This is a genomic window from Pseudomonas sp. PS1(2021), from assembly GCF_020405165.1.
In the GTDB taxonomy this organism is placed as follows: Bacteria; Pseudomonadota; Gammaproteobacteria; order Pseudomonadales; family Pseudomonadaceae; genus Pseudomonas; species Pseudomonas aeruginosa.
Genome location: NZ_CP084484.1, coordinates 5034074 through 5088674, shown reverse-complemented (window position 1 = coordinate 5088674; position 54601 = coordinate 5034074). Strand labels below are relative to the sequence as shown.

The window sequence follows — 54601 nt, the reverse complement described above, 5'->3', positions numbered from 1 at the left end:
GGCGTCCAGGCGGCGAGGGCATCGAGCAGCGCCTCCGGGCTGGCGCCGCGCTGCAGCATGCCGCGGTGTTCGGCGCGGACGAAACGTTCGTCGACCAGGTGGTCGAGGAAAGTCAGCAGCGGGTCGTAGAAACCGTTCACTTCGAGCAGGCCCAGCGGCTTGGCGTGGTAGCCCAGTTGGCCCCAGGTCCAGACCTCGAACAGCTCTTCCAGGGTGCCGAGCCCGCCAGGCAGGGCGATGAAGGCGTCGGCCAGTTCGGCCATGCGTGCCTTGCGCGCGTGCATGCCGTCTACCACTTCCAGGCGGGTCAGGCCCTTGTGGCCGATCTCGGCCTCCTGCAGGCTCTGCGGGATGATCCCGATCACTTCGCCGCCGGCGGCCAATGCGGCGTCCGCCACGGTGCCCATCAGACCGACCGCGCCGCCACCGTAGACCAGGGTCAGGCCGCGCTCGGCCAGGTGCCGGCCGAGGGCCACGGCGGCTTCCTGGTAGACCGGGGAAGCGCCGGGGCTGGCGCCACAGAATACGCAGACGGAACGCAAGGTCATGATCGACTCCTGTCGGGGGTGGAAAAAGGCGCACAGGGTAGCGGCTGGGAGCGCTTCGACCAAGCCGTGCGAAGCATTGCCGGACGTTGCGTCGCAGGCGCGAAGCGGCACATCTGTGCTAAAACAGGAGTTCCCCGTAGTAAACGCCGGGCAGATCCCGCTCGATGCCCCGCCACGTCCGGTTCGGGTTTGACCTGAATCAGTGGAACTCGGTGCCCGATCGGGCAGTCTGCTCTTTCAGGATTCATCGCCCAACCTGCCTAGGAGGCTGCTCCATGCTACGTAAACTCGCTGCGGTATCCCTGCTGTCCCTGCTCAGTGCGCCGCTGCTGGCTGCCGAGTGCTCGGTGGACATCCAGGGTAACGACCAGATGCAGTTCAACACCAATGCCATCACCGTCGACAAGAGCTGCAAGCAGTTCACCGTCAACCTGTCCCACCCCGGCAACCTGCCGAAGAACGTCATGGGCCACAACTGGGTACTGAGCACCGCCGCCGACATGCAGGGCGTGGTCACCGACGGCATGGCTTCCGGCCTGGACAAGGATTACCTGAAGCCCGACGACAGCCGCGTCATCGCCCACACCAAGCTGATCGGCTCGGGCGAGAAGGACTCGGTGACCTTCGACGTCTCCAAGCTGAAGGAAGGCGAGCAGTACATGTTCTTCTGCACCTTCCCGGGCCACTCCGCGCTGATGAAGGGCACCCTGACCCTGAAGTGATGCGCGAGCGATCCGCTGCATGAAAAAGCCCGGCCGCTGCCGGGCTTTTTCATGGGCGCGCGCCGGGCTCAGCGCGCGTAGCGTGCCGCCATCGCCTCGCCGGCCAGTTGGTGCACGCGCCGGGTCGGATGCCACTCGTCCCAGAAGTAGTACTGGTCCGGGTTGGCGCAGGCCGGGCGGACGCTGGGCTGGGTCGGCTGGCAGGGCGCGTCCAGCTCCACCAGGCCATAGCGCGCCGGGTTGCGCCGCAAGTGGCGGCTGAAGGTGAGATGGTCGAACCAGCTCAGCTCCAGGCCGCGGGTCTTGCGCAGGGCGGCGAGCTGGATCGGCAGGCTGGCGTTGACTGCCTGCAGGTAGCGCTGCGCCCGCTCGACCCGGTTACCGGCGACCACCGCCGGGACCACGCTCAGGTCGGTCGAACTGACCACCAGGAAGCGTCGTGCGCCGGCCTCTCCGAGACGCTGCACCGCGGCGCGGATGTTCGCCACGCTGCTGCCGGCCAGTTGTTCCAGGGGCTGCTCGCCGGCGAAATCCTCGTGCTCGAAGAAATCGTTGGCGGAGACGAAGATGAAGTGCAGCGCCTGGCCGTCGGCCGGCTTGCCGTCCAGCGTGGCGAGGTAGGCGTCGACCTGGCCGGCGAGGCCGGTATGGCGGTAGGCGCTCATCCAGCCGTAGTAGTTGTCCGCTCCGCTCTTGGCGCCGCCCACCGCATGGTCGGCCAGTTGTGCGCCGAGCTGGCGGGCGAGCACCTCGACGGCGGTCGGGCCGTTGCTCCAGCGGCCCTGCCAGTAGACTTCGCCGGGCAATGCCTGGGCGCCGGCGATGCCCTTGGCGAGCATCTCGCGGGTCAGTCGCTGGCTTTCGCCGTTGTCCGAATAGCTGTCGCCGAAGGCGTGGATCTGCCGTACCGGCGCGAGCAGCGGGGACGTGTGTCCGCAGGCCTGGCCGGCCAGCAGGACACCGAGGAGCAGGGCGGGGAGACGGGTGCGCATGGCTGGCCTTCGCAGGGATTCAGCTTCCTTCTAGCGCGCCGCCGCGCGGACTTGAAGACCTGGTTGCGACAGGCACATTCCCGCCCGCGACAAAGGCCCGTCGACGACGGGCCTGCCGCACGGACCGGGAGGCTCAGGGCGCCTTCGGCAGTTCGCGCTTGTGCTGGGTCTTGTGGTAGGTGTCGACGATCACCCGCGCAGCTTCCTCGCGCAGCGGCTGGCCGTGCAGGAAGGCGTCGATCTCGGCATAGGTGACGCCGTGGGAAGCCTCGTCCGGATGGCCGGGGCGCAGGTCCTCGAGGTCGGCGGTGGGGATCTTCTCCACCAGGTTCTCCGGAGCGCCGAGGGCGCGGGCGAGGGCGCGCACCTGATGCTTGGCCAGGCCGCTGAGCGGAGCCAGGTCGCAGGCGCCGTCGCCGAACTTGGTGAAGAACCCCATGACCGCCTCGGCGGCATGGTCGGTGCCGATCACCAGGCCGCCGCGGGCGCCGGCGATGGCGTACTGGGCGACCATGCGGATGCGCGCCTTGATATTGCCGATGACGAAGTCGCTCTTCGCCGGCTCGAGTCCTTCCAGGGCCTCCAGCTGTTCCGCCAGGGCTTTCACCGACGGACCGATGTTGACGGTCTGCTCTTCGTCGGCGCGGATGGTCGCCAGCGAGGCCTGGGCATCGGCCTCGTCCTGCTGCACCTGGTAGGGCAGGCGCACGGCGATGAAGCGGTAGGCCTGGTCGCCGGTCTGCTCGCGCAGTTGCTCGACGGCGCGCTGGGCCAGCAGGCCGGCGGTGAGCGAGTCGACGCCGCCGCTGATCCCCAGCACCAGGGTCTTCAGCCCGGAATCCTTCAGGCACTGCTGGATGAAGGCGATGCGCCGGGCGATCTGCGCCTGCACGTCGGCCTCCGACTGGAACGGCGGCTGGACCTGCAGGGCTTGGGCGATGTCGCGTTGGATCTGTTGCATGTTCGGGCTCCCGTTAGGTGCGAAAGGATTAGGCCGGCACGTTGAAGACGTGGCGGAGGTAGGCGACGAAGTTCTCGTCGCGGCATTGGGTCTTGCCCGGGGCGTCGGATATCTTCGCCACCGGATGGCCGTTGCAGGCCGTCATCTTCAGGACGATGTTCATCGGCTCGACCCCCGGGATGTCGCAGGTCAGGTTGGTGCCGATGCCGAAGCTGACGTTGATCTTGCCACGTAGCGCGCGGAACAGCTGCAACGCCTTGGGCATGTCCAGCCCGTCGGAGAACACCAGGGTCTTGCTCAGCGGGTCGATACCCAGGCGGCGGTAGTGGGCGATGGCTTTCTCCGCCCAGGCCAGCGGGTCGCCCGAATCGTGGCGCAGGCCGTCGAAGAGCTTGGCGAAGTACAGGTCGAAGTCGTCGAGGAAGGCATCCATGGTAATGCAGTCGGTCAGGGCTATGCCGAGCTGTCCGCGGTACTCGCGGACCCAGCAGTCCAGCGCCGCTTGCTGGCTGTCGACCAGCCGCGGGCCGAGTTGCTGGTGGGCCATCAGCCATTCGTGGGCCATGGTGCCGATCGGCTTGAGGTCGTACTCGCGGGCCAGGTGCACGTTGCTGGTGCCGACGAAGCGCCCGGGGAAGTCGCGCTTGAGGATATGCACCACTTCCTCCTGGGTGCGGTAGGAGAAGCGCCGGCGGGTGCCGAAGTCGGCGACCTGGAATTCCGCGAGTTCCTCGCTGCTGGCCTGGGCGGAGAGCCAGTCGAGCTTGCGATAGAGCTGCTCGCCGACCTGTTCCAAGACCACCTCGCGGTAGCGATAACGGTTGCGCACCTCGCTGACGATGGCCAGCAGCGGCACCTCGAAGAGGATCACGTGCAGCCATGGGCCGCGCAGGCGGATTGCCAGTTGGCCATCCTCGATGCCGGTGTGCACGTAGCGCAGGTTGAAGCGGAACAGGCTGAGGAAGCGGATGAAGTCCGGCTTCATGAACGGGATGCGTTCGAGGAAGGCGAGCTGGTCGGCGGTTACCTCGACTTCGGCGAGGCGCTCGATCTGGTAGCGGATCTCCGCCAGGTACGGACGCAGGTCCTCGCCGTTGCGGCAGCGGAATTCCCACTCCACTTCGGCGTTGGGGTAGTTGTGCAGCACCGCCTGCATCATGGTCAGCTTGTAGAAATCGGTATCGAGCAGGTTCTGCACGATGCGCTCGGCAAAGACGCTTTCGGCCATGTTCACTTCTCCTTGTCGGCGCCGGCGAGGGCGCTATCCAGTCGTTCCAGGTCGGCGCAGAGGATCACCCCGGCGTCGCGCATCTCGTCGCAGGCCCGCTGCGCGGTGTCCTCGGCGATGGCCCGGCAGGCGGGCAGGTAGAGCAGCACCTCGAAACCGGCGCGGCGCAGTTGCAGGGCGGTGTTCTTCACGCAGTAGTCCAGCGCCAGGCCACCCACCAGCACATGGCTCACGCCATTCTGCCTCAGGTATTCGATGACCCCGGTGCTGCGGCGTTCCGCCAGATCGTGGTAGCAGGCGCCGTAGGGATGCAGGTCCGGCTCCACGCCCTTCCAGACGAAGAAGTCGTAGTCGATCGGCCGCGGCAGTTCGTCGAGCAGCTCGAAACCCGGCGTACCCGGTACGCAGTGGCTCACCCAGGTCAGGTCGGCATCCGGATAGGCCAGCGGCCGCAGCATCTGCTCGGCGCTTTCCACTACCCAGGCAGCCTTCGGGCTGTGCGCGTCCTTGCTGCCCAGGCGCAGCGCGGCGCGGCTGGCCAGTTGGTTGAGGGCGGCGCCGATGGCGTCGCCGCCGGGCACCGGCAGTTCGTCCGGGCACAGCGGGGTGAAGCCTTTCTGGGCGTCGACATCGAAGCTGGCGATCTTGCTGGGGCGATTCATGGAAGCCTCCGCTTGACGGGTTGGGGCTGAATGTGGGTACATAATTCATCACGTGAAATAAGTCGTCAAGCACTTGTACTACAAAATTTCGCAGTGGAAGGTATTTTCTATGCGTGATGAAATAAGTTCCCGGATTCGCCGACTGCCTGCCGGGATGAGCGGCGGACGCGCCCCCGACTTCGCCCTCGCGGTCTACGGTGGGGCGTTCGACCCGCCGCACCCCGGCCATGAGTCGGTGATCCGCCGGGCGCTGCTTTGCGCCGAACGGGTCGCCCTGGTGCCGAGCCACCGCCACGCCTTCGGCAAGCGCATGGGCGATTTCGAGCTGCGCTGCCGCTGGCTGGCGCGGCTGGCTCGGCGGATCGATCCGCGGCGGGTGTATTGCGAACCGATCGAAGCAGGATTGATGCCTGATCGTCCGGCGGTCTACAGCATCGACCTGCTGGAAGCGCTGGCCGCGCGTAGCGGCCTGGCGTCACCGCGGATCGCCCTGCTGATCGGCGCCGACAACGAGGCGGAGCTGCCGCGCTTCGAACGCGCCGCCGAATTGTGCTGGCGCTTCGGCCGGCTGGTGGCGGAGGAGCGGCTGCCGCTGCACAGCTCGATGATCCGCCAGCGCCTGCGTGAAGGGCTGGCGGTACCGGAGGCCTGGTGCCTGTCGGAAGTGAAGGACGAACTGCACTGCTATGGCGGCGAACGCCAGGCGGGCTGAAGAGAGGAGTGACGATGAGTTCAGCGGAAGTATTGGCCAGCGTGGATATCGTGGCGTTGCGCCTGAACCCCGGGCACGGACTGGAGCTGTTGCTGATCCGCCGCGCCCAGGCGCCTTTCGCCGGCCAGTGGGCCTTGCCCGGCGTGCTGGTCAACGGCCGCAGCGCCGACCACAGCCTCGACGACGCGGCGGTGCGCGCCCTGCGCGACAAGGCGCGGCTGGAGCCGGCCTACATCGAGCAGGTGGCCACGGTCGGCAACGCGGTACGCGACCCGCGCGGCTGGTCGCTGAGCGTGTTCTACCTGGTGCTGGTCGGTCCGGACACCCGGGTGGAGGACGACGACCTCGACTTCGTGCCGCTGCGCGACGTTCGCAGCGAGCGCTTCGCCCTGCCGTTCGACCACGCCCAACTGGTACAGCAGGCCTGCGAGCGCCTGGCGAGCAAGTCGGTGTACAGCGCCCTGCCGCTGTTCCTGCTGGCGCCGCGCTTCACCGTGGCCGAGGCGCTGAAGGCCTTCGAGTGCGCCATCGGCCAGGAAGTCCAGCATTCCAGCCTGCGCGGGCGCCTGGAGCGGATGAAGGAGGCTGGCTGGGTCGAGGACACCGGCGAACGCCAGCGTCCGCCCATGGGGCGCCCGCAACACGTCCTGCATTTCACCCCGAAGCCGGGCGGCGCCTTCGTTTTCGACCGCAGCCTGCTGGCGTCCTGACAAACGGGTGCGGCAGGGCCGGTGAGGCCGCTCCCTGCCGCGCTTGCTAGACGGTGAAGCGCTGGATCTGCTGCTCCAGTCCGTTTGCCAGTTTCGCCAGCTCGACACTGGAGGTGGAGGTCTTCACCGCGCCCTCGGCGACTTCGCCGATACTGGCATTGAGCGAGTCGATGTTCTGGCTGACCTCGCTCGCGGTGGCGGTCTGTTCTTCCGTCGCCGTGGATATCTGCGCGTTGCTCTGGGCGATACCTTCGACCGCCTGGGCGATGAGACCGAGCGCCTTTCCCGCCTCGTGGGCGCGCTGGACGCTGACCTGGGCCTGCTCGCGTGACTGCTGCATCACGCTGACCGCGCTGCTGGCGCCTGCCTGCAGGGCTTCGATCATCTCGCGGATGGTTTCGGTGGCCTTGTGCGTATTGGTGGCCAGGCTGCGCACTTCATCGGCGACCACCGCGAACCCGCGTCCGGCCTCGCCCGCCCGTGCGGCTTCTATCGCGGCATTGAGGGCGAGCAGGTTGGTTTGCTGGGCGATGTTCTGGATGACTTCCAGAACGGTGCTGATTTCCTCGGTCTTGTTGCGTAGCGTGTCGATGACGGCTCCCGCCTCTCCGACCATGACCGACAGGCCCTGGATGGCGTCGAGGTTCGCATGCACGAGTCCGGTTCCGGTGTGCGCCTCGCTGTTCGCCGATTCCGCGCTGGCCGCGGCGGCCTGGGCGTTCCGCGCCACGTCCTGGACCGCCATGCTCATCTGGTGTACCGCCGTGGCGACCATGCCGGTCTGGTCGCCCTGGGACGTGGCGACATGGCTGACCTGGTTGCTGATGGCACTCATCTCGTCCGAGGTGATGGTGAGCTTCCTGGCTGTCTCGGCGAGATGCCGAAGCAGCGCCTGCTGGCTTTCCAGCATCATATTGAAGGCGCGCGCCGTATCGGACACTTCGTCGCGCCCGCGCGCATCGGCGCGGAGCGTGAGATTCGAGGAGTCCTGCACGCGGCGGATCACCCCGCGCAGATCGGAAAGCGGGCGCATGATCGACAGGCTGATGAACCAGGCCGCGGCGACGATGAGGACCAGGGCTGCGGCGCCGATGAGCAGGAAGGTGGTGCGCATGGAGTCGTAGCGTTTCTCCATCTGCTCGTTGAGCTTGGCGCCTTCACTGAGCTGCAGGTCGATCAGCGTCGACAGCGCGGTTCCCAGCGGATCGAACGCACCATACATCTCGCGATTGAACGTGCCGGCCTCGACGTTTCGCAGGCTTCCGGCCCTGGCCTGCTCGCCGTATGCCAGGGTCATCCGCTTGACCCGTTCCAGGGTGGGGACCAGCGACTCGATGATTTCCTTCTCGGCGGCAGTCCGGTGGTCTGCGGAATAGTCGGCCCACGACTTCTCGATGCGCGACAGCGCCCCACTCAACTCCTGCTGCAGGCGCTCTTCATCGAAGACCCCCGCACGGTACTTGTGCAGGGCGTCGACCACGCTGACCGCAACGGCGTCGGCGACGATCTTGAGCTGGCTGATGGGCTTCATCCGGTTGTTGAAAAGGTCCTGGAAGCTGGCATCGAGCCGACTGGCGTTGGCCAGCGCCATCGCGATGACCGTGACGAGCATCGTCAGCGGTAGCAGCGCCAGGACCAGCAGGCGGATTCGAACCGTGACGCCAGTGAGCATGGGACGTTCCGAGGTGAACCGAGTGAGAGTAAAGATGGTTCCGCGCAGCGGAAACGTCAAACCGGGCCGTGGCGCGTCTGGCGGGGGCCCGCTGAGGGTTGCTCCTGCTCCAGGCGCTCTACCATCCACTCGATGAAATGGCGCACCTTGGGGACTTCCGCGGCATGCTCGGGATAGGCCAGGTAGTAGGCCTCCTGGCTGGGCAGGGCGTGCGGCCAGGCAATCGCCAGCTTGCCTTCGGCGAGTTCCTCCTCGACCAGGAAGCGCGGTAGCAAGGCTACCCCGCAACCGGCCTGGGCGGCGCGGATGCACATGTAGAAGGTGTCGAAGCGTGGACCGTGGTAGCAACCCTGGCAATTTCGCTCCAGGCTGGCGAACCAGTCGTGCCAGGCCTCCGCGCGGCTGGCGTTCTGCAGCAGCACCAGCCCCGCCAGTTGGGTCGGTTCGTCCAGTCCGCCGGCCGGCAGCAGGGATGGCGCGCAGACCGCCACCAGTTGTTCGCCGAACAGGCGGATGCACTCGGCGCCCGGCAGGGTGCCGGGGCCGAAGAAGAACGCCAGGTCGCAATGGCCCTGGCGCAGGTCGTCCGGTTCCAGTTCCTGGCGCAGGTCGAGGTGGATGTTGGGGTGGCGGTGGCGCCAGCCGTTCAGTTGCGGGATCAGCCAGCGCGCGCCGAAGGTCGGCGGGGTCGCCACTCGCAGCACTTCGGTCTCGCCGCCGTAGGAAAGCAGGAAGCGGGTGGACAGCTCTACCTGTTGCAGGATGCGTCGTACCTCGGCCAGGTACAGCTCGCCGGCCGGGGTCAGTTGCAAGCGCTTGCGCACCCGGCGGAACAGGGCGTGCTGCAGTTGCTCCTCGAGTTGCGCGACCTGCTTGCTCATGGCGCTCTGGGTCAGGCTCAACTCTTCGGCGGCGCGGGTGAAGCTCAGGTGCCGGGCTACCGCTTCGAAGCATTGCAGGGCGGTCATCGACGGCAGGCGGCGTTTGTTCAGCATGGCGGGTTTCCTGGCGCGGGTGGAGCGGGCGGAACGCGTTATATGAATAAACGGAATGACGTAGGGAGGAAAGCTCGCTTGCCGGAGTGCCGGGCGACGCTTATTACTGCCGGCAAGTCTCGCGATAGAGCATTCGCTGGCTTATGACGAATCCGTCACAGGGTTTTGCGCCGAACGTGGCGTCGCTAACGGATATGTTCATGTCGTATTCGAATCGACTTTTTCCGCCAAGTACCGAATTCCGGGAAGTTCATGTTCATATTAATTTTAAAAACCGCTCTGTCCTGCACTTTCATTGAAAAAGAGGACCTCAATTAGTGCGTGGAACGCACCAGTGACGTGCAGTTTCTAACCGCTTCAATATCGTTGTAGAGTTATTCCTAGGAACGGTTCAGGCCTTGTGAAGCCTGGGCTGTAGCTCTCCGAAGGGGATTCGGAGAAATGCCTAAATGACTGATTTCCAATAACAAAGATAAAAACGGAAAGGAGGGCTAAAGTTCTTGTGGCCGGCCACTCAGGAAAAAAACGAATGGCACGCCGCTTGCTCTGCCTGTTGAGCGAAACACAACAACAACATCGTAGTTACGAGCGCCAACATCATCCTCAGGAGCAACACCCCATGTCCAAGAAGCTGTTCAGAAAAGGCATCCTGGCTCTCGCGGTTTCATCCGTGATGGGTCTTTCCACGCATGCGCTGGCCGACGTCGTGATCGGCGTGGCCGGACCGCATACCGGCGCCAACGCCTCCTTCGGCGAGCAATACTGGCGCGGCGCGTCCCAGGCGGCGGAAGACATCAACGCGGCGGGTGGGATCAACGGCGAGAAGATCAAGCTGGTCAAGGCCGACGACGCCTGCGAACCGAAGCAGGCCGTGGCCGTGGCCAACCGCCTGGTGGACCAGGACAAGGCCATCGCCGTGGTCGGCCATTTCTGCTCTTCTTCGACCATCCCCGCATCCGAGGTCTACGACGAGGCCGGGATCATCGCCATCACCCCCGGTTCCACCAACCCGCAGGTCACCGAGCGCGGACTCTCCGGGATGTTCCGCATGTGCGGCCGCGACGACCAGCAGGGCGTGGTCGCCGGCGACTATATCGTCAACGTGCTCAAGGCCAAGAAGGTCGCGGTGATCCATGACAAGGACACCTACGGCCAGGGCCTGGCGGACGCCACCAGGGCGCAACTGAACAAGCTCGGCGTGAAAGAGGTTCTCTACGAGGGCCTGACCCGCGGCGAGAAGGACTTCAACGCGCTGGTCACCAAGATCCGCGCCTCCGGTGCCGAGGTCGTCTACTTCGGCGGCCTGCATCCGGAAGCCGGTCCGCTGGTACGGCAGATGCGCGAACAGGGACTGACCGCCAAGTTCATGTCCGACGACGGCGTGGTCACCGACGAACTGGCGACCACCGCCGGCGGTCCGCAGTACGTCAAGGGCGTGCTGATGACCTTCGGCGCCGACCCGCGGCTGATCCCCGACGGCAAGGCGGTGGTGGAGAAGTTCCGTGCCGGCGGTTTCGAGCCGGAAGGCTACACCCTCTACTCCTACGCCTCGATCCAGTCCCTGGCGGCGGCCTTCAACGGCGCCGGCGCCAACGATCCGGCCAAGGCCGCCGAGTGGCTGAAGTCGCATCCGGTGCAGACCGTGATGGGCAAGAAGGAATGGGACAAGAAGGGCGACCTGAAAGTCTCCGACTACGTGGTCTACGAGTGGGACGACAAGGGCAAGTACCACCAGTTGCCCTGATCGCGCTCGACCGCCATGCGCCGGGCACAGGCCCGGCGCATGGGTAAGTCCGGGAGCTGCTGAAGTGCTCGCCCGTGCTTGCCGCCGTAGTGCGGATTCACCGAAGACGTCTGCGTGTGGTCGGTCTGGAGTCCCGCGATCCGGGGCCGTTTCAGTAGCACCCGTCCGCTTTCACCGGCGAGCGCCGGCGCGCCTTACAAAGGCCGTCGCGATTCGCCCTGAAGAGACTGAAAAATGGACGGCATCTTCCTCCAGCAAATGATCAACGGGCTGACCCTTGGCTCGGTCTACGGCCTCATCGCCATCGGCTACACCATGGTCTACGGCATCATCGGCATGATCAACTTCGCCCACGGCGAGGTGTACATGATCTCCGCCTACCTGTCGGCCATCGCCCTTGCCCTGCTGGCCTTCTTCGGCCTGCAGAACTTCCCGCTGCTGATCCTCGGCACCTTGCTGTTCACCGTGCTGGTGACCTGCACCTACGGCTGGGTGATCGAGCGCATCGCCTACAAGCCGCTGCGCAACTCCACGCGCCTGGCGCCGCTGATCTCGGCGATCGGCATGTCGCTGATCCTGCAGAACTACGTGCAGGTGGCGCAGGGACCGCGCCAGCAGGGGATCCCGACCCTGCTCGACGGCGCCCTGAAATTCCACGTCGGCGACGGTTTCGTCCAGCTCACCTACACCAAGCTGTTCATCCTGATCGCTTCGCTGATCGGCATGGCGGTGCTGACCTACGTGATCCGCTACACCAAGCTCGGGCGCATGTGCCGGGCGACCCAGCAGGACCGCAAGATGGCTTCGATCCTGGGGATCAACACCGACCGGGTGATCTCCTACGTGTTCGTCATCGGCGCGGCGATGGCCGCCCTGGCCGGGGTGCTGATCACCATGAACTACGGCACCTTCGACTTCTACGCCGGCTTCATCATCGGCATCAAGGCGTTCACCGCGGCGGTGCTCGGCGGCATCGGCTCGCTGCCCGGGGCGATGCTCGGCGGCCTGGTGCTGGGAGTGGCCGAGGCGCAGTTCTCAGGGATGGTCAACACCGACTACAAGGACGTGTTCGCCTTCTCGTTGCTGGTACTGATCCTGATCTTCCGTCCCCAGGGCCTGCTCGGCCGCCCGCAGATCGCCAAGGTGTAAGGGGACGACGATGAGCAACGAGACTTCCATCGATCTCAAGCAGTGCGTCGTCGATGCCGTGCTCTCCGGGTTGATCGCCCTGGTGGTGTTCGGCCCCATCGTCGGCGTGGTCCTCGACGGCTACGGCTTCAACCTGCATTACGAGCGGGTCGGCTGGATCATCGCGATCGTGATGGCCGGGCGCTTCCTGCTCAGCCTCTACCTGCAGACCCGCGGCGGGCGCGCCGTGCTGGAGCGCTTCGAGGGGGCTGGCAGCGGCGTCCACGTCCTGCCGCCGGGCTACAAGACCCGCTTGCGCTGGATCGTGCCGCTGATCCTGGTGGCCGCGGTGATCTTCCCGTTCTTCGCCAGCAAGTACCTGCTGGCGGTGGTCATCCTCGGCCTGATCTACGTGCTGCTGGGCCTGGGCCTGAACATCGTGGTCGGCCTCGCCGGGCTGCTCGACCTCGGCTACGTGGCCTTCTACGCCATTGGCGCCTATGGCCTGGCGCTGGGCTACCAGTACCTCGGCCTGGGCTTCTGGACCGTCCTGCCGCTGGCCGCGCTGACCGCCGCGGTGGCCGGCGCGATCCTCGGCTTCCCGGTGTTGCGCATGCATGGCGACTACCTGGCGATCGTCACCCTGGGCTTCGGCGAGATCATCCGCCTGGTACTGAACAACTGGCTGTCCTTCACCGGCGGGCCGAACGGCATGCCGGCGCCGGCGCCGACCTTCCTCGGCCTGGAGTTCGGCCGCCGGGCCAAGGATGGCGGGGTGCCGATCCACGAGTTCCTCGGCATCGCCTACAACCCCAACATGAAGTTCCTGTTCATCTACGTGGTGCTGTTCCTGGTCGTGCTGCTGGTGCTCTACATCAAGCACCGGCTGACCCGGATGCCGGTCGGGCGCGCCTGGGAGGCGCTGCGCGAGGACGAGATCGCCTGTCGCGCGATGGGCCTCAACCATGTGCTGGTGAAACTCTCGGCGTTCATGCTCGGCGCCTCCACCGCGGGACTGGCCGGGGTGTTCTTCGCCAGCTACCAGGGCTTCGTCAACCCGTCCTCGTTCAACTTCTTCGAGTCGGCGCTGATCCTCGCCATCGTCGTGCTCGGCGGCATGGGCTCGACGGTCGGGGTGGTGATCGCCGCCTTCGTCCTCACCGTGGCGCCGGAGCTGCTGCGCAGCTTCGCCGACATCCGCGTGCTGCTGCTCGGGATACTCATGGTGGTGATGATGATCTGGCGGCCGCGCGGGCTGATCCGCATCAGCCGGGTGGGCTTCGCCCCGCGCAAGGGGGTGGCGCCATGAGCGACAAGATCCTCAGCGTCGAGCACCTGATGATGCACTTCGGCGGCATCAAGGCGCTCAACGACGTCAACCTCGACGTCGAGCGCGGTTCGATCACCGCGCTGATCGGCCCCAACGGCGCCGGCAAGACCACCGTGTTCAACTGTCTCACCGGCTTCTACAAGGCCACCGGCGGCAACATCCTGCTCAACACCCAGGGGCGCACCACGGACGTCATCCAGGTGCTCGGCGAGCCGTTCCAGCTGGACGACTTCGTCAAGCCGCCGCAACTGGGCAGTCGCCTCTACTACAAGATGTTCGGCGGCACCCACCTGGTGAACCGCGCCGGGCTGGCGCGGACCTTCCAGAACATCCGCCTGTTCAAGGACATGTCGGTGGTGGAGAACCTGCTGGTGGCGCAGCACATGTTCGTCAACCGCAACCTGCTCGCCGGCATCCTCAACACTCCCGGCTATCGCCGCGCCGAGAGCGAGGCGCTGGACCACGCGTTCTACTGGCTGGAGGTGGTCGACCTGGTGGACTGCGCCAACCGCCTGGCCGGCGAGATGTCCTACGGCCAGCAGCGGCGCCTGGAGATCGCCCGGGCCATGTGCACGCGGCCGGAACTCATCTGCCTGGACGAACCGGCCGCCGGCCTCAACCCGGCCGAGACCCACGCCCTGAGCAACATCGTCCGCTACCTGCGCGACCACCACGGGATCACCGTACTGCTGATCGAGCATGACATGGGCATGGTGATGAACATCTCCGACCACATCATCGTGCTCGACCACGGCGACGTGATCGCCCGTGGCAACCCCGAACAGATCCGCCATGACGAGAAGGTGATCGCCGCCTATCTCGGTGCCGACGAAGAGGAGCTGTCATGAGCGCGGCGTTGCTGGAATTCCGTGAGGTGGACGTGTTCTACGGGCCGATCCAGGCGCTGAAGAAGGTCTCGCTGCAGGTCAACGAGGGCGAGACGGTGAGCCTGATCGGCGCCAACGGCGCGGGCAAGTCGACGCTGTTGATGTCGATCTTCGGCCAGCCGCGTGCGGCGGCCGGGCAGATCCTCTATCGCGGCCAGGACATCCGCCAGAAGTCGGCGCACTACGTGGCGTCCAACGGCATCGCGCAGTCGCCGGAAGGACGCCGGGTGTTCCCCGACATGAGCGTCGAGGAAAACCTGCTGATGGGTACCATTCCCATCGGCATGGACCACGCCGAGGAGGACATGCAGCGCATGTTCGAGCTGTTCCCGCGCCTGAAGGAGCGGCGCAACCAGCGCGCCATGACCATGTCCGGCGGCGAGCAGCAGATGCTCGCCATCGCCCGCGCGCTGATGAGCCGGCCGAAGTTGCTGTTGCTCGACGAGCCCTCCCTGGGCCTGGCGCCGATCGTGGTCAAGCAGATCTTCCAGACCCTGCGCGAGCTGGCCAGGAGCGGCATGACCATCTTCCTCGTCGAGCAGAACGCCAACCATGCGCTGAAGCTCTCCGACCGCGCCTACGTGATGGTCACCGGGGAAATCCGCATGAGCGGCAGCGGCGAAGAACTGCTCGGCAACCAGGAGGTGCGCAACGCCTATCTCGGCGGACATTGAGCCCGCCCCGCCCCGGCTGCCTGGCCGCCGGGGCGGGCGCTGCCCTGGAGCCACGGAGGAAACTCGACTTATGCACAGCCTGCGCTTTTTCAGCAACGCCGAGGTCGCCGAGCGCCTGGCTTATCCACAACTGATCGAGGCGTTGCGCATCGGCCTGGCCAAGCCTTGCAGCGCGCCGCTGCGCAACTGCCATGCCTTGCCGGCGCAGGCCTCGCTGCTACAGATGCCGGTGTGGCAAGCCGGCGCGGGGATCGGCGTGAAACTGGTGACGGTGTTCCCTGGCAATGGGGCGCGTGGCCTGCCGGCGGTGGCCGCGGTGTTCGCTCTGTTCGACGGCGAAGACGGTCGCCCACTGGCGTTGCTGGAGGCTTCGGAGCTGACCGCCCGGCGTACCGCCTGCAGCTCGGCGCTGGCCGCCGACTACCTGGCGCGGGACGATGCGCGGCGCCTGCTGGTGGTCGGCTGCGGAACCCTGGCTGCGCACATGGTGCGGGCCCACGCCTGCGTGCGCGACTATCGCCACATCGACATCTGGAGCCGCGATCCGGCCAAGGCCGCCGCGCTGGCCGCCCGGCTGCGCGAGGAGGGCTACCCGGCGCGAGCGGCCGACGGGTTGCGCGCGGCGGTGGAGGCGGCCGACTGCGTCAGTTGCGTTACCACCTCCCGCGAAGCGCTGGTGCGCGGCGCATGGCTGAAGCCGGGCGTCCATCTCGACCTGGTCGGCGCCTTCCTGCCGTCCATGCGCGAGACCGACGCCCTGGCGGTGGCGCGCGCGCGGGTCGTGGTGGATACCCGCGCAGGCGCGCTGGAAGAGGCCGGCGACCTGTTGCAGGCGATCGCCGAAGGCGCCATCGGGCGCGAGGCGATATCCACCGAACTGCGCGACTTGCTGAGCGGGGCAGGGCGGCGCGGCGATCCCGGGGAAATCACCCTGTTCAAGTCGGTGGGTTATGCGCTGGAGGACCTGGTCGCCGCGCGCCGGGTTGTGGATAACGCCGCCTGAGGTTGTTCAGGATTTCTGTGCGGGGGCTTGTGGATAAGGTGGGTAAGAACCGCCAAACCCCTGAATCGGCGAGGGTTATGCGTGGCTGGTCAGAAAATGAACAGCGCTCGCGCCAGGTACTTATCCCCAACGCGTGGTCATCCCGCTGCCACAGTTGTTCAGGAAAACTGTGCGACGCCCTGTGGACAAGTTGGTGGCTGTTCGCTGCGGCCCAGGCACGGTGCGGGTTCCGCGAGGTTGGTCGTTTTTTGAGCAGACGCCTCGGCAAACTCGTGCGCAACTGTATGGCCAACCGGGCACGGCGAGGCTCTAGAATCCCCGGACATCGTTTTTCCGCCCCGTACGAGGAGATGCCCATGTCGTCCACCCTGTTCATCACCGGCGCCACCTCAGGCTTCGGCGAAGCCTGCGCCCGTCGTTTCGCCAAGGCCGGCTGGTCGCTGGTGCTCACCGGCCGTCGCGAGGAGCGTCTGCAAGCCCTGGCCGGTGAGCTTTCGGCGAAGACCCGGGTGTTGCCGCTGACCCTGGACGTGCGCGACCGCGCGGCGATGAGCGCGGCCGTGGACAACCTGCCGGAAGAGTTCGCCACCCTGCGCGGCCTGATCAACAACGCCGGCCTGGCGCTGGGCACCGACCCGGCGCAGTCCTGCGACCTGGACGACTGGGACACCATGGTCGACACCAACATCAAGGGCCTGCTCTACAGCACGCGCCTGCTGCTGCCGCGGCTGATCGCCCACGGCGCCGGGGCGAGCATCGTCAACCTGGGTTCGGTGGCCGGCAAGTGGCCCTATCCGGGTAGCCATGTCTACGGCGGCACCAAGGCTTTCGTCGAGCAATTCTCCCTGAACCTGCGTTGCGACCTGCAGGGCACCGGGGTGCGCGTGACCAACCTCGAGCCGGGGTTGTGCGAGAGCGAGTTCTCCCTGGTCCGCTTCGGCGGCGACCAGGCGCGCTACGACAAGACCTACGCCGGAGCCCATCCGATCCAGCCGGAAGACATCGCCGAGACCATCTTCTGGATCATGAACCAGCCCGCCCACCTGAACATCAACAGCCTCGAGATCATGCCGGTGAGCCAGTCCTGGGCCGGCTTCGCCATCCACCGCGAAAGCTGACCGGCGGAGGCGGCCGGGGCACGCTATGATGCCCCGGACGTCCCGATCGAATAAGCGAATTCCATGAGCAAACCGGGCCAACGCGTGCTGGCCGAGCTACGCAAGCTGATCGCTTCCGGCGAACTCGCCGCCGGCGAGCGCATCGTCGAGATTCCCACCGCCGAACGCCTGCAGGTCTCGCGCATGCCGGTGCGCATCGCCCTGCGTACCCTCGAGCAGGAAGGCCTGCTATGCAAGACCGGGCGCGGCTACAGGGTGCGCGCGGTGACCCGCGAGGATATCGCCGGCGCGGTCGAGGTGCGCGGCGTTCTGGAAGGCCTGGCGGCACGCCAGGCGGCCGAGCGCGGGCTGTCCGCCGAGGCACGGGCGACCCTGGAGGAATGCCTGGCCGAGGGCGACCGATTGTTCGCCAACGGCCAGGTCCTGCTGGAGGAGCTGGAGCGCTACCAGCGCATGAACATGCGTTTCCACCGCACCATCATCGAGGCCAGCGGCAACCCGGCGATCGCCGTGGCGCTGGCGCGCAACGACCACCTGCCGTTCGCCTCGGTGAGCGCCCTGGCGGTGGATCGCGACAATCTCGAGCAGGAATTCCGCCGTTTCAACTTCGCCCACATGCAGCACCACGCGGTGGTCGACGCGCTGGTCAACGGCCAGGGGGCGCGCGCCGAGGCGATCATGCGCGAGCACGCCAACGCGACCCTGCGCTACGCCGACTACTTCGATCCGGCGCGGCAGGGTGTCACCGTGCTTCACGGCGACGTCGCCGCCGACTAGAGATCCAGCACCAGCCGTGGGCTGCGCGAACGCGAACAGCAGGGCGTGAAGCAATCGTTGGCGGCCTGCTCCTCTTCGCTGAGGTAGAGGTCGCGATGCTCCGGCTCGCCGTCCAGCACGCGGGTCAGGCAGGTGCCGCAGATGCCCTGCTCGCAGGAGGCCGGCAGGTCCACCCCGGCTTCGCGCAGGGCCGCCAGCACGGTCTGCCCGGCGGCGACCCGGATCAGCGCCCCGTTGCTCGCCAACTGCACTTCGAAGGTGCCGTCCGCACTGGCGTCTCGTGGCGCGGCGGCGAAGTGCTCGCGATGCAAGCGGCTTGCTTCCCAGCCCAGTTCGCGGGCGCTTTCTTCGATCCACTGCATGAAGCCCGCCGGCCCGCAAAGGTATAGCTGGGCGTCGCGCGGACTGGTCGCCAGCAGGGCGCGAAGGTCCGCGCGCCGGCTGCTTTCGCCGTGGTCGAAGTGGCAGTGCACGCGGTCGGCGAAGGCGCACCGGCCAAGGTAGTCGACGAAGGCCGCGCGCTCGCCGGAATGCGCGCAGTAGTGCAACTGGAAGTCGGCGCCATCGCGGGCCAGGCGTTCGGCCATCGCCAGCAGCGGCGTGATGCCGATGCCGCCGGCGAACAGCAGGCGCGGACCGGGCTCCGGCGACAGCGGGAAGAGATTGCGCGGCTCGCCGATGTGCAGGCGCTGGCCGACCCGCAGTTCGGCGTGCAGCGTGGCCGAGCCGCCGCGCGAATCGCGGCAGCGGAGTACGGCGATACGGTAGTGGCGCGGCCGTTCGGCGGGGCCGCAGAGGGAGTACTGGCGGACCAGGCCGTTGGGCAGGTGCAGGTCGATGTGTGCGCCCGGCTCGAAGGACGGCAGGGCCGCCCCGTCGGCCCGGAACAGTTCGAAGCTGTGGATATCCTGCGCCTCCAGGCGGATGGCGCCGACGATGACCTCGATCATGGCGAAGGCTCCCGTCAGGCCTGGGCGCGGTTGGGGACGGCGGCCTGGCGCTCGTCCGCCAGCAGGCGCTCGATGATGCGCCGGGCCTGCACGCCGCCGGCGTCGATGTTCAGTTTCAGCAGGTCGCGCCGTGGATGGCGCAGCAGGTTGCGCTGCTGGCTTTCGAGCATTTCCAGGTCTTCGCCGAAGATCTTTCCCTGGCCTTCGCGAATGCTCTCGGTGAGCGCCTGGTCGTGGGCCTGGAAGTTGCGCGCCATGCCCCAGAAGTACCAGATGGAAGTGGCGCTCTCCGGGGTGATGAAGTCGACCACGATGCTCGCCGCCTTGCGCTCCGCCGGCGCCTGGTAGCCGCCGTGGCCGGCGTGGGCCACGCCGACCTCGATCAGCACGTGGCTGGGCGGCGTGAAGCGGCAGATCTGCCAGCGGTCCACCGCCACGTCGTCGGCCAGGCCGTTGCCGCGCAGGGCCATGCGCCAGAACGGCGGGGCCATGACATTCTGCATGTGGCGGCTGGTGATCACCTCGTCGCCTTCCACCCGCGTGGTCGGCGCGGCCTCGTCGATTTCCTTCTGGCCGATGCTGGACGCATGGACATAGGTCTCGTGGGTCAGGTCCATCAGGTTATCGATCATCAGGCGATAGTCGCAGTGGATGTGGTACAGCCCGCCGCCATAGGCCCAATCGGGGCTTTCCGCCCATTCCAGGCGGGGTATCAGCGCGGCGTCGGCCTGTTCTTCCGCGCCCGGCCAAACCCAGACGAAGCCGTGCCGCTCCTGCACCGGGAAGCGACGGATGCAGGGGAAGCCGCGGACCCGCTGGCCGGGCATCGCGCGGGTGCGACCGTCCTCGCCCATCGCCAGGCCGTGGTAGCCGCAGACCAGCACGCCGTCCTTGACGAAGCCCAGCGACAGCGGCGCGCCACGGTGCGGGCAGAAATCCTCGAGGGCCGCCACGCGGCCGTCCTCGCCTCGGTAGAAAACCATCGGCTCGTCGCAGATGCGTCGGCCGAGCGGCTTGCCGGCCAGTTCGTCGGGGGTGCAGGCCACGTACCAGGCGTTCTTCGGAAACATCGTCGGATCCTCTCGTTGTTTTTGTAATTGGATCCAATGATTCGCGAGACAACTTTTCCAAGTCAACCGCTTCTGTACAAAAAATAATCCGTTCGATAGTCGCACATAAAAAACTTCAGGAATAAATCGCTCAATTATCTCGTTCCAGAGCCTTTCTCAGATTTCGCTGACAGTGGGATATCCGCTGGCCTTCCGTTTTCTTGTCGCGCAAATGGATCCAATAGGATTGCGGCATCGACGCAACGGTGCCAGGGTGCCTGCGCTTGCCGTGCCTACAACAACAAGAAGAAGGGTCTTCCCGATGATGGATTCCTGCATTCCCGCGCCTCGCTCCCGCCTGCCGTCGCTTCTTTCCTGTCCGCTCGGGGAGGGCCGCCCATGAACCGGGACTTGCGCCGCGCTCTCGACGACGAACCGATGCGTCCGTTCCAGTGGCTGGCGGTGGCTGTGTGCATCGTGCTCAACCTGATCGATGGCTTCGACGTGCTGGTGATGGCCTTCACCGCAGCCTCGGTGGCCGCCGAATGGAACCTTGGCGGCGCCGAGATCGGCCTGCTGCTCAGCGCCGGCCTCTTCGGCATGGCCGCCGGCTCGCTGTTCATCGCGCCCTGGGCCGACCGCTGGGGGCGCCGCCCGCTGATCCTCGCCTGCCTGGCGCTGTCGGGCCTGGGCATGCTCGCCTCGGCGCTGAGCCAGGCGGCCTGGCAACTGGCGTTGCTGCGCGGGCTGACCGGACTGGGTATCGGCGGCATCCTCGCCAGCAGCAACGTGATCGCCAGCGAGTACGCCTCGCGCCGCTGGCGCGGCCTGGCGGTAAGCCTGCAGTCCACCGGCTACGCGCTCGGCGCGACCCTTGGCGGACTGCTCGCGGTATGGCTGATCGGCGCCTGGGGCTGGCGCTCGGTGTTCGTCTTCGGCGCTGGCCTGACCCTGGCGGTGATCCCGCTGGTCTGCCTGTGCCTGCCGGAGTCGCTGGACTTCCTCCTGGCGCGCCGGCCGCCGCGGGCGTTGCAACGGGTCAACGCGCTGGCCCGGCGCCTGGGCCGCGCGGCGCTCGCGGAACTGCCGAGCCCGCCCGGTGGCGGAGCGGAGCACGGTAGCCGCCTCGCCCGGTTGCTTTGCGTTGCCCAGCGACGTACCACGCTGCTGCTCTGGGCGCTGTTCTTCCTGGTGATGTTCGGCTTCTACTTCATCATGAGCTGGACGCCGAAGCTGCTGGTCGCCGCCGGCCTGTCCACCGCCCAGGGCATCACCGGCGGCACCCTGCTGAGCATCGGCGGGATCTTCGGTGCCGCCTTGCTCGGCGGGCTTGCCGCGCGCTTTCGCCTGGAACGGGTGCTGGCGCTGTTCATGCTGCTTACCGCCGCTCTGCTCGCGCTGTTCTCGCTGAGCGCCGGGCTGCCCGGCGCGGCCTTGCCGCTGGGACTGCTGATCGGGCTTTGCGCCAACGCCTGCGTGGCCGGCCTGTATGCCCTGGCGCCGAGCCTCTACGACGCTTCGGTGCGCGCCACCGGGGTCGGCTGGGGGATCGGCGTCGGTCGCGGCGGGGCGATCCTCTCGCCGCTGGTGGCCGGGCTCCTGCTCGACGACGGCTGGCAGCCGCTGTCCCTCTATGGGGCGTTCGCGGCGGTGTTCGTCGTCGCGGCCGCCGTGTTGCCGCTGCTCGGTGCGCGGCGTCGCGAGCGCTCGCCGACGCTGGGAGACGCTGCGTGAGGGCCGCCGGCGTTTCAGCGTTGGGCGGCGATGATCGCCTCGGCGATGGTGGTGCGGAACCAGTTCAGCGCCGCCGAGCGTTCGCTGCTCTCGTGCCAGTGCAGGGAGACGTCGAACGGTGGCAGGGTGAAGGGCAGTTCGAGCATGCGCATGCCGCCTTCGGCGACGAAGCGATAGGCGATCTGCGCCGGCAGGATGGTCAGCAGCTCGGTACCGGGAATGATCTTCGGCAGCACCGAGAAGTGCGGGACCCGCAGGCTGATGCGGCGCTGCACCTGCATGGCCTCGAGCACGTCCTCGGCGATGCCGTGGCCGGAGGTACGGGTCACCACGATGTGCCGCTCGGCCAGGTACTGCTCCAGGCTCAGGCTGTCGCCGATCCGCGGGTGGCGGTCGCTGAGCAGGCACACGTAGCGCTCGTGCAGGACCCGCTGGCTGCGCGCGCCGGGCACCGGCTGGCGGCAGATCGCCGCGTCGACCTTGGCGCTGCTCAGCCAGGCGCCGACCTCGTCCACCTGCAGCGGCAGCACTTCCACTTCGGCGAACGGCGCGTCGCGGGTCAGGCGTTCGAGGATCAGCGAGAGGAAACCCACTTCGCCGAGATCGGTGAGGGCGATGCGGAAACGTCGCTCGGTGGTTGCCGGATCGAAGTGGCGAACGCTCTGTACCGCGCCCTCGATGCGCGTCAGCGACTCGCGGAAGGTGCCGTAGAGCTGCTCGGCGACGAAGGTCGGCTGGATGCCGTCGCGGGTGCGGGTGAACAACGCGTCGTCGAACAGTTCGCGCAGGCGCGCCAGGGCGTAGCTCACCGATGGCTGGGTGACGAACAGGCGCTCCGCGGCGAGGGTCACGCTGCCGGCTTCGTAGAGGGTGACGAAGGTGCGGATCAGGTTGAGATCGATCGGACTCATATAGACCAGTTCTATTTTTTATAGAAAGAGTATCGATTTGATTGATTATCGAGGGGCTGCAACAGTAGCGCAAATCCAGGAAACGAGCTTGAAGGCCTGCATGAAAACCGTCCATTCCGCGTCTTACGAGATCCTCCGTCGCCACGGCCTGACCACCGTCTTCGGCAACCCCGGCTCCAACGAGCTGCCGTTCCTCAAGGACTTCCCCGAGGATTTCCGCTACATCCTCGGCCTGCACGAGGGCGCGGTGGTCGGCATGGCCGATGGCTTCGCCCTGGCCAGCGGCCGCCCGGCCTTCGTCAACCTGCATGCGGCGGCTGGCACCGGCAACGGTATGGGTGCCCTGACCAACGCCTGGTACTCCCATAGCCCCCTGGTCATCACCGCCGGGCAGCAGGTGCGCTCGATGATCGGGGTCGAGGCGATGCTCGCCAACGTCGATGCCGGACAACTGCCCAAGCCGCTGGTGAAATGGAGCCACGAGCCGGCCTGCGCCCAGGATGTACCGCGCGCGCTGAGCCAGGCGATCCAGACCGCCAGCCTGCCGCCGCGGGCGCCGGTGTACCTGTCGATTCCCTACGACGACTGGGCGCAACCGGCGCCGGCCGGCGTCGAACACCTGGCTGCGCGCCAGGTCAGCGGCGCCGCGCTGCCCGCGCCGGCATTGCTGGCCGAACTCGGCGAGCGCCTGTCGCGCTCGCGCAACCCGGTGCTGGTGCTCGGTCCGGACGTCGACGGGGCGAATGCCAACGGCCTGGCCGTGGAACTGGCGGAGAAGCTGCGGATGCCGGCCTGGGTCGCGCCGTCGGCCTCGCGTTGTCCGTTCCCCACCCGTCATGCCTGCTTCCGCGGCGTGCTGCCGGCGGCCATCGCCGGGATCAGCCGGCTGCTGGACGGCCACGACCTGATCCTGGTGGTCGGCGCGCCGGTGTTCCGCTATCACCAGTTCGCCCCCGGCGATTACCTGCCGGCCGGCGCCGAGCTGGTGCAGGTCACCTGCGATCCCGGCGAAGCGGCACGGGCGCCGATGGGCGACGCGTTGGTCGGCGACATCGCGCTGACCCTCGAGGCACTGCTCGAACAGGTCCGCCCCAGTGCGCGGCCGTTGCCCGAGGCGCTGCCGCGACCGCCGGCGCTGGCCGAGGAGGGCGGACCGCTGCGTCCGGAAACCGTGTTCGACGTGATCGATGCGCTGGCGCCGCGCGACGCCATCTTCGTCAAGGAGTCGACTTCCACCGTGACCGCCTTCTGGCAGCGCGTGGAGATGCGCGAGCCGGGCAGCTACTTCTTCCCGGCCGCCGGCGGCCTCGGCTTCGGCCTGCCGGCGGCGGTCGGCGCGCAACTGGCGCAGCCGCGGCGGCAGGTGATCGGGATCATCGGCGACGGCTCGGCCAACTACGGCATCACCGCGCTCTGGAGTGCCGCGCAATACCGCGTGCCGGCGGTGTTCATCATCCTCAAGAACGGTACCTACGGCGCCCTGCGCTGGTTCGCCGGGGTGCTCGAGGTGCCCGATGCGCCGGGGCTCGACGTGCCCGGCCTGGACTTCTGCGCGATCGCCCGCGGCTATGGCGTCGAGGCGCTCCACGCGGCCACCCGCGAAGAGCTGGAAGGTGCCTTGAAGCATGCCCTGGCCGCTGATCGCCCGGTTTTGATCGAGGTGCCGACGCAAACCATCGAACCCTGATGTTCCACGGCGCCGCCCCATGCCAGAGTGGGCGGTGCCGACCGACGCCCGCGTGCGCCCATAACAAGAACAAGAGAGAGGTTGGTATGAACAGGCAATCCGCTGCGGCGGTGATCGACGCTGCCCGCTTTAACCGTACTCACTGGCTGATCCTCGGCTGGGGGTGTTTCATCATGCTGTTCGACGGCTACGACATGGTCATCTACGGCTCGGTGGTGCCACGCCTGATGCAGGAGTGGCAGCTGAGCCCGGTGCAGGCCGGCACCCTCGGCAGTTGCGCGCTGTTCGGCATGCTCTTCGGCGACACCCTGCTGGCGCCGCTGGCGGACCGTTTCGGCCGGCGCCGCCTGGTGATCGCCACCACCCTGCTGGCGAGCCTCGCCGCCTTCCTCACCGGGCACGCCCGCGACCCGCTGGAACTGGGCGCCGGACGCTTCTTCACCGGCCTGGCACTGGGCGCGCTGGTGCCCAGCGCGATCAACCTGATCAGCGAATTCGCCCCGGCCGGGCGGCGCAGCACCCTGGTCACGGTGATGTCGGCCTTCTACTCGGTGGGCGCGGTGCTCTCGGCGCTACTGGCGATCGCCATGATCCCCGCCTGGGGCTGGCAATCGGTGTTCTACGTGGCGGTGCTGCCGGTACTGGCGGTGCCGCTGATGTTGCGCTGGTTGCCGGAGTCGGCGGCGTTCCTCGAACTCAAGGGCCGCCGCGCCGAACTGGACGCGCTGCTGCGCAAGGTCGATCCCGACTACCGGCCCGGCGCCGAGCGGGCGAACGCTGTCGCGGCCGAAGCGCCGAGCGGACGGGTCGCCCAGTTGTTCGAGGGGCGCCAGGCAGTGGGCACCCTGCTGCTGTGGGTGGCCTTCGCCATGTGCATGCTGATGAGCTACGGGCTCAACACCTGGTTGCCGAAACTGATGGCCGGCGGCGGCTACGCCCTCGGTTCGAGCCTGGCGTTCCTCGTCACCCTGAATGTCGGGGCGACCCTCGGTGCGTTGTTCGGCGGCTGGCTGGCCGACCGCCTCGGCGCCGGCCGCACCCTGGTGCTGTTCTTCGCCCTGGCCGCGGCCTCCCTGGCGGCCCTCGGCCTGGGGCCAGGCCCCTGGCTGCTCAACGGCCTGCTGGTGGTGGCCGGCGCCACCACCATCGGCACCCTGGCGGTGATCCATGCCTACGCCGCGCAGTTCTACCCGGCCTGGGTGCGCTCCACCGGGGTCGGCTGGGCCGCCGGTGTCGGCCGCCTCGGCGCCATCGCCGGGCCGATGCTCGGCGGCAGCCTGCTGGCCCTGGAGCTGCCGTTCCAGCAGAACTTCCTGGCCTTCGCCGCGCCTGGCGTGATCGGCGCGCTGGCGATCGCCTGCATCCACCTGCGGCCGCGCGTGCCGGCGGAAGCGTCCGTCGACGCGACGGCGAAGAAACCCCTGTGATTTTCGAAAGAGGAGAAGAGCGATGAGCGATTCCCGTTATACCGACCTCGGTCTCCAGCCTCTGGCCGGCGAGTGGCGCCACGGCCGGGCCGGCCGCCGGCTGAAGGTGAGCAATCCGTTCGACGGCAGCCTGCTGCTGGAGATCGAGCAGGCCGACCGCGACGACCTCGATGCCGCCTACGCCAAGGCCGCCGAGGTCCAGCCGGCATGGGCCGCGCTTGGCCCCTCGGCACGCGCGGCGGTGCTGTACAAGGCGGTGGAGGTGTTCGACCGCCGCCACGAGGAGATCGTCGACTGGATCATCCGCGAGTCCGGCAGCACCCGCCTGAAGGCCGAGATCGAATGGGGCGCGGCGCGCGCGATCACCCTGGAGTCGGCGTCGTTCCCGGCACGGGTGCACGGGCGCATCGTCGAGTCCGACGTGCCGGGCAAGGAAAGCCGGGTCTACCGCAGCGCCATCGGCGTGGTCGGGGTGATCAGCCCGTGGAACTTCCCGCTGCACCTGACCCAGCGTTCCATCGCCCCGGCCCTGGCGCTGGGCAACGCGGTGGTGGTCAAGCCGGCCAGCGACACGCCGGTCTGCGGCGGACTGCTGCTGGCGCGGATCTTCGAAGAGGCCGGGCTGCCGGCCGGGCTGTTCAGCGTGGTGGTCGGCCCCGGCAGCGAGATCGGCGACGCCTTCGTCGAGCACCCGGTGCCGGGCCTGGTGACCTTCACCGGATCGACCCCGGTGGGCCGCAACATCGGCCGCATCGCCAGCGGCGGCGCGCACCTCAAGCACGTGGCGCTGGAGCTGGGCGGCAACAGTCCGTTCGTGGTGCTCGGCGACGCCGACCTGGAGCAGGCGGTGAATGCCGCGGTGTTCGGCAAGTTCCTCCACCAGGGGCAGATCTGCATGGCGATCAACCGCATCATCGTCGAGGACAGCCTCTACGACGCCTTCGCCGCGCGCTTCGTCGAGCGGGTCAAGGGTCTCCGCGTCGGCGATCCGCAGCGCGCCGATACCGCGGTCGGGCCGATCGTCAACGCGCGCCAGCTCGAAGGCCTGCTGGAAAAGATCCGCCTGGCCCGCCAGGAAGGCGCCAAGCCGCTGTACGAGGGCGGCGTCGATGGGCAGTTGCTGGCTCCGCACGTATTCGGCGAGGTCAGCGCGACGATGGAGATCGCCCGCGATGAAATCTTCGGCCCGCTGGTCGGCCTGCTCCGCGCGCGCGACGAGGCGCATGCGCTGGAGTTGGCCAACGCCAGCGAATACGGGCTGTCCAGCGCGGTGTTCAGCCGCGACCTGGAACGCGCGGTGCGCTTTGCCCGCCAGCTTCGCGCGGGGATGACCCACGTCAACGACATTCCGGTGAACGACGAGGCCAACGCGCCCTTCGGCGGCGAGAAAAACTCCGGGCTTGGCCGCTTCAACGGCGACTGGGCCATCGAGGAATTCACCACCGACCACTGGATCAGCGTGCAGCACGCGCCGCGCCAGTACCCGTTCTGACCCTGGCGGCGGGGCCCGCGCCCCGCCGCTGACCCGACCGTCGTCGCCAGGTGGCCCGCAGAGGCTGCCGGGGCCCGGTCGTCCCTGAAAAACGGAGCACAATAACAATGAAAATCCGTCGTAAAACCGCAGTCCCGCGCAATGCAGGGGCGGTCCTGCCGATGCTCGCCTTTCTTGCCGCGCAAGCTGCCGAGGGCGGCTTCCTGGAGGATGCGAAGACCGACCTGGTCTTGCGCAACTATTACTTCAACCGCGATTTCCGCGACCACGATGCCGGCAAGAGCCTGGTGGACGAGTGGGCGCAGGGCTTCATCCTCAAGTTCAGTTCCGGCTATACCCCGGGCACGGTCGGCGTCGGCCTCGACGCCATCGGCCTGTTCGGCGTGAAGCTGAACAGCGGACGTGGCACCAGCAATTCCGAGCTTCTTCCGTTGCACGATGACGGTCGCGCGGCGGACAACTATGGGCGCGTCGGCGTGGCCGCCAAGCTGCGCGTTTCGGCCAGCGAACTGAAGATCGGCGAGATGCTCCCGGACATTCCGCTGTTGCGCTACGACGACGGACGCCTGCTGCCGCAGACGTTCCGCGGTTTCGCCGTGGTTTCCCGCGAGCTGCCGGGCCTGGCTCTGCAGGCCGGACGCTTCGACGCGGTGAGCCTGCGCAATTCGGCGGACATGCAGGACCTATCGGCCTGGAGCGCGCCGACGCAGAAATCGGACGGTTTCAACTATGCCGGCGCCGAGTACCGCTTCAACCGCGAGCGCACCCAACTGGGCCTGTGGCACGGGCAACTGGAGGACGTCTACCGGCAGAGCTACGCCAACCTGCTGCACAAGCAGCGTGTCGGCGACTGGACCCTGGGCGCCAACCTCGGCCTGTTCGTCGACCGCGACGACGGCGCCGCGCGCGCCGGAGAGATCGACAGCCATACCCTCTACGGCCTGTTTTCCGCCGGCATCGGCCTGCATACCTTCTACCTTGGCCTGCAGAAGGTCGGCGGCGACAGCGGCTGGCAATCGGTCTACGGCAGCAGTGGGCGGAGCATGGGCAACGACATGTTCAACGGCAACTTCACCAACGCCGACGAACGCTCCTGGCAGGTGCGCTACGACTACGATTTCGTCGGCCTCGGCTGGCCCGGCCTGATCGGCATGGTCCGCTACGGCCATGGCTCGAACGCGACCACCAAGGCCGGTAGCGGCGGCAAGGAATGGGAGCGCGATGTCGAGCTCGGCTACACCGTGCAGAGCGGTCCGCTGGCGCGGCTCAACGTGCGCCTCAACCACGCCAGCAACCGACGCAGCTTCAACAGCGACTTCGACCAGACGCGGCTGGTGGTGAGTTATCCGTTGTCGTGGTGACGGACGCTGTCTCGCCGCTCCTCCGGACAGTTCCGGAGGGACGGGGAGCGGGAGGCCCGGTGCTTCGGCGGATAGCCGCTGGGCGGTTATTCGCCCTACCGGAGCGGCGCTCCGCCGACAACGCCTGGAGGGGGAGAGGGCGGCTCAGAACTTCGCCTGCATCCCCACCCGCAGGGTACGCCCGGGCGCGGGCATGAAACTCTGTGCCAGCGGGTCGAGGTAATAGCGGTCGGTGAGGTTCTGCAGCGAGGCATTCAGTTCGGTGTGCTCGAACAGCTTGTACTTGAGGAACAGGTCGAACAGCTGCACCGAGCGGTACTCGATCTGCGGTGTGGTGGCGCCGACCTGCCAGGGCTTGTCCGCCGTGGCGGTGGGGCCGGAGGTATAGGTCATGCGTCCGCCCAGGGTCAGGGCCTGGTCGAAGAAGCGCAGGCCGGCGGTCAGGTTGGTCGCCAGCCGCGGCGGGTTCTGCGTGTTGGTATAGGAGCCCATGAAGCTGCCCGGCGTGCAGTTCGGCGTGTTCTCGGTGCGCTGGTAGCGGTTGGCGCCGGCGCGCAGCCTGGCGGCGAAGGCGGCGTCGCAGGTCTCGGTCTTCAGGTAGTAGGTCGCCGACAGGTCGGCGAACACCCGCCCTGCGTCGTAGTGCGATTGCAGTTCGAGACCGCTGGTGCGGTAGCTGTCGGTGTTGCTGAAGGTCATCAGGCCCATCTGGCCCGGATCGTAATAGCGGGTGATGTAGTTCTTGATGGTGTTGTTGAAGTAGGCCAGCTTGATCGCCGCCGAGTCGCCGTCGGCCAACAGGCTGTCGCGCAGCGCGCTGGCACCGATCTCCCAACTGCGCGAACGCTCGGGCTTGAGGTCCTTGCCCGGCTCGACCTGGAGGGTACCCTGGCTGGTCTCGAACAGCGACGGCAGACGCAGGCCTTCGGTGTAGGAGGCGTAGACGAAGGTAGCCGGGGCCAGCTCGAAATTGATCCCGAATGCCGGCGAGAAACCGCCGCCGCGGCTGCTGCCCTTCTTGCTGTAGTTGTAGCCGGTGACCACGTTGGTGACCCGCGAGGGATGGACTGTCACGTTGGCCGGGCCGAACTCGTCGAAGGGAATGCCTTCGAACGGATTGTTGGTGTTGTTGGTGACGATGCCGTTGTTGAGGCGGGGATCGGTGGCGTCGGTGTACTGGCCGTTCTGGTCGGGGAACCACATCATCGAGCCGTAGTAGCCGGGCCTGCTCACCGTGATGAAGCGCATGTCGCGATCCTCGCGCCGCGGCGAGGCGGAGATGCCGTTGTCCTTGCTGTTGAAGTGGCTGTAGCGGCCGCCGCCCCATAGCGTCAGGCGCTCGACCGGCTTGAACTCGAGCTTGCCGTTGAGGCCGTATTCCTGGCGGGTGGCGTCCCTCAGGGTGCGGTTGGCGTTGATGTCGTGGAGGGTGGTGACCACGCTTTTCTGCGGCTGGATGTCTTCGACCTGGAACGAGCCGCCGAGGTCGAGCTTGAAATCGCCGAAGTCGGTTTCGAAGCGCGCCACGTTGTTCAGGTCGCCGCCGATGCGCCGGTTGTCCTGGCGCGTCCAGTTGCGGTCGGAGCGATAGGCCTGCGAGCGCGGCGCCAGCACCGAGGTCAGCATGTCGCTCTTCGCGTCGGTCATCCACAGTCCGGTGCTGAGGTCCACCAGCGGATTGTTCTCGGGCAGGTAACGGTAGCGTGCGGTGTAGGTGTCGATCTTCACTTCGCTCAATGGGTACTGGTAGATGCCGGCGGTGCCGAAACGGAAGATGTCCGACGGCATGATCTCCCCGGTGCGCCCGTCGTAGCGACGATAGCCGAGGTCCAGGGTGTGCTCGTCGGCGATGCGCCAGGTCGCCTTGAGCAGGTAGGACTCGGTCTCCGACGACGAGTTGAGCACTTCCTCTCCCGCGTTGTAGACCTTGGCTACGCTGCTTTCCTCGCGACCGTAGCGGTTGTAGACGCGATAGCGGTCCTGGCCTTTCTTGCCGGAAAAGTAGTTGCCCTGGTTGCGCTGCGCATAGGCGGCGACCAGGTCCAGATGCTCGTTGCGGTAGGCGAAGGCGGCGCTGCCGGACTTGGCCTGGGAGCCGAACAGGCTGCCGCGGTCATCGTGCGGCACGCTGCTGAGATTCTCGGTCTTCGAACTGGCGCTGCGGTGCTGCGGGGCGACGCCGTTGTTCCAGACGTCGCCGGTGAAGCGCACGCCGAGGTCCTTGCCGTCGACCAGGATGTCCTTGACGCCGATGGTGCGCATTTCCACGCTGCCGCCGATCGCGCCCGAGCGGGTCGAGGGACCCTTGTCGACGGTCACGCTGCTGACCAGGTCGGGATCGATGTAGCTGCGCTGCTGGGTGCCGGCGTAGCCGCGGTAGACGTCCAGCGCCTGCTCCGCGCCGTCGACCCGCACCGCCACCCGGCTCTGCCCCTGGATGCCGCGGATGTTGACGTCCAGCGCGCCACCGTTGCGGCTGTCGCCGACCTGTACGCCCGGGATGCCCTGGAGCAGGTCACCCACGGAAACCCGGCCGAAGCGGTCGATGTCTTCGCTGGAGAGGTACACCGACGAGCGTGGCGCGGTATAGGTTTCCTTCTGCGGATCGGCCAGCTCGGCGGCCGAGACCACCACCGGCGACAGGTCGGCCGGGGCTTCTCCGGACATGCGCGGCTCGACCAGCAGGTAGGCGCCGGAGGTTCCCGCCGCGACCTGCAGGCCGGTGTTCGACAGGACTCGCTGCAAGCCTTCCAGTACGCTGTAGCGACCCTTGAGCGCCGGCGCCGTGCGGCCGCGGGTCAGCTCGGGGTCGAAGGACAGCAGCAGGCCCGACTGGCTGGCGAAGGCGCCCAGGGAGGCGCCCAGCGAACCCGCCGGGATGTCGTAGCTGCGCGGCGTGGCGTCGTCCAGGCGGGTAGCCGCGCTGTGCTGGCCGACGCTCTGCGCGTGGGCCAGGCCGCCGCCGAGCAGGCCGGCGCCGGCCGCCGACAGGCCGAGCAGGGCCCAGCGCAGGGCAAGGGTGAGCGGGGAGAGGCGCGACAAGGGGCGCGCCAGGCTGGGGATAGGGCGTTGTAGGGACATGACTTCTTCGCTCGCAGGGTTGGCGCCCGGCATTGCGGGCTCTCATTCCCTCTGTCGCACGAGATCGGAAAAGGGATATTTCGGGTTCGGCGGGCCGGACGGAAAGGGTCGCCGGCATTGTGGTCAACGCAAAATTAGTGATAATAGTTTTCATTTGCGATTGAATCCAGCTGACTATTCCGATGAATGCGCCTCCGATGAATGCGCCGAGTTCCTGCCTGTCCGCGGACCGCGACGGCGTCGCCACGCTCTACCGTGAAAACCATGCCTGGCTGCGCAACTGGCTGGCCTACCGACTCCGCTCCTGGGGACGCGGCGTGGCCGACGACCTAGCCCATGACACCTTCCTGCGCATTCTCGCCAGCCGCGACGGCGGCCAGCGTGAAGCGATCCGTCAGCCGCGCGCCTATCTCACCCGTATCGCCAACTGCGTGCTGGTCAGTTGGCGCCGTCGCTAATCGCTGGAACTTGCCTGGCTGGAGGCCCTGGCCACGCTGCCCGAGCCGTTGCAGCCGTCGCCGGAACAACAGAGCGTGATCGTCGAGACCCTGCACGAGATCGACGCGCTGCTCGATACCCTGCGCCCGCGGGTGAAACAGGCATTCCTGATGGCGACGCTGGACGGCATGAAGCAGAAGGACATCGCCCAGGCGCTGGGCGTCGCGCTGCCGACGGTGAAGAAGTTCATCCACCAGGCCTACGTGACCTGCCTGAGCCTGATGCCCGATGAATGACCGCGCTTCCCGCCGGGCGCCGCAGGCGGGCGATACGGAGCTTTCCGGGCCGCCGGCCGCCGAGGCGATCGCCCCGCAGGTGCTCAGGGAGACCGCCTCCTGGCTGCTGCTGATGCAGGAGGGGCCGCTGGCTCCGGCGCAGCAGGCCGAGCTGGAGTCCTGGCGCTCGCGCAGCCCCGAGCACCAGCGCGCCTGGCGTCTGCTGGCGAATATCGGTTCGCTGCCGCCGGCGCTGGCCCGGCGTGCGCTCGAGCGTCCGTCCGGCAGCGGCCGGCGCGCGGTCCTGCGCGGCCTCGCCCTGCTGCTCGGCGGCGCACCGCTGGTCTGGTGGGGATGGCGCGCGCAGGTCTGGCGCGACGGCTTCGGCGCCGACTACCTCACTGCCGTCGGCGAGCGGCGCGACCTGGTGCTGGAGGACGGCAGCCAGGTCGAGATGAACACCGACAGCGCGCTGGACGTGCGCTACGACGCCGGCCAGCGCCTGCTGCGCTTGTATCGCGGAGAGATCTACCTCCGCACCGCGGCGGATCGGCGCGAGCCGCCGCGGCCGTTCCTGGTGCGCACCGAACAGGGCCTGATGCGCGCGCTGGGTACCGCCTTCAGCGTCCGACGCGAGGGCGCAGAGACAGTGCTGGCGGTGTACGAAGGCGCGGTCCAGGTGCGTCCGGAGGGCGCCGCGAGCGCGGCGGATGGCCGGGTGATCGAGGCTGGCCAGCGGGTGCGCTTCGATCGCCAGCGGATCGGCCCCGTCGAGTCCGCCAGCGAGGCCGCGCTGGCCTGGCGCCAGGGCCTGCTGGTGGCCGACGACATGCCGCTGCGGCAGTGGGCGGGAGAACTGATGCGCTACGGCGGCGAGAGCATCGAGTGCGAGCCGTCGCTGGACCCGCTTCGTGTCTCCGGCACCTTTCCCGTCGACGACCTGCCGCTGGCCCTGGCGATGCTGGCACAGACCCATGGCCTGCGCCTCGTGCACCAAGGCCGACGGGTGCTGATCAGGCGCTGAGGGGAGGCGCGGCGGCTCAGCCGGCCAGCAACCAGACCCCGGCGCCCGCCGAGGCCAGCCCGGCGAGACGTACCAGGGGCGCGGCCGCCTGCGGCAGGAAGCGCACCAGCGCGTAGCCGGCGGCGTGCAGCGCGGCGGTGGCGGCGACGAAACCGAGCGCGTACAGCCAGGGGCTGGAGAGGGCCGGCAGCTCCAGGCCGTGGGCGACCCCGTGGGCCAGGGCGAACAGCGCGGTGGCGGCCATCGCCAGCGGCAGCGGCGGGCGCACGGCGAGGGCCACGCAGAGGCCGAGGGCGAGCACCGAGGCGGCGATGCCGGTCTCCATGAACGGCAGTTGCAGGCCCTCGAAGCCGAGCAGCCCGCCGACCAGCATGGTGCCGACGAAGGTGCAGGGCAGGGCGAGACGCGCGGCTCCCTGTTGCTGGGCGGCCCAGAGGCCGACGGCGAACATCGCCAGCAGGTGGTCGAGGCCGGTGAGCGGATGGGCGAGGCCGGCGACCAGGCCGTGTTCGCCGTGGCCGGGGTGGGCGAAGGCCAGCGCCGGAGCGGCGAGCAGGGCGAGGGCGGCGAGCAGCTTGGGCAGTTTCATTGGTGGTTCCTTGTCGTTGCGAAGTGGCGTCAGGCGGCGGTCAGCAGGCCCTGGCGCTCGATGAAGGCGATGATTTCGTCCAGCCCCTGGCCGGTCTTCTGGTTGCTGAACACGAACGGCTTGTCGCCGCGCATGCGCCGGGCGTCCCGGTCCATCACATCGAGGGAGGCGCCGACCAGCGGCGCCAGGTCGATCTTGTTGATCACCAGCAGGTCCGACTTGCAGATGCCGGGGCCGCCCTTGCGCGGGATCTTGTCGCCGGCGGAAACGTCGATCACGTAGAGGGTCAGGTCGGACAGCTCGGGGCTGAAGGTGGCCGACAGGTTGTCGCCGCCGGATTCCACCAGGATCAGTTCGAGGCCGGGGAAGCGCCGGTTGAGCTGGTCCACCGCCTCCAGGTTGATCGAGGCGTCCTCGCGGATCGCCGTGTGCGGGCAGCCGCCGGTTTCCACGCCGATGATCCGCTCGGGGGCGAGGGCCTCGTTGCGCACCAGGAACTCCGCGTCTTCCTGGGTATAGATGTCGTTGGTGACCACCGCGAGGTTGTAGCGCTCGCGCAGTTCGCGACACAGGGCCAGGGTCAGGGCGGTCTTGCCGGAGCCCACCGGACCGCCGATGCCGACACGCAGGGGTTGGGATGTCATGGGGTTTCTCCTAGGAACGGAACAGACGGCTGTACTGGGTTTCGTGGGTCATGCTGGCCAGCGCCAGACCGAACGCGGCGCTGCCCTCGACGGCGGGCCGCCGCAGCGCCTCGGCGCAGGCGCGGTCGAGTTCCGGCAGTAGGCTGGAAGCAAGTTTCTGCGCGGCCAGTTGGCCGAGCGGCAGGGTTTTCATCAGCACCGCCAACTGGTTTTCCAGCCAGCTCCAGAACCAGGCACTCAGCGCCTCCTCGGCGTCCAGGCGCCAGGCGCGCGCGGCCATCGCCCAGGCGGCGGCGAGATTGGGCGGGTCCTGGCGCGCCAGCCAGGCGCGGCCGGGAGCGTCGAGCTCGGGCAGGGCTTCCAGCAATTGGTGCAGGGAAAAGCCCATCTGCCGGCTCTCCTGGGCCAGCTCGCGGGTCTCGCGGCTGGCCCTATGGCGTTCGCTGGCCGCATCGCAGGCGGCCCAGTCGCCGATCAGCGCGGCGCGCAGCAGGCCGGCCAGCAGCGGCGCCTCGAAGCGCGCCAGGTTCAGTTGCAGCTGGTCGACCAGCCAGGTCCGCGCGCTCTCGGCGTCGCGCACCCAGCCATTGTCGAGGGCCGCCTCCAGGCCCTGGGAATAGCTGTATCCGCCGATCGGCAACTGCGAGCTGGCCAGGCGCAGGCGCGCCCAGATGCTGTTCACCGGCGCACGCCGAACTGGTGCAGGCGCGGCGCGTAGTTGAACTCCGCCTCGCCATGGTGCGAGTGGTGGTGGCCTCCGCCGTAGGCACCGTGCTCCGGCTGGAACGGCGCCTCGATGGCCTCCACCGTGGCGCCGAGCTGTTCGAGCATGGCTTTCAGCACGTAGTCGTCGAGCAGGCGCAGCCAGCCGTCGCCGACCTGCAGGGCGACGTGACGGTTGCCCAGGTGGTAGGCGGCTCGGGTCAGTTCCAGCGGGCTGGCGCAGGTGACGTGGAGCAGACGTTCGGAGCGGGCGACGACTCGCACCAGGCGACCGTCGCGGGCCTCCAGGCAGTCGCCGTCGGCCAGCGGAGGCTGGCCGCGCTCGAGGAACAGGCCGACCTCCTCGCCGCTCGCCGCGAAGCAGCGCAGGCGGCTCTTGCTGCGCGCCTCGTAGGTCAGGTGGAGTTCTTCGTCCCAGCGGGGCGAGCGGGCGGGCAGGCGTTGGTGGATGACCAGCATGGGCAGTTTCCGCAATGCGACAGGAAAGGGATCACAACAAGCACCAGCAAGGGCCTTGCCAGGTCGATGCGGGACGCCTGTACCGGGAAAACGGGGCCATAGGGATGTAACAAAATATTGCAGCGCGCCAGGTTGGTGCGCAACGACTTTTTTGCCGCACCGGAAAGGTGCGCGCGCGTCTAGTCCGCGGACGAACGCCGAGCCGGAGGTCCGCAGGGGAGGTGCGGGGTCAGCCGGGCAGGCCGTGCCAGTGCTTGCCGCCGATCATGATGAAACGCAGCTGGTGGGTGATCTTCGCGGCCGGCATCAGGTGCGGCGGCAGATCGGCGGCGGGTGGGTCGATCAGCTCCGGAAGGGTGGCGAAGACGGTCTTCACCACCAGGTCGGCGAACACGTCGAGGGCCGCGCCGTCGAGGTGCGGCATCTTGTTCAGCAGCGCCAGGTCGGCGGCCAGATCGTCGGTGATGCGCTGGCGCAGGCTGGCGATGGCCTGGCGGATCGGCAACGAGCCGCCGTATTGCTCGCGGGCGAGGAAGAGGAACTGCGAGCGGTTGGCGCCGACCGCGTCGAGGAAGATGCGCACCGAGGCGTCGATCAGCCCGCCCAGTTCGAACTCGTTGCGGCGCACCGCGCGCAGGGTGGCGCGGAAGGTCTCGTCGACTTCGGCGACCAGCGCCAGGCCGAGCTGGTCCATGTCGCTGAAGTGCCGGTAGAAGCCGGCCGGGACGATGCCGGCGGCGCGCGTCACTTCGCGCAGGCTGAGGCTGCCGAAGCCGCGCCCGCTCTCCATCAGGTGGCGCGCGGCGCTCATCAGCGCGTGGCGGGTCTGCTGTTTCTGTTCGGCGCGGGGTGAGGACATACGGCTTCCTTTGGCGGACCGGCGACTGTAGCAAAAGCCCTGCGACCCGGTCGAACCGGGGACGGCAGCGGTCGAAGGATACATCAGTGAACGCTTGTTGACTCGATTGCGCGGAACGGGCAAAGTTTTGTGAACGATCGTTCACTGAAATATTTTCCATGGCCTTGCTTCCCCTCGCGCTCCTGACCCCTTTGCTCGCACCCCTGCGCCGTCTCGCCGCCCGTGGCTGGCTGCGTGAGGCCGATGTCGACGGCCTGCTGCGCCACGCCCATCCGCTGGCGTCGTTGAACCGCCACTATGCGCGGGTCGAGGCACGCTACTGGGTGGCCGACGATATGCTCGCCCTGGCCCTGCGTACCGCCCCCGGCTGGCCGCCGGCGCGGCCGGGCCAGCACATCCAGCTGCTGGCAGAGCGCGACGGGGTGCGGGTCGGGCGCAGCTACAGCCTGACCCGGGTGGTCGGCGAGCGCCTGGAAATCGCCGTCAAGCGTCACCCGGACGGGCTGCTCTCGCCCTGGTTGTGCGAACACCTGGCGGTCGGCCAGCGTGTCGAGTTGCAACCCGCGCAAGGCGATCTGCGCTGGCCGATGCAGGCCGAGGCGGTCTGCCTGCTGGCCGCCGGCAGCGGCCTGACGCCCTTGCTCGGCCTGCTCCGCGAGGCGCTGGAGAACGGCTATCGCGGTCCCGTGCTGTGGCTGCACTACGTCCGTCATCCCGGCCAGCGCGCCTGGCTCGGCGAGCTGGAGGCGCTGGCGGCGCGCCACCCGAACCTGGAGTTGCGCTGGAGCCTGACCCGCGGGGCGCGGGCCGATGGCTGCCTGGAGGGGCATTTCCAGCCGCGCCACCTGGACGGCTGGGCAACCGACCTGGCGCGCAGCCAGGCCCTGGCCTGCGGGCCGGCGGCTTTCGTCGAGGCGGTGGGCGAGCAACTGGGGGCACGCTTCGCCGGCTTGCAGACGGAATCCTTCAGCGTCCCGCGCTGGCGCAGCGGGGAGGCGCCGCGCGAAGTGCGCCTGCGCTTCGCCCGGTCGCAGCGGGAAGTCTCCGGCGACAGCGCCGCCAGCCTGCTGGAACAGGCCGAGGCCCACGGCCTGCGCCCGGCCCACGGTTGCCGCCAGGGCATCTGTGCCAGTTGCACCTGCGTCCTGCTCAGCGGCTGCGTGCGCGACCTGCGCAGCGGCGCGCTGTGCAGCGAGCCCGGCCAGCCTATCCGCCTCTGCGTCAGCGCCGCCCACGGCGACCTGGCGCTGGACCTGTGAACCGACCTGCGAGCCCTGCGATGCGCGACGACCGCGAACTGACCCCGGAACAACTGGCGGCCTTCGGCGCCGAACTCGACGCCCTGCGCCAGCGTACCCTGGCCGATCTCGGCGCGGACGACGCGCGCTACATCCGCCGGGTCCGCGCGGCGGTGCGCGTCTGCTGCTGGAGCGGCAGGGCGCTGCTGATGTTCGGCTGGCTGCCGCCGACCTGGCTGCTCGGCAGCCTGCTTCTCGGCCTGGGCAAGATCCTCGAGAACATGGAACTGGGCCACAACGTCATGCACGGCCAGTACGACTGGATGAACGATCCGGAATTCGCCGGCCGCGCCTACGAGTGGGACATCGCCGGGCCGTCCGACTTCTGGCGGCACACCCACAACCATATCCACCACACCTACACCAACGTGCTGGGCAAGGACGACGACGTCGGCTACGGGGTCGTGCGCCTGTTCCCGGAGCAGCGCTGGAAGCCGTTCTACCGCTGGCAACCGCTGTGGGTGACGCTGCAGGCGCTGCTGTTCCAGTACGCGGTGGCGATCCAGCATCTGCGCCTGGACAAGTACGCCAAGGGGCGCCTGGACAAGGCCGAACTCATGCCGCTGCTACGCCGCCTGCGTGCCAAGCTGGGTCGCCAGTGGACCAAGGACTACCTGCTGTTCCCGCTTCTCGGCCTGTTCGCCGGCGGCTTTGGCGCGGTGTTCGTCGGCAACCTGCTGGCCAACGTGCTGCGCAACCTGTGGACCTTCACGGTGATCTTCTGCGGCCACTTCACCGAGAAGGCGGTGGTCTTCCCGCCCTCGGTGCTGGAGGGAGAGACCCGTGGCCACTGGTACCTGCGCCAGTTGCGCGGCTCCAGCAACCTGGAGGGCGGGCCGCTGTTCCACATCCTGACCGGCAACCTCAGCCACCAGATCGAGCACCACCTCTACCCGGACCTGCCGGCGCGTCGCTACGCCGCGTTGTCCCGCGAGGTCCGCGAAATCGCCCGGCGCTACGGGCAGACCTACAACAGCGGACGCCTGGGACGGCAATTCCTCACTGTCTTGCGGCGCATCTGGGTATATCGGCTGCCGCCGCGCGAGCCCCTCCCGGCGGGGCGCGGCTGAGCCGACGGAACGCTCGCGGCGCCCGTGGCGGGGCCGCTCCGGAGCGGGGATAATGCCGCCCTGTGCACCGCGACGTGGCTTCCGGCCGCCGCGCGGCGTCGGAGTCTCGCCGAACGCAGGACGGCCTGCGCCCGCGATCGGCCAGCAGCGTCGATCCTTCCCGAACCTATCAATGCTCGGCGGATGCCGGCCGTGGGGCCCGTCCGTCCAGGAACCGTCATGTTCAGCCCGCTCGTCACCTTTCCCGCGCTCTACACCGCCACCCTGCTCATGCTGGCCGGCTCCGGCCTGTTCACCACCTACATCGGCCTGCGCCTGACCCAGGAAGGCGCAGGCGACCTGTGGGTCGGCGGGCTGATGGCGTCCTACTATTTCGGCCTGGTCTGCGGTGGAAAATTCGGACACAAGCTGATCGCCAGCTTCGGCCACATCCGCTCCTACGTGGCTTGCGCCGGGATCGCCACCGTGACCGTGCTGCTGCATGCCCTGGTCGACCAGTTGGAAGTCTGGCTGCTGCTGCGCTTCATTACCGGCGCGGTGATGATGAACCAGTACATGGTGATCGAGAGCTGGCTCAACGAGCAGGCCGAGAGCCACCAGCGCGGCAAGGTGTTCGCCGGCTACATGGTCGCCGTCGATCTTGGCCTGGTGCTCGGCCAGGGCCTGCTGGCGCTGAGCCCGACCCTCGACTACAAGCCGCTGCTGCTGGTCGCCATCTGCTTCGCCTCGTGCCTGATCCCGCTGGCCATGACCCGGCGCGTGCACCCGGCCAAGCTGGTCGCCGCGCCGCTGGAAGTGCGTTTCTTCTGGCAGCGCGTGCCGCAGGCGCTGGGCACCATCTTCATCGCCGGCCTGATGGTCGGCGCCTTCTACGGCCTGGCGCCGGTCTACGCCAACCGCAACGGCCTGGATGCCTCGCAATCGAGTTTCTTCGTCGGCATGTGCATCGTCGCCGGCTTCTGTGCGCAGTGGCCGCTGGGTTGGCTGTCCGACCGCCTCGACCGCAGTTGGCTGATCCGCGGCAATGCGGTGCTGCTGTGCCTGGCCTCGATCCCGATGTGGGGGCTGGTGACGCTGCCGTACTGGTTGCTGCTGGCCAACGGGTTCGTTACCGGCATGCTGCTGTTCACCCTCTATCCGCTGGCGGTGGCGCTGGCCAACGACCACGTCGAGCAGCCGCGTCGGGTCGCGTTGTCGGCGATGCTCCTGACCACCTACGGGGTCGGCGCCTGTATCGGTCCGCTGGTGGCCGGCGCGCTGATGCGCCACTTCGGTCCGGGACTGTTCTACATGCTGGTGTCCGGCTACGCGGTGCTGCTGGTGTTCTGGGTGCAGCCCAAGCGCGTCACCGGCGAACACCGGGTCGACGAGGCGCCGCTGCAACACGTGGCGATGCCGGACACGGTCAGCCCGATGGCCGCCACCCTCGACCCGCGCGTCGAGGAAGTGCCGGAGGAGCTGGTGGTGGAGGCGCCGGCGAATATCGGCCGCTCCGACGGCGAGCCGGACGCCGGCGAGAAACCTGCTCAGTCCTGAGCCGGGAACGCCAGGTCGAAGCGGATGCGTCCCGGAGCCGGTGCACTCGCTTCGGCGCGGCCGCCGTGCAGGCGCATGATCGCCTGGACGATGGCCAGGCCGAGACCGCTGGACTGGGCGTCGCTGCGCGCGGCGTCGCCACGGTAGAAACGGTCGAACAGGCGCGACAGCGGTTCGGCCGGCAGCCTGTCGCAGGCGTTCTCCACGCTCAGCAGGAATTCCCCCGAGCGGCGCAGGCCGCGCACTTCGATCAGGCTGTCGGCGCTGGCGTAGCGGATGGCGTTGGCCAGCAGGTTGCTCAGCGCCCGGCGGAACAGTTGCGGATCGGCGCGTAGCTGGCCGCTGACCTGGACGTCGAGGCTCAGCCCTCGTTCCTCGGCCAGCCCTTCGAAATACTCCGCCTGGCGCCGCAGTTCTTCGCCCAGGTCCAGGCGGCTGCGCTCCACCGCTGCCCGCACGTCGTCGGCGCGAGCGAGGAACAGGATGCTCTCGACCATCCGCGCGATGCGCTCCAGCTCTTCCTGGTTGGAGGCGATCAGCGCCTGGTACTCCTCGTTGCTGCGCGGCTGGCGCAGGGCCACCTGGCCGTGGCCCATCAGCGAACCGATGGGCGTGCGGATCTCATGGGCGAGGTCGGCGGAGAACTGCTGCAGGCGCTGGTAGCCGTCGTCGAGGCGTTCGAGCATGGCGTTGAACGACTGTGCCACCTGCTGCAACTCGGCAGGCGCGGCGGCGACGTCGAGGCGGGTATCCAGGCTGGTCGGATGGATCTCCGCCGCCTTCGCCGCCAGCGTGCGCAGCGGGCGCAGGCCGTGGCGCAGGACCAGCCAGCCGAGCAGGGCGGTGCCGAGGAACGCCAGCAGCACGGCGGCGATGACCCGGTCGCGGTACTGGGCGAGCATCCGCGTCTCGCCCAGCAGCAGGTGCGCGGCGGTGATCTGCAACGGCTCGCGGCCGCCGACCAGGACCTCGGCGGCGAGCACGCGCATCGGGATGCCGTCGTGGGTCAGCGCGGCGTGCACGACGGACGGATTCAACGCCTGGCCGGCGGCGACCACCCGTAGCGACGGCAGGCGTTCGTGGCGCGGGTTGACCGCGACGATCGGCGCCTCGCCGGGCTGACCGAGGAGCAGGATGTCCTGCTCGTTGCCGAGCATGTTCTCGAACAGACGCGGGCGCGCCTTCAGCTCGGCCAGGGTGAGGTTGTCGCGCAGCAGGTTGCGGAAGTGCTCGACCCGGCCGGCGACCATCACGTCGCTGCGCCGCAGCATCGCCTCTTCCACCGAGCGGTACAGGTAGAAGCCGACCGCGCTGACCACCAGCGCCGCCACCGCGGCGAACAGCAGCGCCGCGTAGAGGGTCAGGGAGCGGCGGGCGGGCACGGGCGCTCCTCGCAGACGTAACCGATGCCGCGCACGGTATGGATCAGCTTGTTCGGGAAGGGATTGTCGACCTTGGCGCGCAGGCGCTTGATCGCCACGTCGACGACGTTGGTGTCGCTGTCGAAGTTCATGTCCCAGACCTCCGAGGCGATCAGGGTGCGCGACAGTACCTCGCCCTCGCGGCGCATCAGCAGGTGCAGGAGGGCGAACTCCTTGTTGGTCAGGGCGATCACCTGCCCCTGGCGGCTGACCTTGCGCCGCAGCACGTCCAGCTGCAGATCGGCCAGTTGCACCTGCTCTGCCTCGCGGACCACGCCGCGGCGCAGCAGGGTACGGATACGCAGCAGCAACTCGGTGAAGGAGAAGGGTTTCACCAGGTAGTCGTCAGCACCCAGTTCGAGGCCGCGGATACGGTCTTGCAGCTGGTCGCGGGCGGTGAGGAAGAGCACCGGCACATCGTGCTTCTTGCGCAGCACTTCCATGATCTGCCAACCGTCCAGGCCGGGCAGCATCACGTCGAGGACCACCAGGTCGTAGCGGTTCTCCAGCGCCAGGTAGAGACCGTCGGCGCCGTGCTGCGACCAGTCGACCGCATAGCCCGACTCGCCGAGGCCCTTCTTCAGGTACTCGCCGGTCTTCGTATCGTCTTCGATCACCAGGATGCGCATGTCTCGTTCCCCCTCGTTCGCCGCCATTCTAGCCAGCGCGCGGCGCGGATTCGGTGACATTTTTGTCATGCGAAAGTCATCTCCGGGTACCGCCGGCGGGGCGACCATCGAGGCTCAACCCCACCGAGGATCGACCGATGCTTCGACTCAAGGCTTCCCCCGCGCTGTTCTTCGGCCTGCTCCTGGCCAGTGCCGCCAGCTTCGCCGCGCAACCGCCTGCGGGCATGCTGCAGCCGCTGCGCGGCACCATCCAGCAGGCCGCCGACGACCACCTGCAACTGAAGGCCCGCAACGGCCAGCAATTGACGGTCAGGCTCACCGACAAGACCGCGATCCGCGCCGTGTCGCTGGCGAAGCCGGAGGACATCCAGCCCGACAGCTTCATCGGCACCGCCGCCGTGCCGCAGCCCGACGGCACCCTGAAGGCCCTCGAGGTGCATGTCTTCGCCCCCAGCCTGCGCGGCAGCGGCGAAGGCCACCGGCCCTGGGAGAACGCCGATGGCAGCGCCTCGACCATGACCAACGGTACGGTCGGCAACCTGGTGGTCAGCCAGGGCCGGCGCATGACCGTGAAATACGCCGATGGCGAGAAGACCGTGGTGGTGCCGGACGACGTGCCCATCGTCAGCCTGGAGCCGGGCGAGCGCAGCCTGCTCAAGCCTGGCGCCAAGGTCGTGCTGTTCCCGCAGAAGGGCGCCGACGGCAGCCTCACCGCCCTGGCCATCTCGGTCGGCAAGGACGGCGTGACCCCGCCGATGTGAGGTTTCGCCGGGACGGCGCGTCCGTCCCGGCCGGGTTTCCTGGGAGAAAAGCCATGAACCGTGCGTTGCACGCCTGGCCGGTGAGACTCTGCCACTGGCTCAATGCCTATGCCATGGCCTGCCTGATCGGCAGCGGCTGGGGCATCTACAACGCTTCGCCGCTGCTGGATTTCCGTTTTCCCGCCTGGGCGACCCTCGGCGGCTGGCTCGGCGGTTCCATCGCCTGGCATCTCGCCGCCATGTGGCTGCTGCTCGGCAACGGCCTGTGCTACCTCGCCCACGGACTGTCCAGCGGGCATTTTCGTCGCGACTTCCTGCCTTTGAGCGCGGCCGGCGTCTGGCGCGACCTGCGCCTCGCCCTCGGCCTGCGCCTGGTCCATGAGCCGGGCCGCTACAACGCGGTGCAGCGCCTGCTGTACTGGCTGGTCCTGGCGCTCGGCGCGCTGCTGGTGCTGTCCGGGCTGGCGATCTGGAAACCGGTGCAACTGCACGGGCTGACCGCGCTGTTCGGTGGCTTCCAGGGGGCGCGCTGGGTGCATTTCCTGGCCATGGCCGGGGTCGTCGGGTTCGTCGTCGTGCACCTGCTGCTGGTGCTGTTGGTGCCGCGCACCCTGCTGCCGATGATCATCGGACGCGAGTGGCGGCGCGGACGGAGGAGCGAAGGATGAAGGGGCCGGAGAAGAAGCGCGCGAAGATCGCGATCGACCCGTCCAGCGAGCGGCAGATGGTCGATTTGCAACGCCGCCTGCTGTTGCGCGGCGGCCTGTCCCTGGGCGCCCTGGCGATGCTCTCGGGGTGCCGGCTACAGGATGGCGATTCGGTCGACAAGGTACTCTGGGCCATGTCGCGCTGGAACGACCGGGTCCAGGCCTGGCTGTTCAGCCGTACGCGGCTGGCGCCGACCTTCGATCCGTCGCAGGTGGCCTCGCCGTTCCCCTTCAACGCGTTCTACCCGGCCTACAACGTGCCGGAGATCGACCTGCCGGAATACCGCCTGCAGGTTTCCGGGCGGGTCCGCGACAAGCGCCCCTGGAGCCTGGAGCAACTGCGCCGGCTGCCGCAGGCCAGCCAGGTCACGCAACTGATCTGCATCGAGGGCTGGAGCGCGATCGGCCAGTGGAGCGGAGTGCCGCTGCGCACCTTCCTGGAGCTGGTCGGCGCCGACACCTCGGCGAAGTACGTCGGCTTCAAGTGCGCCGACCGCTACTACTCCAGCCTCGACATGCCCAGCGCGCTGCATCCGCAGACCCTGCTGGCGCTGGAGATGTCCGGGCAGGCGCTGCCGGAGGAGAACGGCTACCCGCTGCGCCTGCGGATTCCCACCAAGCTCGGCTTCAAGAACGCCAAGCACGTGGTGGAGATCTTCGTCAGCAACAGCAATCCCGGAGGTTACTGGGAGGACCAGGGCTACAACTGGTTCAGCGGAGTCTGAGGCGGGAGAGTGCGGCTTGCCTCGGGCCATGCGCCCAGCGCGACAGGGATGGGAAAATAGGAAAGCCCGGCATCGAGCCGGGCTTTTCTCGCGCCTTGCGGCGTAACGAGCGGTCAGGCGGTGCGCAGGTCGAAACGGCTCATGCTGCGATGCAGGCGGTCCACGGTCTGTTCGCTGCCGTTGTCGGCCAGGCGGGCTTCGGCCTTGGTCATGTCCTTGTGCAGGCGGTCGACGGTCTGCTCGCTGCCGTTGTCGGCCAGGCGGGCTTCGGCCTTGGTCATGTCCTTGTGCAGGCGGTCGATGGTCTGCTCGCTGCCGTTGTCGGCGATGCGCAGTTCGACGCTGGACATGTCCTGATGCAGCCGGTCGATGGTGCGGCTGGAGCCGTCGGCGGCGAAGGCGGCGTTGGCGGTCAGGGTGGCGAGGGCGAGGCCGAGGATCAGGGAAGCTTTCATGGCGGTGACTCCGAGTGGGTTGTTGGTTGCGTTGGAGTCATTTTCAGTTCGGATAAATCGATTTAAAAACGAAGTGCGATGATAGTGTCTATCGATATTGGTGATTATATTTTTTCTTATTATTTATCAGTAAGTTAATTGATTATTTTTGTGATGTCGCAGATTTCGTAAAGGATAGTTAGCTTTTCTCTATTTAATCGATAAATTGGATAAATAAGGTGAAAAGAAAAGCCGGCGCTGCGGGCACCGGCTCTCGGACGGGTCTTGCTCTGGCGTCAGGCGAGGTCGTCGAGGATGTCGGCCATGTCGTCCGCATGTTCTTCTTCCTGGGCCAGGATTTCCTCGAAAATGCGTCGGGTGGTGGGGTCGTCGTTACCGAGGTAGGTGATGATCTCGCGATAGCTGTCGATGGCGATGCGCTCGGCGATCAGGTTCTCGGTGACCATGTCCTTCAGGGTCTTGCCTTCGACGTATTCGGCATGGGAGCGCTCCTCCAGGCCGCGCGGATTGAAGTCCGGCTCGCCGCCCAGTTGCATGATGCGCTCGGCCAACTGGTCGGCATGCTGCATTTCCTGGTTGGCGTGCTCGAGGAACTCGGCGGCGGCGATGCTCGCCTTAAGGCCGGTGGCCATGAAGTAGTGGCGCTTGTAGCGCAGGAAGCAGACCAACTCGGTGGCGAGCGCTTCGTTGAGCAGGCGCAGGACGGTCTGGCGATCGGCCGAATAGCCTTCGGTGACCGCGCCTTCCTGGATGTTCTTGCGGGCACGGTCGCGAAGGGTCTGGACGTCCGTCAGTTGAACGGTGGTCATCGGTTTTCTCCTTGAGGCTGATCCGGTGAAAAGGGCCGGCTCTGCGGCCGGCTTTTTCTGCTTACCTAAGGTGTGAGTCCCACGCGGTCGAAAAAGTTTTATCGACCCGCCGCCGAACTGGCCTTTTGCCTGAAATGCGTGGGACGGGGAGCAATGCCGGCGTTTCGCCGGTCCTAACGGAACGGGCCGGCGTATTCGCGCTGGCGAGTCCATGGGCCAGCCTGCACACTGACGGGCTGAGCGAGGCGCGCTGCCGCGCCTGCCCGACAACCGACGCGGCGAAAAGGAGTTGTGCATGACGCGCGGCCGAAAGATCCTGACCTGGAGCCTCGCCAGCCTGGTCCTGCTGCTGGCGGCGTTGGTGGTGTTTATCGCCACCTTCGACTGGAACCTGATCAAGCCCACCCTCAACGAAAAGGTCTCGGCGGCGCTGAACCGCCCGTTCGCCATCAACGGCAACCTCGCCGTGGCCTGGCGCCGCGAGGAGGGCGAGGAAGGCTGGCGCGCCTGGATCCCCTGGCCGCGCTTCAGCGCCGAGGACATCACCCTCGGCAACCCGGAGTGGACGGCGGGCAAGACCAAGGCGAGCGAGTTCGCCAGCCTGGAACGCATCGAATTCCGCCTCGCGCCGTTGCCGTTGCTCTGGCAGACCATCCGCATTCCACAGATCAAGCTGACCCAGCCGCGCGCCGAGCTCCTGCGCCTGGCCGACGGCCGCGCCAATTGGGATTTCGACCTGCCTGCCAGCGACAGCGACGAGCCGTCCGCCTGGCAACTGGACATCCGCGAGATCGGTTTCGACAAGGGTAGCGTCAGCCTCGACGACCAGCGTTTGAAGACACGTCTGGAAGTGCTGGTCGACCCGCTCGGCAAGCCGGTGCCGTTCGGTCAGTTGGCCGGCAAGGCGCTGGCCACGGGCGATGCGGCGAACGCCCAGGACTATGTGTTCGGCTGGAAGGTCAAGGGCACCTACAAGGGCCAGGCTCTGGCCGGCTCGGGCAAGGTCGGCGGGATGCTGGCGTTGCAGGATGCGAGCAAGCCCTTCCCGCTACAGGCCGAGGTCAGTGCCGGCAGCACCCGTGCCGCGGTGGTCGGCACCCTGACCGACCCGCTCAACCTCGGCGCCCTCGACCTGCGCCTGAAGCTGTCCGGGACCAGCATGGCCAATCTCTATCCGCTGACCGGCATCACCCTGCCGGACACTCCGGCCTACTCCACCGACGGACACCTGCTGGCGCGGCTCAAGGAGGAGGGCGGCGCACTGTTCCGCTACGAGAACTTCAACGGCAAGGTCGGCGCCAGCGACCTGCACGGCAGCCTGACCTTCGTCGCTCGCCAGCCTAGGCCGAAGCTGTCCGGCAAGCTGACCTCCGAGCAACTGCGCTTCGCCGACCTCGGCCCGCTGATCGGCGCCGACAGCAATGCCGAAAAACAGAAGCGCGGGCAGACCAGCCGCCAGCCGGGCGACAAGGTGCTGCCGGTGGAGGAATTCCGTACCGAGCGCTGGCGCGACATGGACGCCGACGTGGAATTCACCGGCAAGCGTATCGTCCACAGCGACCAGTTGCCGATCAGCGACCTCTATACCCATCTGGTGCTCAACGACGGCCTGCTGCGCCTGGAGCCCCTGCGCTTCGGCGTGGCCGGCGGCAAGCTGGAGTCGGACATCCGCCTGGACGGCGGCAAGCAGCCGATGCAGAGCCGAGTGAAGATGAGCGCGCGGGGCTTCAAGCTGAAGCAGTTGTTCCCCGGCTTCGCGCCGATGCAGACCAGCTTCGGCGAGCTGAACGGCGACGCCAGTCTCAGCGGCAGTGGCAATTCGGTGGCGAAGATCCTCGGCGGCGCCGATGGCGAATTGAAGATGCTGATCAACGACGGTGCGATCAGCAAGGGCCTGACCGAAATCGCCGGCCTCAATGTCGGAAACTACCTGGTGACCAAGCTGTTCGGCGACGACGAGGTGAAGATCAACTGCGCGGCCGCCGACTTCGGCCTGCAGAAGGGCCTGATGACCAGCCGGCTGTTCGTCTTCGACACCGAGAACGCGCTGGTCAACGTCGACGGCACGGTGAACTTCGCCAACGAGAAGCTCGACCTCGATGTCACCCCGCACAGCAAGGGCCTGCGGATCTTCTCGCTGCGCTCGCCGCTGTACGTGCGCGGCACCTTCGCCAAGCCCGACGCCGGGGTCCACGCCGGGCCGCTGGTGGCGCGCGGCGCGGGAATGATAGCCCTCGGCGTGACGGTGGGCCCGGCGGCCAGCCTGCTGGCGCTGGTGGCGCCGAGCAAAAGCGACGACAACCAGTGCACCGCGCTGCTGCAGCGCATGCGCTTGCCAGCCAAGGTGCCGGCCGGCAAGCGCTGATTCAGTAGATGGGGATATACAGGTCGACTTGCGAGTTCGGATCCAGCGGTCCGCGGAAACGCTGGTCGTAGTATTCGAAGTCGACCCCCGCCTTGGGCTCCAGGCCGCGTTCGGCGAGCAGGTGGCTGTAGATCGCCTGGAAGCTCTCGGCGATCTGCGGCGCCGTGCCCTTGTGGGTGAACACCGCGTACTTCTGCGCCGGCACCTGGAAGCGCACCATGCCCTCCGGCACCGGCCAGCCCTCCTGCACCTCGAAGCCGGCGACGTAGTGGAATTCGCCGTTGGGCTGCTGCGCGCAGATGCCATAGGAGACCTCGGGATCGTGCTTGCCGGCGATCTCGTGCTCGCGCGGGATGAAGCGTTCCCAGAGCTGGCCGATGGTGTCGCCGGGGGCGCTGCCGAAGTATTCCATGCCCACCACGCTGAAGGCGGGACGTTCGACGATTCGTGCATGCATGTTGCGGATCCTCCAGTGGGCGAGCGTCGCCAGGGTTCGGTCGGAGTTCCGCCAGCAGGCGCTGGCGGGCGCTGATCTCTTCGCGCAGGGTGTGCTGGTGTCGTTGCAGGAAATGCCGCAGGCGTTGCGGGTCGTCCAGCGCGCCATCGCGTTTCAGGCGGTCGATGGCTTCCAGCGGAACGTCCAGCCGGCGCAGCGCGAGTATGCGCGAGAGCTGCTCGATCTGTTCCGGCTGGTAGTAGCGGTAGCCGTTGTCGCTACCGGTGCGCGCGGGGACGAACAGGCCGATGGCATCGTAGTGGCGAAGCGTCTTGGTGGAGATCTCGAAGATTCGCGCCAGTTGGCCGATGGTGAGCATTTCCGGTTCCTGCTGCGGGATAGCGGCAGACTACGGATTGCCCCTGGGGCAAGGTCAAGGGGTTTGTGCCGGTGCGCACTTTCTCTGAACGTCCGCCGTCGCCTCCCGGTCCCAACAGTGAACCCATCGCAAAGGGAGATATCCCCATGCCCCGTGGCGACAAGAGCAAGTACAGCGACAAGCAGCAGCGCAAGGCCGAGCACATCGAGGAGAGCTACAAGGCCAAGGGTGTGAGCGAATCGGAAGCCGAGGCGCGCGCCTGGGCGACGGTGAACAAGCAGTCCGGCGGCGGCGAGCGCAAGGGCGGTTCCGGCCGCGCCAAGAGCGAGACGGCCAAGCGCGCCGACCGCAAGGACTCGGCCCATCGCGCCGCCCAGGCCCGCTCAGGGAGACCGGCCAACCGCGGCTCGGCGAGCCGTGGCAAACGTCAAGGCAGCACCTCGGTGAGCGAGATGACCCGCGAGGAATTGATGCAGCTGGCGCGCAAGCGCGACATCCGCGGTCGTTCGACGATGCGCAAGGCCGAACTGATCGAGGCCCTGTCCCGGGCCTGAACGCAGACGCCCCGCCTCCGTAAGGAAGCGGGGCGTCGAGCCGTCAGGGGCGGGCGTCGCGCTCGTGGCGGTCCAGCTCGGAGCAGCTCAGGAAGCCCGAGCCGTCGACCTTGCCGCTGCCGTCGAAACTGACGTAGAACGGCTGCTGCTGGCCGTCCTTGTTGAGGATGTAGCTGTTGCAGCTCCCCGGTTTCATCAGGCGCTTCTGGGTGCCGGAAGGCGTGCCGCCGATGCGCAGGACTTCCTGCTGGCTCATGCCTTTCTCGACATCCTTGACCAGCGGTTCGTTGCGGAAGGTGATGTAGTTGACCGGGTTCTGCACCTTGGTCGACGCGCAGCCGGCCAGGGTTGCCATCACGAACAGTGCCGCCAGTGACTGCTTGTACATGCTGTGACTCCTTGTGGTTGAGCGGTGCTTGCCAACATTGGAACGCAGGCCCTCGCGCAGAGTTCGCCCGGAATCGCGGCGGATTGCCTCAGACCTTCTCCAGGGCCCGGTGCGGCAAGGGGGGCAGCTGGATATCGATGGCGTCGCCGGGGCGAACCTCGCCGTCTTCCAGGACGATCGCCATCACCCCGGCCTTGCGAATCAGGTTGCCCTGTTCGTCGCGGCCGAGCACGGCGGCGGTCAGTCCGGGCTGGTAGTTGTCCAGCTGCGAGCAGGGATTGCGCAGGCCGGTCAGCTCGACCAGGGCGCTTTCCCCCAGGCGCAGGCGGGTGCCGGTGGGCAGGCCGAGCAGGTCGACGCCACGGGTGGTGATGTTCTCGCCCATGGTCCCCGGGCCGATGGCGAAGCCGCTGGCGCGTAGCTCGTCGTGCAATTCCTCGTGGATCAGGTGGACCTGGCGCAGGTTCGGCTGGGTCGGGTCCTGCCGCACCCGCGAGCGGTGCTTCACGGTGACGCCGTGGTGGGCGTCGCCCTCGACGCCGAGGCCTTTCAGGAGGCGGATGGCGGGACGCACCTGCTTGCTGAACGCGTGGGTGGCGCAGAGGCTCACCGCGATGACCTGTTGCATGGAACTCCTCCTCGTGCGAAGCGTCAGTCTAGCCGCGAAACATGACGCTTGTCGCAAGCGCACAGGACGCGTTCCCAGCCCCTGCAAAGCCCGCCGCAGTCGCTAGACTTCAGCGCACCTGCATGCGAACGTGCAGCCCTTCAAGGAGAGTTCGATGAATATCCTGCGTATCCCGATGTTCGTATTGGCCATGGCCGTCTCGGCCCATGGTTTCGCTGCCACCGCGCAGCAGGAGAAGATGACCGCCTGCAACGCCGAGGCCACCACCAAGGCGCTCAAGGGCGACGAACGCAAGGCGTTCATGAGCGGCTGCCTGAAGGCCGGCGCGCCTGCCGGCGGCAAGGCCACCGCCCAGCAGGAGAAGATGAAGAGCTGCAACGCCGACGCCAGTGCCAAGTCGCTCAAGGGCGACGAACGCAAGGCGTTCATGAGCAGTTGCCTGAAGGCCGGCGGCAGCGCCAAGGCGGCGACCCAGCAGGAGAAGATGAAGACCTGCAACGCCGACGCCACCGCCAAGGCGCTCAAGGGCGACGAACGCAAGGCGTTCATGAGCACCTGCCTGAAGAAGTGAGCCCCACCCTCGTCGGGCTCGGTGTGGCGGCGGATAACGCCTGTGGCGCTATCCGCCCTGCGGACGGGTGTGGCGTGGTCTTGGCGTAGGGCGAATAACCGCTCGCGGTTATCCGCCATGGCGGGCCCGGTGTGACCTTATCCCCCTATAGGGCAGGGGCGCGGCCAGGGCGGCTCAGCCGTAGCGCTTCTTCGCCTCGATGGCCAGGCCGCTGCCGATGCTGCCGAACAGGTTGCCCTCGACATGACGGGCGTTGGGCAGCATCGCCGAGACGCTCCGGCGCAGCGCCGGAATGCCGCTCGAACCGCCGGTGAAGAACACCGTGTCGACCCGGTCCGGGTCGACCCCGGCCGAGGCCAGCAGTTGCGCGACGCTGTTGCGCACGCGCTCCAGCAGTCCGTCGACGGCGTTCTCGAACAGCCCACGGGTCAGCTCCACGCCGAGCCCGGCCTCGATGCGCTCCAGCGAGAGGTGCAGGCGCTCGGTTTCGGTCAGGCGGATCTTGCTGTCTTCCACCTGCATCGCCAGCCAGTGCCCGGCGCGTTCCTCGATGAGCCTGAAGAGGCGGTCGATGCCGGTGCTGTCGACGATGTCGTAGCGCATGTTCTTCAGCGCCAATTGCGACTTCTGCGCGTACACCGCGTTGATGGTGTGCCAGGTGGCCAGGTTCAGGTGGTAGCTGGTGGGCATGAAGGCGTCGCTCTTCATCCGGCTGCCGTAGCCGAACAGCGGCATCACGCCTTCCAGGCTGAGCTGCTTGTCGAAGTCGGTACCGCCGATGTGTACGCCGCCGGTGGCCAGGATGTCGTCCTGGCGCTCGGCCAGGTTGCGCCGCTCCGGCGCCAGGCGCACCAGGGAGAAGTCCGAGGTGCCGCCGCCGATGTCGACGATCAGGACCAGTTCCTCGCGCTGGATGCAGCGCTCGTAGTCGAAGGCCGCGGCGATCGGTTCGTACTGGAAGGAAACCTCCTTGAAGCCGAGCTTGTTGGCCACCTGCACCAGGGTGTCCTGGGCCTCGCGGTCGGCCTCCGGGTCGTCGTCGACGAAGAACACCGGGCGACCCAGCACCACCGCGTCGAAGGCTTGCCCGGCGGCGGCCTCGCCGCGCGCCTTGAGCTGGCCGATGAACAGGCCGAGCAGGTCCTTGAACGGTAGGGCGCTGCCGAGCACGGTGGTCTCGCTCTTCAGCAGCTTGGAGCCCAGCAGGCTCTTCAGCGAGCGCATCAGCCGGCCCTCGTAGCCCTCCAGGTACTCGCCGAGCGCCTGGCGGCCGTAGACCGGGCGGCGCTCCTCGACGTTGAAGAACACCACCGAGGGCAGGGTGATCTTGCCGTCCTCCAGCTCGATCAGCGGTTCGACCTCCGGCCGCCACCAGCCGACGGTGGAGTTGGAGGTGCCAAAATCGATGCCCAGGGCGCGGGCGGCGGTGCTCGGGTTCATGGCGCGAAACGGTCCGGGAAAAAAACGGCCGCGCAGTGTATGCGAGAGCGTCGTAGATTTCACCGCCGGCGATCGGCAGGAAGCGTCCTGGGACGTCCGTGCGGGCCGCCCCGACCTTTGTATACGGATTTGCCAAGGGGCCTGCGCATGGTGCTATGTTGGCGCTGCTTTCCCACTCCGTCTTGCCGTGTTGTCCTGGATTTCGCCATGCATAGAGCCTCACACCATGAGTTGCGTGCGATGTTTCGCGCGCTGTTGGACTCCTCCCGTTGCTACCACACCGCTTCCGTGTTCGATCCCATGTCGGCGCGTATCGCCGCCGACCTCGGCTTCGAGTGCGGCATCCTCGGCGGTTCGGTGGCTTCCCTGCAGGTCCTGGCGGCGCCGGACTTCGCCCTGATCACCCTCAGCGAATTCGTCGAGCAGGCCGCCCGCATCGGCCGGGTGGCGCGCCTGCCGGTGATCGCCGACGCCGACCACGGCTACGGCAACGCGCTGAACGTGATGCGTACGGTGGTCGAACTGGAGCGCGCCGGAATCGCCGCGCTGACCATCGAGGACACCCTGCTGCCGGCGCAGTTCGGGCGCAAGTCCACCGACCTGATCTGCGTCGAGGAAGGCGTCGGCAAGATCCGCGCGGCCCTGGAGGCGAGGGTCGACCCGGCGTTGACCATCATTGCCCGGACCAACGCCGAACTGATCGACGTCGATGCGGTGATCCAGCGCACCCTGGCCTACCAGGAAGCCGGCGCCGATGGTATCTGCCTGGTCGGCGTGCGCGACTTCGCCCACCTCGAGGCGATCGCCGAGCACCTGCACATCCCGCTGATGCTGGTCACCTACGGTAATCCGCAACTGCGCGACGACGCCCGCCTGGCGCGGCTCGGCGTGCGTGTCGTGGTCAACGGCCACGCCGCCTATTTCGCCGCGATCAAGGCGACCTACGACTGCCTGCGCGAGGAGCGCGGTGCGGTGGCCTCGGACCTGACCGCCTCGGAGCTGTCGAAGAAGTACACCTTCCCCGAGGAATACCAGGCCTGGGCCCGCGACTACATGGAAGTCAAAGAGTAGGCGATTTCAGGCCAGGCTCATGTTGCGCTGCCGCGCCTGCAGGTCGGCGACGCCCGCCAATGCGCAGAAGGTCGCAGGGCGACAGTCTGGCTCAGGATCGCCCGGAGCGCTCGCGTCGCTTGCGTTCGCGGTAGGCGGCCTGGTTGGCCAGGCGCCGCTGCGCCGAACCGGGGCGGTTGGCCGACTGGGCGCGGTACAGGCGCTGGGCGTAGACCAGTTCCATGTAGCGTTGCATCGCCCGGCTGTTGAACAGCAGCCAGGCACAGGCGCCGCCGCCGAGCGCCACCAGGCCCGACGTCTCGCCGCTGGCCAGGCGCAGCAGGAGCCCGGTGGCGACCAGCAGCAGGCTGGCGTCGCGGGCCAGGCGCGGGCCGAGGCTGGCGCCACGGGAGAGCAGGGCGATCAGCCACAGCCAGGCCGCCAGCAGCGGCAGGGCGGAGAGCCAGCCCAGCGGCCGCAAAGGAGCCTCCGGCAATGCCAGGCGCAGCGCGGCAAGACCCAGCGGCGCGGCACCGAGCAGCAGCGCCAGGCTGCCGAGCAGCGGTGCGTAGAGACCGGGATGACGGCGCGGATACAGGCCGTGCAGTTGCCGGACGCTATAGCGGTCCTCCGGCGCCGGCAGAGCGAACGGATCGCCGGCGAGCGCGGCGTCGAGCTGGCGGCCCTGGTCGATCAGGTGGGCGAGGCGGCGGAACGGTCCCATCATGCGGTGTACCTCCAGGCTTGGCTGGCGATTGTGCCACGCCAGGCCGATGGTCGCGCCGCCCTTGCAAAGCCGCGGGCGAACGCCCA

General features: G+C 67.7%; 51 protein-coding genes and 3 pseudogenes (1 of these 54 only partly in view). 29 read left to right on the top strand and 25 right to left on the bottom strand.

The features are described from left to right. On the bottom strand, positions 1 to 548 hold the 5' portion of the coding sequence (locus LE197_RS24440) for a TIGR00730 family Rossman fold protein (protein ID WP_003109460.1). Its footprint begins 40 nt before the window's first position; only the first 548 of its 588 coding nucleotides appear in the window; the start codon lies at positions 546 to 548; its stop codon lies beyond the left edge, outside the window. A 275-nt stretch (positions 549 to 823) separates the two neighbouring features. Between LE197_RS24440 and azu the strand changes: the two genes are divergently transcribed. Continuing rightward, the gene (gene azu, locus LE197_RS24435) at positions 824 to 1270 is read left to right on the top strand and encodes an azurin (RefSeq protein ID WP_003095591.1); all 447 of its coding nucleotides are present in this window, start codon (positions 824 to 826) and stop codon (positions 1268 to 1270) included. 68 nt (positions 1271 to 1338) lie between these two features. On the opposite strand, the gene choE is transcribed toward azu, so the two are convergent. From choE to LE197_RS24415, 4 genes are all read right to left on the bottom strand, one after another. After that, complete coding sequence (gene choE, locus LE197_RS24430; RefSeq protein WP_016264107.1) at positions 1339 to 2262, bottom strand: cholinesterase ChoE; 924 nt, start codon at positions 2260 to 2262, stop codon at positions 1339 to 1341. Between the two features lie 133 nt (positions 2263 to 2395). Next, entirely contained in the window at positions 2396 to 3223 is an 828-nt protein-coding gene (gene nadE / locus LE197_RS24425; RefSeq protein WP_003099998.1) for an ammonia-dependent NAD(+) synthetase, read from the bottom strand. Positions 3224 to 3251: 28 nt separating this feature from the next. Then, on the bottom strand, positions 3252 to 4451 hold the full coding sequence (pncB, locus tag LE197_RS24420) for a nicotinate phosphoribosyltransferase (RefSeq protein WP_016264108.1): 1200 nt from the start codon (positions 4449 to 4451) through the stop codon (positions 3252 to 3254). A gap of 2 nt (positions 4452 to 4453) precedes the next feature. After that, the gene (locus tag LE197_RS24415) at positions 4454 to 5113 is read right to left on the bottom strand and encodes a nicotinamidase (RefSeq protein ID WP_003095584.1); all 660 of its coding nucleotides are present in this window, start codon (positions 5111 to 5113) and stop codon (positions 4454 to 4456) included. Between the two features lie 109 nt (positions 5114 to 5222). Here LE197_RS24415 and LE197_RS24410 point away from each other — a divergent pair, with 109 nt between their 5' ends. After that, complete coding sequence (locus LE197_RS24410) at positions 5223 to 5825, top strand: adenylyltransferase/cytidyltransferase family protein (protein ID WP_016264109.1); 603 nt, start codon at positions 5223 to 5225, stop codon at positions 5823 to 5825. A 14-nt stretch (positions 5826 to 5839) separates the two neighbouring features. Then, entirely contained in the window at positions 5840 to 6535 is a 696-nt protein-coding gene (locus LE197_RS24405) for an NUDIX domain-containing protein (protein ID WP_003095579.1), read from the top strand. 46 nt (positions 6536 to 6581) lie between these two features. On the opposite strand, the gene LE197_RS24400 is transcribed toward LE197_RS24405, so the two are convergent. Beyond that, entirely contained in the window at positions 6582 to 8207 is a 1626-nt protein-coding gene (locus LE197_RS24400) for a methyl-accepting chemotaxis protein (RefSeq protein ID WP_016264110.1), read from the bottom strand. A 56-nt stretch (positions 8208 to 8263) separates the two neighbouring features. Then, positions 8264 to 9202 carry a LysR substrate-binding domain-containing protein gene (locus LE197_RS24395; RefSeq protein WP_003095575.1) on the bottom strand — a complete coding sequence of 313 codons (939 nt, stop codon included), beginning with the start codon at positions 9200 to 9202 and terminating at the stop codon, positions 8264 to 8266. Between the two features lie 619 nt (positions 9203 to 9821). Here LE197_RS24395 and LE197_RS24390 point away from each other — a divergent pair. The 8 genes from LE197_RS24390 (at position 9822) to LE197_RS24355 (ending at position 17863) form a co-directional block, all read left to right on the top strand. Beyond that, positions 9822 to 10946, top strand: coding sequence for a branched-chain amino acid ABC transporter substrate-binding protein (locus LE197_RS24390; protein WP_003116179.1), 1125 nt, complete (start codon positions 9822 to 9824; stop codon positions 10944 to 10946). 234 nt (positions 10947 to 11180) lie between these two features. Next, positions 11181 to 12095: an ABC transporter permease subunit gene (locus tag LE197_RS24385; RefSeq protein WP_003095571.1), complete on the top strand. Its 915-nt coding sequence runs from the start codon at positions 11181 to 11183 to the stop codon at positions 12093 to 12095. 10 nt (positions 12096 to 12105) lie between these two features. Continuing rightward, entirely contained in the window at positions 12106 to 13383 is a 1278-nt protein-coding gene (gene livM / locus LE197_RS24380) for a high-affinity branched-chain amino acid ABC transporter permease LivM (protein ID WP_003161297.1), read from the top strand. Beyond that, the gene (locus tag LE197_RS24375; protein WP_003095566.1) at positions 13380 to 14252 is read left to right on the top strand and encodes an ATP-binding cassette domain-containing protein; all 873 of its coding nucleotides are present in this window, start codon (positions 13380 to 13382) and stop codon (positions 14250 to 14252) included. Before livM ends, LE197_RS24375 begins: the two co-directional genes overlap by 4 nt. Further along, on the top strand, positions 14249 to 14965 hold the full coding sequence (locus LE197_RS24370) for an ABC transporter ATP-binding protein (protein WP_003095563.1): 717 nt from the start codon (positions 14249 to 14251) through the stop codon (positions 14963 to 14965). Before LE197_RS24375 ends, LE197_RS24370 begins: the two co-directional genes overlap by 4 nt. A gap of 70 nt (positions 14966 to 15035) precedes the next feature. Further along, positions 15036 to 15968: an ornithine cyclodeaminase family protein gene (locus LE197_RS24365; protein WP_226033714.1), complete on the top strand. Its 933-nt coding sequence runs from the start codon at positions 15036 to 15038 to the stop codon at positions 15966 to 15968. A gap of 356 nt (positions 15969 to 16324) precedes the next feature. After that, a complete protein-coding gene (locus tag LE197_RS24360; protein WP_016264111.1) occupies positions 16325 to 17086 on the top strand; it encodes an SDR family oxidoreductase in 762 nt (253 codons plus the stop codon). Positions 17087 to 17149: 63 nt separating this feature from the next. Then, positions 17150 to 17863: a GntR family transcriptional regulator gene (locus LE197_RS24355; protein WP_003099978.1), complete on the top strand. Its 714-nt coding sequence runs from the start codon at positions 17150 to 17152 to the stop codon at positions 17861 to 17863. Here the strand turns inward: LE197_RS24355 and LE197_RS24350 are convergent. Both LE197_RS24350 and LE197_RS24345 read right to left on the bottom strand, forming a co-directional pair. After that, entirely contained in the window at positions 17860 to 18813 is a 954-nt protein-coding gene (locus LE197_RS24350; protein ID WP_003162745.1) for a PDR/VanB family oxidoreductase, read from the bottom strand. The genes LE197_RS24355 and LE197_RS24350 overlap by 4 nt on opposite strands. 14 nt (positions 18814 to 18827) lie before the next feature. Beyond that, entirely contained in the window at positions 18828 to 19883 is a 1056-nt protein-coding gene (locus LE197_RS24345) for an aromatic ring-hydroxylating oxygenase subunit alpha (protein ID WP_016253958.1), read from the bottom strand. Between the two features lie 378 nt (positions 19884 to 20261). Here LE197_RS24345 and LE197_RS24340 point away from each other — a divergent pair, with 378 nt between their 5' ends. Then, a complete protein-coding gene (locus LE197_RS24340; protein ID WP_016264112.1) occupies positions 20262 to 21596 on the top strand; it encodes an MFS transporter in 1335 nt (444 codons plus the stop codon). A 14-nt stretch (positions 21597 to 21610) separates the two neighbouring features. On the opposite strand, the gene LE197_RS24335 is transcribed toward LE197_RS24340, so the two are convergent. Next, the gene (locus LE197_RS24335) at positions 21611 to 22507 is read right to left on the bottom strand and encodes a LysR family transcriptional regulator (protein ID WP_003095545.1); all 897 of its coding nucleotides are present in this window, start codon (positions 22505 to 22507) and stop codon (positions 21611 to 21613) included. 100 nt (positions 22508 to 22607) lie between these two features. On the opposite strand from LE197_RS24335, the gene mdlC reads away from it, so the two are divergent. The 4 genes from mdlC to LE197_RS24315 all read left to right on the top strand — a co-directional run bounded on the left by mdlC (position 22608) and on the right by LE197_RS24315 (position 28474). Then, on the top strand, positions 22608 to 24194 hold the full coding sequence (gene mdlC, locus LE197_RS24330; RefSeq protein WP_003099962.1) for a benzoylformate decarboxylase: 1587 nt from the start codon (positions 22608 to 22610) through the stop codon (positions 24192 to 24194). An 86-nt stretch (positions 24195 to 24280) separates the two neighbouring features. Then, complete coding sequence (locus LE197_RS24325) at positions 24281 to 25621, top strand: MFS transporter (RefSeq protein WP_196752248.1); 1341 nt, start codon at positions 24281 to 24283, stop codon at positions 25619 to 25621. 22 nt (positions 25622 to 25643) lie between these two features. Continuing rightward, positions 25644 to 27113, top strand: a complete 1470-nt coding sequence (locus LE197_RS24320) for an aldehyde dehydrogenase family protein (protein WP_009877171.1) — start codon at positions 25644 to 25646, stop codon at positions 27111 to 27113. A 107-nt stretch (positions 27114 to 27220) separates the two neighbouring features. After that, positions 27221 to 28474 carry an OprD family porin gene (locus LE197_RS24315; protein ID WP_016264114.1) on the top strand — a complete coding sequence of 418 codons (1254 nt, stop codon included), beginning with the start codon at positions 27221 to 27223 and terminating at the stop codon, positions 28472 to 28474. 144 nt (positions 28475 to 28618) lie between these two features. Here LE197_RS24315 and LE197_RS24310 read toward each other — a convergent pair whose 3' ends face one another. Continuing rightward, positions 28619 to 31555: a TonB-dependent receptor gene (locus tag LE197_RS24310; RefSeq protein ID WP_277600433.1), complete on the bottom strand. Its 2937-nt coding sequence runs from the start codon at positions 31553 to 31555 to the stop codon at positions 28619 to 28621. 197 nt (positions 31556 to 31752) lie between these two features. On the opposite strand from LE197_RS24310, the pseudogene LE197_RS24305 reads away from it, so the two are divergent. Both LE197_RS24305 and LE197_RS24300 read left to right on the top strand, forming a co-directional pair. After that, positions 31753 to 32289, top strand: a pseudogene (locus tag LE197_RS24305) (sigma-70 family RNA polymerase sigma factor). Then, entirely contained in the window at positions 32282 to 33292 is a 1011-nt protein-coding gene (locus LE197_RS24300; protein WP_219832856.1) for a FecR family protein, read from the top strand. Before LE197_RS24305 ends, LE197_RS24300 begins: the two are co-directional and overlap by 8 nt. 16 nt (positions 33293 to 33308) lie before the next feature. On the opposite strand, the gene LE197_RS24295 is transcribed toward LE197_RS24300, so the two are convergent. From LE197_RS24295 to desT, 5 genes are all read right to left on the bottom strand, one after another. Next, positions 33309 to 33881, bottom strand: a complete 573-nt coding sequence (locus LE197_RS24295; protein ID WP_003116120.1) for a HupE/UreJ family protein — start codon at positions 33879 to 33881, stop codon at positions 33309 to 33311. Positions 33882 to 33910: 29 nt separating this feature from the next. Further along, positions 33911 to 34525, bottom strand: coding sequence for an urease accessory protein UreG (ureG, locus tag LE197_RS24290; protein ID WP_003095530.1), 615 nt, complete (start codon positions 34523 to 34525; stop codon positions 33911 to 33913). A gap of 10 nt (positions 34526 to 34535) precedes the next feature. After that, positions 34536 to 35207: an urease accessory protein UreF gene (locus tag LE197_RS24285; protein WP_003095528.1), complete on the bottom strand. Its 672-nt coding sequence runs from the start codon at positions 35205 to 35207 to the stop codon at positions 34536 to 34538. Then, on the bottom strand, positions 35204 to 35707 hold the full coding sequence (gene ureE, locus LE197_RS24280) for an urease accessory protein UreE (RefSeq protein ID WP_003095526.1): 504 nt from the start codon (positions 35705 to 35707) through the stop codon (positions 35204 to 35206). The genes LE197_RS24285 and ureE overlap by 4 nt, the downstream gene beginning before the upstream one ends. A 229-nt stretch (positions 35708 to 35936) precedes the next feature. Further along, positions 35937 to 36566: a TetR family transcriptional regulator DesT gene (desT, locus tag LE197_RS24275; protein WP_003107570.1), complete on the bottom strand. Its 630-nt coding sequence runs from the start codon at positions 36564 to 36566 to the stop codon at positions 35937 to 35939. Positions 36567 to 36724: 158 nt separating this feature from the next. Between desT and LE197_RS24270 the strand changes: the two genes are divergently transcribed. The 3 genes from LE197_RS24270 (at position 36725) to LE197_RS24260 (ending at position 40470) form a co-directional block, all read left to right on the top strand. Continuing rightward, positions 36725 to 37825, top strand: a complete 1101-nt coding sequence (locus LE197_RS24270) for a ferredoxin reductase (RefSeq protein ID WP_010793714.1) — start codon at positions 36725 to 36727, stop codon at positions 37823 to 37825. Further along, entirely contained in the window at positions 37822 to 38934 is a 1113-nt protein-coding gene (gene desB, locus LE197_RS24265) for a fatty acid desaturase DesB (RefSeq protein ID WP_016852187.1), read from the top strand. Before LE197_RS24270 ends, desB begins: the two co-directional genes overlap by 4 nt. A 219-nt stretch (positions 38935 to 39153) precedes the next feature. After that, positions 39154 to 40470 (top strand): MFS transporter, encoded by a 1317-nt coding sequence (locus tag LE197_RS24260; protein WP_003095519.1) that lies wholly within the window; start codon positions 39154 to 39156, stop codon positions 40468 to 40470. Here the strand turns inward: LE197_RS24260 and LE197_RS24255 are convergent. Both LE197_RS24255 and LE197_RS24250 read right to left on the bottom strand, forming a co-directional pair. Further along, positions 40461 to 41852 carry a sensor histidine kinase gene (locus LE197_RS24255; protein WP_003099516.1) on the bottom strand — a complete coding sequence of 464 codons (1392 nt, stop codon included), beginning with the start codon at positions 41850 to 41852 and terminating at the stop codon, positions 40461 to 40463. The two genes, LE197_RS24260 and LE197_RS24255, sit on opposite strands and share 10 nt — an antisense overlap. Then, positions 41831 to 42520, bottom strand: coding sequence for a heavy metal response regulator transcription factor (locus tag LE197_RS24250; protein ID WP_003095515.1), 690 nt, complete (start codon positions 42518 to 42520; stop codon positions 41831 to 41833). Before LE197_RS24250 ends, LE197_RS24255 begins: the two co-directional genes overlap by 22 nt. 137 nt (positions 42521 to 42657) lie before the next feature. Here LE197_RS24250 and LE197_RS24245 point away from each other — a divergent pair, with 137 nt between their 5' ends. From LE197_RS24245 to LE197_RS24235, 3 genes are read left to right on the top strand one after another with little or no spacing between them, the layout of a single operon-like run. Further along, entirely contained in the window at positions 42658 to 43281 is a 624-nt protein-coding gene (locus LE197_RS24245) for a hypothetical protein (protein WP_016264118.1), read from the top strand. A 53-nt stretch (positions 43282 to 43334) separates the two neighbouring features. Then, on the top strand, positions 43335 to 43949 hold the full coding sequence (locus LE197_RS24240; protein ID WP_003161310.1) for a cytochrome b/b6 domain-containing protein: 615 nt from the start codon (positions 43335 to 43337) through the stop codon (positions 43947 to 43949). Further along, positions 43946 to 44713 carry a molybdopterin-binding protein gene (locus LE197_RS24235; protein ID WP_003112308.1) on the top strand — a complete coding sequence of 256 codons (768 nt, stop codon included), beginning with the start codon at positions 43946 to 43948 and terminating at the stop codon, positions 44711 to 44713. The genes LE197_RS24240 and LE197_RS24235 overlap by 4 nt, the downstream gene beginning before the upstream one ends. 113 nt (positions 44714 to 44826) lie before the next feature. Here LE197_RS24235 and LE197_RS24230 read toward each other — a convergent pair whose 3' ends face one another. Both LE197_RS24230 and LE197_RS24225 read right to left on the bottom strand, forming a co-directional pair. Continuing rightward, on the bottom strand, positions 44827 to 45168 hold the full coding sequence (locus tag LE197_RS24230) for a hypothetical protein (protein ID WP_003095507.1): 342 nt from the start codon (positions 45166 to 45168) through the stop codon (positions 44827 to 44829). A gap of 275 nt (positions 45169 to 45443) precedes the next feature. Further along, positions 45444 to 45977 carry a ferritin-like domain-containing protein gene (locus tag LE197_RS24225; protein WP_003095503.1) on the bottom strand — a complete coding sequence of 178 codons (534 nt, stop codon included), beginning with the start codon at positions 45975 to 45977 and terminating at the stop codon, positions 45444 to 45446. 295 nt (positions 45978 to 46272) lie between these two features. Between LE197_RS24225 and LE197_RS24220 the strand changes: the two genes are divergently transcribed. After that, a complete protein-coding gene (locus LE197_RS24220) occupies positions 46273 to 48342 on the top strand; it encodes an AsmA family protein (protein ID WP_003112310.1) in 2070 nt (689 codons plus the stop codon). A gap of 1 nt (position 48343) precedes the next feature. Here LE197_RS24220 and brlR read toward each other — a convergent pair. Continuing rightward, a pseudogene (gene brlR / locus LE197_RS24215) lies at positions 48344 to 49157 on the bottom strand (c-di-GMP-binding multidrug transporter transcriptional regulator BrlR). Between the two features lie 146 nt (positions 49158 to 49303). Here brlR and LE197_RS24210 point away from each other — a divergent pair. Continuing rightward, positions 49304 to 49711: a Rho termination factor N-terminal domain-containing protein gene (locus tag LE197_RS24210; protein WP_003095492.1), complete on the top strand. Its 408-nt coding sequence runs from the start codon at positions 49304 to 49306 to the stop codon at positions 49709 to 49711. A 43-nt stretch (positions 49712 to 49754) separates the two neighbouring features. Here the strand turns inward: LE197_RS24210 and osmE are convergent, their stop codons facing one another. Both osmE and LE197_RS24200 read right to left on the bottom strand, forming a co-directional pair. Next, positions 49755 to 50099, bottom strand: a complete 345-nt coding sequence (gene osmE, locus LE197_RS24205; protein WP_003095488.1) for an osmotically-inducible lipoprotein OsmE — start codon at positions 50097 to 50099, stop codon at positions 49755 to 49757. Positions 50100 to 50187: 88 nt separating this feature from the next. Then, a complete protein-coding gene (locus LE197_RS24200) occupies positions 50188 to 50727 on the bottom strand; it encodes an MOSC domain-containing protein (RefSeq protein WP_003095483.1) in 540 nt (179 codons plus the stop codon). Positions 50728 to 50881: 154 nt separating this feature from the next. Between LE197_RS24200 and LE197_RS37360 the strand changes: the two are divergent. Together LE197_RS37360 and LE197_RS37355 are read left to right on the top strand one after the other, a co-directional pair. Next, positions 50882 to 51001: pseudogene (locus tag LE197_RS37360) on the top strand (PsiF family protein); the annotation flags it as partial. Between the two features lie 27 nt (positions 51002 to 51028). Further along, positions 51029 to 51298, top strand: a complete 270-nt coding sequence (locus LE197_RS37355) for a PsiF family protein (RefSeq protein ID WP_058133593.1) — start codon at positions 51029 to 51031, stop codon at positions 51296 to 51298. 174 nt (positions 51299 to 51472) lie between these two features. Here LE197_RS37355 and LE197_RS24185 read toward each other — a convergent pair whose 3' ends face one another. Continuing rightward, positions 51473 to 52738, bottom strand: a complete 1266-nt coding sequence (locus LE197_RS24185) for an Hsp70 family protein (RefSeq protein ID WP_003099398.1) — start codon at positions 52736 to 52738, stop codon at positions 51473 to 51475. Positions 52739 to 52945: 207 nt separating this feature from the next. Here LE197_RS24185 and LE197_RS24180 point away from each other — a divergent pair, with 207 nt between their 5' ends. After that, complete coding sequence (locus LE197_RS24180) at positions 52946 to 53809, top strand: isocitrate lyase/PEP mutase family protein (protein WP_019681409.1); 864 nt, start codon at positions 52946 to 52948, stop codon at positions 53807 to 53809. Between the two features lie 91 nt (positions 53810 to 53900). Here LE197_RS24180 and LE197_RS24175 read toward each other — a convergent pair whose 3' ends face one another. Beyond that, positions 53901 to 54515: a hypothetical protein gene (locus LE197_RS24175; RefSeq protein WP_003121124.1), complete on the bottom strand. Its 615-nt coding sequence runs from the start codon at positions 54513 to 54515 to the stop codon at positions 53901 to 53903. Between the last annotated feature and the right edge of the window lie 86 nt (positions 54516 to 54601).

What these genes read in the sequence shown, in the direction of transcription:
- azu (WP_003095591.1), top strand. Translation starts at nt 824, where the DNA reads ATGCTACGTAAACTCGCTGCGGTATCCCTGCTGTCCCTGCTCAGTGCG.
- choE (WP_016264107.1), bottom strand. Translation starts at nt 2,262, where the DNA reads ATGCGCACCCGTCTCCCCGCCCTGCTCCTCGGTGTCCTGCTGGCCGGC.
- nadE (WP_003099998.1), bottom strand. Translation starts at nt 3,223, where the DNA reads ATGCAACAGATCCAACGCGACATCGCCCAAGCCCTGCAGGTCCAGCCG.
- pncB (WP_016264108.1), bottom strand. Translation starts at nt 4,451, where the DNA reads ATGGCCGAAAGCGTCTTTGCCGAGCGCATCGTGCAGAACCTGCTCGAT.
- LE197_RS24415 (WP_003095584.1), bottom strand. Translation starts at nt 5,113, where the DNA reads ATGAATCGCCCCAGCAAGATCGCCAGCTTCGATGTCGACGCCCAGAAA.
- LE197_RS24410 (WP_016264109.1), top strand. Translation starts at nt 5,223, where the DNA reads ATGCGTGATGAAATAAGTTCCCGGATTCGCCGACTGCCTGCCGGGATG.
- LE197_RS24405 (WP_003095579.1), top strand. Translation starts at nt 5,840, where the DNA reads ATGAGTTCAGCGGAAGTATTGGCCAGCGTGGATATCGTGGCGTTGCGC.
- LE197_RS24400 (WP_016264110.1), bottom strand. Translation starts at nt 8,207, where the DNA reads ATGCTCACTGGCGTCACGGTTCGAATCCGCCTGCTGGTCCTGGCGCTG.
- LE197_RS24395 (WP_003095575.1), bottom strand. Translation starts at nt 9,202, where the DNA reads ATGCTGAACAAACGCCGCCTGCCGTCGATGACCGCCCTGCAATGCTTC.
- LE197_RS24390 (WP_003116179.1), top strand. Translation starts at nt 9,822, where the DNA reads ATGTCCAAGAAGCTGTTCAGAAAAGGCATCCTGGCTCTCGCGGTTTCA.
- LE197_RS24385 (WP_003095571.1), top strand. Translation starts at nt 11,181, where the DNA reads ATGGACGGCATCTTCCTCCAGCAAATGATCAACGGGCTGACCCTTGGC.
- livM (WP_003161297.1), top strand. Translation starts at nt 12,106, where the DNA reads ATGAGCAACGAGACTTCCATCGATCTCAAGCAGTGCGTCGTCGATGCC.
- LE197_RS24375 (WP_003095566.1), top strand. Translation starts at nt 13,380, where the DNA reads ATGAGCGACAAGATCCTCAGCGTCGAGCACCTGATGATGCACTTCGGC.
- LE197_RS24370 (WP_003095563.1), top strand. Translation starts at nt 14,249, where the DNA reads ATGAGCGCGGCGTTGCTGGAATTCCGTGAGGTGGACGTGTTCTACGGG.
- LE197_RS24365 (WP_226033714.1), top strand. Translation starts at nt 15,036, where the DNA reads ATGCACAGCCTGCGCTTTTTCAGCAACGCCGAGGTCGCCGAGCGCCTG.
- LE197_RS24360 (WP_016264111.1), top strand. Translation starts at nt 16,325, where the DNA reads ATGTCGTCCACCCTGTTCATCACCGGCGCCACCTCAGGCTTCGGCGAA.
- LE197_RS24355 (WP_003099978.1), top strand. Translation starts at nt 17,150, where the DNA reads ATGAGCAAACCGGGCCAACGCGTGCTGGCCGAGCTACGCAAGCTGATC.
- LE197_RS24350 (WP_003162745.1), bottom strand. Translation starts at nt 18,813, where the DNA reads ATGATCGAGGTCATCGTCGGCGCCATCCGCCTGGAGGCGCAGGATATC.
- LE197_RS24345 (WP_016253958.1), bottom strand. Translation starts at nt 19,883, where the DNA reads ATGTTTCCGAAGAACGCCTGGTACGTGGCCTGCACCCCCGACGAACTG.
- LE197_RS24340 (WP_016264112.1), top strand. Translation starts at nt 20,262, where the DNA reads ATGAACCGGGACTTGCGCCGCGCTCTCGACGACGAACCGATGCGTCCG.
- LE197_RS24335 (WP_003095545.1), bottom strand. Translation starts at nt 22,507, where the DNA reads ATGAGTCCGATCGATCTCAACCTGATCCGCACCTTCGTCACCCTCTAC.
- mdlC (WP_003099962.1), top strand. Translation starts at nt 22,608, where the DNA reads ATGAAAACCGTCCATTCCGCGTCTTACGAGATCCTCCGTCGCCACGGC.
- LE197_RS24325 (WP_196752248.1), top strand. Translation starts at nt 24,281, where the DNA reads ATGAACAGGCAATCCGCTGCGGCGGTGATCGACGCTGCCCGCTTTAAC.
- LE197_RS24320 (WP_009877171.1), top strand. Translation starts at nt 25,644, where the DNA reads ATGAGCGATTCCCGTTATACCGACCTCGGTCTCCAGCCTCTGGCCGGC.
- LE197_RS24315 (WP_016264114.1), top strand. Translation starts at nt 27,221, where the DNA reads ATGAAAATCCGTCGTAAAACCGCAGTCCCGCGCAATGCAGGGGCGGTC.
- LE197_RS24310 (WP_277600433.1), bottom strand. Translation starts at nt 31,555, where the DNA reads ATGTCCCTACAACGCCCTATCCCCAGCCTGGCGCGCCCCTTGTCGCGC.
- LE197_RS24300 (WP_219832856.1), top strand. Translation starts at nt 32,282, where the DNA reads ATGAATGACCGCGCTTCCCGCCGGGCGCCGCAGGCGGGCGATACGGAG.
- LE197_RS24295 (WP_003116120.1), bottom strand. Translation starts at nt 33,881, where the DNA reads ATGAAACTGCCCAAGCTGCTCGCCGCCCTCGCCCTGCTCGCCGCTCCG.
- ureG (WP_003095530.1), bottom strand. Translation starts at nt 34,525, where the DNA reads ATGACATCCCAACCCCTGCGTGTCGGCATCGGCGGTCCGGTGGGCTCC.
- ureE (WP_003095526.1), bottom strand. Translation starts at nt 35,707, where the DNA reads ATGCTGGTCATCCACCAACGCCTGCCCGCCCGCTCGCCCCGCTGGGAC.
- desT (WP_003107570.1), bottom strand. Translation starts at nt 36,566, where the DNA reads ATGTCCTCACCCCGCGCCGAACAGAAACAGCAGACCCGCCACGCGCTG.
- LE197_RS24270 (WP_010793714.1), top strand. Translation starts at nt 36,725, where the DNA reads ATGGCCTTGCTTCCCCTCGCGCTCCTGACCCCTTTGCTCGCACCCCTG.
- LE197_RS24260 (WP_003095519.1), top strand. Translation starts at nt 39,154, where the DNA reads ATGTTCAGCCCGCTCGTCACCTTTCCCGCGCTCTACACCGCCACCCTG.
- LE197_RS24250 (WP_003095515.1), bottom strand. Translation starts at nt 42,520, where the DNA reads ATGCGCATCCTGGTGATCGAAGACGATACGAAGACCGGCGAGTACCTG.
- LE197_RS24245 (WP_016264118.1), top strand. Translation starts at nt 42,658, where the DNA reads ATGCTTCGACTCAAGGCTTCCCCCGCGCTGTTCTTCGGCCTGCTCCTG.
- LE197_RS24240 (WP_003161310.1), top strand. Translation starts at nt 43,335, where the DNA reads ATGAACCGTGCGTTGCACGCCTGGCCGGTGAGACTCTGCCACTGGCTC.
- LE197_RS24235 (WP_003112308.1), top strand. Translation starts at nt 43,946, where the DNA reads ATGAAGGGGCCGGAGAAGAAGCGCGCGAAGATCGCGATCGACCCGTCC.
- LE197_RS24230 (WP_003095507.1), bottom strand. Translation starts at nt 45,168, where the DNA reads ATGAAAGCTTCCCTGATCCTCGGCCTCGCCCTCGCCACCCTGACCGCC.
- LE197_RS24225 (WP_003095503.1), bottom strand. Translation starts at nt 45,977, where the DNA reads ATGACCACCGTTCAACTGACGGACGTCCAGACCCTTCGCGACCGTGCC.
- LE197_RS24220 (WP_003112310.1), top strand. Translation starts at nt 46,273, where the DNA reads ATGACGCGCGGCCGAAAGATCCTGACCTGGAGCCTCGCCAGCCTGGTC.
- LE197_RS24210 (WP_003095492.1), top strand. Translation starts at nt 49,304, where the DNA reads ATGCCCCGTGGCGACAAGAGCAAGTACAGCGACAAGCAGCAGCGCAAG.
- osmE (WP_003095488.1), bottom strand. Translation starts at nt 50,099, where the DNA reads ATGTACAAGCAGTCACTGGCGGCACTGTTCGTGATGGCAACCCTGGCC.
- LE197_RS24200 (WP_003095483.1), bottom strand. Translation starts at nt 50,727, where the DNA reads ATGCAACAGGTCATCGCGGTGAGCCTCTGCGCCACCCACGCGTTCAGC.
- LE197_RS37355 (WP_058133593.1), top strand. Translation starts at nt 51,029, where the DNA reads ATGAGCGGCTGCCTGAAGGCCGGCGCGCCTGCCGGCGGCAAGGCCACC.
- LE197_RS24185 (WP_003099398.1), bottom strand. Translation starts at nt 52,738, where the DNA reads ATGAACCCGAGCACCGCCGCCCGCGCCCTGGGCATCGATTTTGGCACC.
- LE197_RS24180 (WP_019681409.1), top strand. Translation starts at nt 52,946, where the DNA reads ATGCATAGAGCCTCACACCATGAGTTGCGTGCGATGTTTCGCGCGCTG.
- LE197_RS24175 (WP_003121124.1), bottom strand. Translation starts at nt 54,515, where the DNA reads ATGATGGGACCGTTCCGCCGCCTCGCCCACCTGATCGACCAGGGCCGC.